General features: G+C 60.2%; 48 protein-coding genes (1 of these 48 only partly in view). 15 read left to right on the forward strand and 33 right to left on the reverse strand.

What is annotated here, in order from left to right; translation table 11 throughout:
* On the forward strand, positions 1-3,261 hold the 3' portion of the coding sequence (locus ABD903_RS12155; protein WP_345224567.1) for a DNA repair ATPase. Its footprint begins 1,770 nt before the window's first position; only the last 3,261 of its 5,031 coding nucleotides appear in the window; the start codon falls outside the window, past its left edge; its stop codon occupies positions 3,259-3,261.
* Between the two features lie 771 nt (positions 3,262-4,032).
* On the opposite strand, the gene ABD903_RS12160 is transcribed toward ABD903_RS12155, so the two are convergent.
* Positions 4,033-5,082, reverse strand: coding sequence for a CUB domain-containing protein (locus ABD903_RS12160; protein ID WP_345224569.1), 1,050 nt, complete (start codon positions 5,080-5,082; stop codon positions 4,033-4,035).
* 472 nt (positions 5,083-5,554) lie between these two features.
* On the opposite strand from ABD903_RS12160, the gene ABD903_RS12165 reads away from it, so the two are divergent.
* Positions 5,555-6,076: a ferritin gene (locus ABD903_RS12165; protein WP_345224571.1), complete on the forward strand. Its 522-nt coding sequence runs from the start codon at positions 5,555-5,557 to the stop codon at positions 6,074-6,076.
* 234 nt (positions 6,077-6,310) lie between these two features.
* Here ABD903_RS12165 and ABD903_RS12170 read toward each other — a convergent pair whose 3' ends face one another.
* The 3 genes from ABD903_RS12170 to ABD903_RS12180 all read right to left on the reverse strand — a co-directional run bounded on the left by ABD903_RS12170 (position 6,311) and on the right by ABD903_RS12180 (position 9,960).
* Positions 6,311-8,095, reverse strand: coding sequence for a DUF885 domain-containing protein (locus ABD903_RS12170; protein WP_345224572.1), 1,785 nt, complete (start codon positions 8,093-8,095; stop codon positions 6,311-6,313).
* 118 nt (positions 8,096-8,213) lie between these two features.
* Positions 8,214-8,981 (reverse strand): acetoacetyl-CoA reductase, encoded by a 768-nt coding sequence (phbB, locus tag ABD903_RS12175; protein ID WP_345224574.1) that lies wholly within the window; start codon positions 8,979-8,981, stop codon positions 8,214-8,216.
* A gap of 760 nt (positions 8,982-9,741) precedes the next feature.
* Positions 9,742-9,960, reverse strand: a complete 219-nt coding sequence (locus tag ABD903_RS12180; RefSeq protein WP_345224576.1) for a CsbD family protein — start codon at positions 9,958-9,960, stop codon at positions 9,742-9,744.
* A 193-nt stretch (positions 9,961-10,153) separates the two neighbouring features.
* Between ABD903_RS12180 and ABD903_RS12185 the strand changes: the two genes are divergently transcribed.
* Positions 10,154-11,374 (forward strand): Kelch repeat-containing protein, encoded by a 1,221-nt coding sequence (locus ABD903_RS12185; protein ID WP_345224580.1) that lies wholly within the window; start codon positions 10,154-10,156, stop codon positions 11,372-11,374.
* Between the two features lie 451 nt (positions 11,375-11,825).
* Here ABD903_RS12185 and ABD903_RS12190 read toward each other — a convergent pair whose 3' ends face one another.
* The 7 genes from ABD903_RS12190 to ABD903_RS12220 all read right to left on the reverse strand — a co-directional run bounded on the left by ABD903_RS12190 (position 11,826) and on the right by ABD903_RS12220 (position 18,078).
* Positions 11,826-13,616, reverse strand: coding sequence for a carboxypeptidase-like regulatory domain-containing protein (locus ABD903_RS12190; protein WP_345224675.1), 1,791 nt, complete (start codon positions 13,614-13,616; stop codon positions 11,826-11,828).
* A gap of 306 nt (positions 13,617-13,922) precedes the next feature.
* Positions 13,923-14,204: a hypothetical protein gene (locus ABD903_RS12195; RefSeq protein ID WP_345224582.1), complete on the reverse strand. Its 282-nt coding sequence runs from the start codon at positions 14,202-14,204 to the stop codon at positions 13,923-13,925.
* A 39-nt stretch (positions 14,205-14,243) separates the two neighbouring features.
* Positions 14,244-14,585, reverse strand: coding sequence for a hypothetical protein (locus tag ABD903_RS12200; protein WP_345224584.1), 342 nt, complete (start codon positions 14,583-14,585; stop codon positions 14,244-14,246).
* Positions 14,586-14,603: 18 nt separating this feature from the next.
* On the reverse strand, positions 14,604-14,876 hold the full coding sequence (locus ABD903_RS12205) for a hypothetical protein (RefSeq protein WP_345224586.1): 273 nt from the start codon (positions 14,874-14,876) through the stop codon (positions 14,604-14,606).
* 219 nt (positions 14,877-15,095) lie between these two features.
* Positions 15,096-16,286, reverse strand: coding sequence for a PAS domain-containing sensor histidine kinase (locus ABD903_RS12210; protein ID WP_345224588.1), 1,191 nt, complete (start codon positions 16,284-16,286; stop codon positions 15,096-15,098).
* Complete coding sequence (locus tag ABD903_RS12215) at positions 16,283-17,095, reverse strand: alpha/beta fold hydrolase (RefSeq protein WP_345224590.1); 813 nt, start codon at positions 17,093-17,095, stop codon at positions 16,283-16,285. The genes ABD903_RS12210 and ABD903_RS12215 overlap by 4 nt, the downstream gene beginning before the upstream one ends.
* A gap of 380 nt (positions 17,096-17,475) precedes the next feature.
* Positions 17,476-18,078 (reverse strand): class I SAM-dependent methyltransferase, encoded by a 603-nt coding sequence (locus tag ABD903_RS12220; RefSeq protein ID WP_345224592.1) that lies wholly within the window; start codon positions 18,076-18,078, stop codon positions 17,476-17,478.
* 191 nt (positions 18,079-18,269) lie between these two features.
* Here ABD903_RS12220 and ABD903_RS12225 point away from each other — a divergent pair, with 191 nt between their 5' ends.
* On the forward strand, positions 18,270-21,656 hold the full coding sequence (locus ABD903_RS12225) for an SNF2-related protein (protein WP_345224594.1): 3,387 nt from the start codon (positions 18,270-18,272) through the stop codon (positions 21,654-21,656).
* Between the two features lie 51 nt (positions 21,657-21,707).
* On the opposite strand, the gene ABD903_RS12230 is transcribed toward ABD903_RS12225, so the two are convergent.
* The 6 genes from ABD903_RS12230 to uvrA all read right to left on the reverse strand — a co-directional run bounded on the left by ABD903_RS12230 (position 21,708) and on the right by uvrA (position 30,080).
* Positions 21,708-22,277, reverse strand: a complete 570-nt coding sequence (locus ABD903_RS12230; RefSeq protein ID WP_345224596.1) for a cupin domain-containing protein — start codon at positions 22,275-22,277, stop codon at positions 21,708-21,710.
* A gap of 105 nt (positions 22,278-22,382) precedes the next feature.
* On the reverse strand, positions 22,383-23,210 hold the full coding sequence (locus ABD903_RS12235; protein WP_345224598.1) for a helix-turn-helix domain-containing protein: 828 nt from the start codon (positions 23,208-23,210) through the stop codon (positions 22,383-22,385).
* A gap of 156 nt (positions 23,211-23,366) precedes the next feature.
* On the reverse strand, positions 23,367-23,753 hold the full coding sequence (locus tag ABD903_RS12240; RefSeq protein ID WP_345224600.1) for a DUF3037 domain-containing protein: 387 nt from the start codon (positions 23,751-23,753) through the stop codon (positions 23,367-23,369).
* The gene (locus tag ABD903_RS12245; RefSeq protein WP_345224601.1) at positions 23,731-24,522 is read right to left on the reverse strand and encodes a HipA family kinase; all 792 of its coding nucleotides are present in this window, start codon (positions 24,520-24,522) and stop codon (positions 23,731-23,733) included. Before ABD903_RS12245 ends, ABD903_RS12240 begins: the two co-directional genes overlap by 23 nt.
* A gap of 342 nt (positions 24,523-24,864) precedes the next feature.
* A complete protein-coding gene (locus ABD903_RS12250) occupies positions 24,865-27,435 on the reverse strand; it encodes an alpha-amylase family glycosyl hydrolase (RefSeq protein ID WP_345224603.1) in 2,571 nt (856 codons plus the stop codon).
* Between the two features lie 95 nt (positions 27,436-27,530).
* On the reverse strand, positions 27,531-30,080 hold the full coding sequence (gene uvrA, locus ABD903_RS12255; RefSeq protein ID WP_345224605.1) for an excinuclease ABC subunit UvrA: 2,550 nt from the start codon (positions 30,078-30,080) through the stop codon (positions 27,531-27,533).
* Positions 30,081-30,445: 365 nt separating this feature from the next.
* Between uvrA and ABD903_RS12260 the strand changes: the two genes are divergently transcribed.
* Positions 30,446-31,678, forward strand: a complete 1,233-nt coding sequence (locus ABD903_RS12260) for a multidrug effflux MFS transporter (protein ID WP_345224607.1) — start codon at positions 30,446-30,448, stop codon at positions 31,676-31,678.
* 18 nt (positions 31,679-31,696) lie between these two features.
* Here the strand turns inward: ABD903_RS12260 and msrB are convergent, their stop codons facing one another.
* A complete protein-coding gene (msrB, locus tag ABD903_RS12265) occupies positions 31,697-32,152 on the reverse strand; it encodes a peptide-methionine (R)-S-oxide reductase MsrB (RefSeq protein WP_345224608.1) in 456 nt (151 codons plus the stop codon).
* Between the two features lie 46 nt (positions 32,153-32,198).
* Entirely contained in the window at positions 32,199-33,563 is a 1,365-nt protein-coding gene (locus ABD903_RS12270; protein ID WP_345224610.1) for a protein kinase, read from the reverse strand.
* Between the two features lie 288 nt (positions 33,564-33,851).
* Between ABD903_RS12270 and ABD903_RS12275 the strand changes: the two genes are divergently transcribed.
* Positions 33,852-36,014 carry a M3 family metallopeptidase gene (locus ABD903_RS12275; RefSeq protein WP_345224612.1) on the forward strand — a complete coding sequence of 721 codons (2,163 nt, stop codon included), beginning with the start codon at positions 33,852-33,854 and terminating at the stop codon, positions 36,012-36,014.
* 268 nt (positions 36,015-36,282) lie between these two features.
* On the opposite strand, the gene ABD903_RS12280 is transcribed toward ABD903_RS12275, so the two are convergent.
* Positions 36,283-37,884, reverse strand: a complete 1,602-nt coding sequence (locus ABD903_RS12280; RefSeq protein ID WP_345224614.1) for a protein adenylyltransferase SelO — start codon at positions 37,882-37,884, stop codon at positions 36,283-36,285.
* Between the two features lie 121 nt (positions 37,885-38,005).
* A complete protein-coding gene (locus ABD903_RS12285; RefSeq protein WP_345224615.1) occupies positions 38,006-38,824 on the reverse strand; it encodes a GNAT family N-acetyltransferase in 819 nt (272 codons plus the stop codon).
* A 219-nt stretch (positions 38,825-39,043) separates the two neighbouring features.
* Between ABD903_RS12285 and ABD903_RS12290 the strand changes: the two genes are divergently transcribed.
* From ABD903_RS12290 to ABD903_RS12300, 3 genes are all read left to right on the forward strand, one after another.
* Positions 39,044-40,210, forward strand: a complete 1,167-nt coding sequence (locus ABD903_RS12290) for an esterase-like activity of phytase family protein (protein ID WP_345224618.1) — start codon at positions 39,044-39,046, stop codon at positions 40,208-40,210.
* A 268-nt stretch (positions 40,211-40,478) separates the two neighbouring features.
* On the forward strand, positions 40,479-41,327 hold the full coding sequence (locus ABD903_RS12295; protein ID WP_345224620.1) for a hypothetical protein: 849 nt from the start codon (positions 40,479-40,481) through the stop codon (positions 41,325-41,327).
* 236 nt (positions 41,328-41,563) lie between these two features.
* Complete coding sequence (locus ABD903_RS12300) at positions 41,564-42,406, forward strand: universal stress protein (RefSeq protein WP_345224621.1); 843 nt, start codon at positions 41,564-41,566, stop codon at positions 42,404-42,406.
* 84 nt (positions 42,407-42,490) lie between these two features.
* Here the strand turns inward: ABD903_RS12300 and ABD903_RS12305 are convergent, their stop codons facing one another.
* Both ABD903_RS12305 and ABD903_RS12310 read right to left on the reverse strand, forming a co-directional pair.
* Positions 42,491-42,859, reverse strand: coding sequence for a cupin domain-containing protein (locus ABD903_RS12305; RefSeq protein WP_345224623.1), 369 nt, complete (start codon positions 42,857-42,859; stop codon positions 42,491-42,493).
* Between the two features lie 94 nt (positions 42,860-42,953).
* Positions 42,954-43,475, reverse strand: coding sequence for a COG3415 family protein (locus ABD903_RS12310; protein WP_345224625.1), 522 nt, complete (start codon positions 43,473-43,475; stop codon positions 42,954-42,956).
* Between the two features lie 401 nt (positions 43,476-43,876).
* Here ABD903_RS12310 and ABD903_RS12315 point away from each other — a divergent pair, with 401 nt between their 5' ends.
* The 3 genes from ABD903_RS12315 to ABD903_RS12325 all read left to right on the forward strand — a co-directional run bounded on the left by ABD903_RS12315 (position 43,877) and on the right by ABD903_RS12325 (position 47,449).
* The gene (locus ABD903_RS12315) at positions 43,877-44,917 is read left to right on the forward strand and encodes a LacI family DNA-binding transcriptional regulator (RefSeq protein ID WP_345224626.1); all 1,041 of its coding nucleotides are present in this window, start codon (positions 43,877-43,879) and stop codon (positions 44,915-44,917) included.
* A 26-nt stretch (positions 44,918-44,943) separates the two neighbouring features.
* On the forward strand, positions 44,944-46,266 hold the full coding sequence (locus tag ABD903_RS12320) for a flavin monoamine oxidase family protein (RefSeq protein WP_425555472.1): 1,323 nt from the start codon (positions 44,944-44,946) through the stop codon (positions 46,264-46,266).
* 142 nt (positions 46,267-46,408) lie between these two features.
* Positions 46,409-47,449, forward strand: a complete 1,041-nt coding sequence (locus ABD903_RS12325; RefSeq protein ID WP_345224628.1) for a zinc dependent phospholipase C family protein — start codon at positions 46,409-46,411, stop codon at positions 47,447-47,449.
* Positions 47,450-47,548: 99 nt separating this feature from the next.
* Here ABD903_RS12325 and ABD903_RS12330 read toward each other — a convergent pair whose 3' ends face one another.
* The 3 genes from ABD903_RS12330 to asnA form a co-directional block, all read right to left on the reverse strand.
* Positions 47,549-47,749, reverse strand: a complete 201-nt coding sequence (locus ABD903_RS12330; RefSeq protein ID WP_345224629.1) for a helix-turn-helix transcriptional regulator — start codon at positions 47,747-47,749, stop codon at positions 47,549-47,551.
* Positions 47,739-48,215 carry a hypothetical protein gene (locus ABD903_RS12335; protein WP_345224631.1) on the reverse strand — a complete coding sequence of 159 codons (477 nt, stop codon included), beginning with the start codon at positions 48,213-48,215 and terminating at the stop codon, positions 47,739-47,741. The genes ABD903_RS12330 and ABD903_RS12335 overlap by 11 nt, the downstream gene beginning before the upstream one ends.
* A 179-nt stretch (positions 48,216-48,394) precedes the next feature.
* A complete protein-coding gene (gene asnA, locus ABD903_RS12340) occupies positions 48,395-49,420 on the reverse strand; it encodes an aspartate--ammonia ligase (protein ID WP_345224633.1) in 1,026 nt (341 codons plus the stop codon).
* 85 nt (positions 49,421-49,505) lie between these two features.
* Between asnA and ABD903_RS12345 the strand changes: the two genes are divergently transcribed.
* Positions 49,506-49,835 (forward strand): hypothetical protein, encoded by a 330-nt coding sequence (locus tag ABD903_RS12345; RefSeq protein WP_345224635.1) that lies wholly within the window; start codon positions 49,506-49,508, stop codon positions 49,833-49,835.
* Here ABD903_RS12345 and ABD903_RS12350 read toward each other — a convergent pair.
* Positions 49,828-50,613, reverse strand: coding sequence for a PD-(D/E)XK nuclease-like domain-containing protein (locus ABD903_RS12350; RefSeq protein WP_345224636.1), 786 nt, complete (start codon positions 50,611-50,613; stop codon positions 49,828-49,830). The genes ABD903_RS12345 and ABD903_RS12350 overlap by 8 nt on opposite strands.
* 141 nt (positions 50,614-50,754) lie before the next feature.
* Between ABD903_RS12350 and ABD903_RS12355 the strand changes: the two genes are divergently transcribed.
* Positions 50,755-51,303: a hypothetical protein gene (locus ABD903_RS12355; RefSeq protein ID WP_345224638.1), complete on the forward strand. Its 549-nt coding sequence runs from the start codon at positions 50,755-50,757 to the stop codon at positions 51,301-51,303.
* 537 nt (positions 51,304-51,840) lie between these two features.
* A complete protein-coding gene (thiL, locus tag ABD903_RS12360; RefSeq protein ID WP_345224639.1) occupies positions 51,841-52,878 on the forward strand; it encodes a thiamine-phosphate kinase in 1,038 nt (345 codons plus the stop codon).
* A 75-nt stretch (positions 52,879-52,953) separates the two neighbouring features.
* Here the strand turns inward: thiL and ABD903_RS12365 are convergent, their stop codons facing one another.
* The 6 genes from ABD903_RS12365 to rlmD all read right to left on the reverse strand — a co-directional run bounded on the left by ABD903_RS12365 (position 52,954) and on the right by rlmD (position 57,298).
* Positions 52,954-53,916, reverse strand: a complete 963-nt coding sequence (locus ABD903_RS12365; protein WP_345224641.1) for a hypothetical protein — start codon at positions 53,914-53,916, stop codon at positions 52,954-52,956.
* Positions 53,917-54,050: 134 nt separating this feature from the next.
* On the reverse strand, positions 54,051-54,425 hold the full coding sequence (locus ABD903_RS12370) for a hypothetical protein (protein WP_345224643.1): 375 nt from the start codon (positions 54,423-54,425) through the stop codon (positions 54,051-54,053).
* A 15-nt stretch (positions 54,426-54,440) separates the two neighbouring features.
* A complete protein-coding gene (locus tag ABD903_RS12375; protein ID WP_345224644.1) occupies positions 54,441-54,983 on the reverse strand; it encodes a hypothetical protein in 543 nt (180 codons plus the stop codon).
* A gap of 122 nt (positions 54,984-55,105) precedes the next feature.
* Entirely contained in the window at positions 55,106-55,468 is a 363-nt protein-coding gene (locus ABD903_RS12380; protein WP_345224646.1) for a hypothetical protein, read from the reverse strand.
* 7 nt (positions 55,469-55,475) lie between these two features.
* Positions 55,476-55,865: a DMT family transporter gene (locus ABD903_RS12385; protein ID WP_345224648.1), complete on the reverse strand. Its 390-nt coding sequence runs from the start codon at positions 55,863-55,865 to the stop codon at positions 55,476-55,478.
* A gap of 20 nt (positions 55,866-55,885) precedes the next feature.
* Positions 55,886-57,298 (reverse strand): 23S rRNA (uracil(1939)-C(5))-methyltransferase RlmD, encoded by a 1,413-nt coding sequence (gene rlmD / locus ABD903_RS12390; RefSeq protein ID WP_345224677.1) that lies wholly within the window; start codon positions 57,296-57,298, stop codon positions 55,886-55,888.
* Between the last annotated feature and the right edge of the window lie 103 nt (positions 57,299-57,401).

A 57,401-nucleotide genomic window follows, 5' to 3' on the forward strand; every position in this document is an offset into this window, starting at 1 on the left:
GCGGCCCTCGGCGCGGGCATCGAGCAGCTGCCGACCGTGACCGAGGCCAACCGCCTCGAACAGGACCTCAACGCCGTGGCCGCCGAGCTGGAACTGCTCATCGAAGTGGTCGGCAACCTGCCCATCGCCGACCCGACGCAGACCACGCGCATCATCGACAATATCTCGGGCATCTACGCCGGCTTCAACCAGCTGCGCGCCGCCCTCAAGCGCCGCCGCCAGGCCCTGGCCGGCACCGAGGCCCAGGCCGAATTCGCCGCCCAGCTCAAGCTGCTCGAACAGGCCCTGGTCAACTACCTCGACCTCTCCGACACGCCCGCCAAGTGCGACGAGTACCTCTCCCGCCTCATGGTGCAGCTGGAGGAGCTGGAAGGCAAATTCCCCGAGTTCGACCAGTTCCTGAGCCAGCTCGCCACCCGCCGCGAAGAAGCTTACGAAGCCTTCGAAGCCCGCAAGCAAAGCCTGGTAGCCGCCCGCAACCAGCGCGCCGCCGCCCTGCTCTCCTCGGCGGAGCGCATGCTGAAGGCGGTGCACAACCGCGTGACCAAACTCACGTCGGTGGCCGACATCAACGGCTACTTCGCCGCCGACGTGATGGTGGAGAAAGTGCGCCGCACCGTCGACGAGCTGCTGGCCCTGGGCGACGCCGTGAAGGCCGACGACCTCCAGTCGCGCCTGAAAACCGTGCGCGAAGACGCCGTGCGCCAGCTCAAGGACCGCGCCGACCTCTTCGTGGACGGCGGCCAGGGCGTGCGTTTCGGCCCGCACACGTTCACCGTGAACACCCAGCCCCTGGAGCTGACCCTGGTGCTGCGCGAAGGTCAGCTGCACTACCACCTCACCGGCACTAATTTCTACCGCGCCGTGGATAGCGACGCCGTGCAGCAGGCCCGCCCGGTGTGGGAGCAAACCCTGCCCTCGGAAAACCACGACGTGTACCGCGCCGAGTACCTGGCCTACCAGTTGCTCAGCGCCGCCCAACACCCCCAGCCCGCCGCCGAAGGCGCCCCCGCCACCCTCGCCGTAGCCGAGCTCGAACGCCTCAGCCCCGCCGAGCTGCTCCACTACGTGCAGCAGCACATGGCCCCGCGCTACGCCGAGGGCTACCTCAAAGGCGTGCACGACCACGACGCCGCCCAAATCCTGGCCGCCCTGGTGCGCCTCACCCGCACCGCCGGCCTGCTGCGCTACCCCGCCGAAACCCGCAGCGCCGCCAGCCTCTACTGGCACCGATTTGCCCCGGCGGACCAAAAAGCCCACTGGCAACACCAGATCCAAGGCCTGGCCCTGCTCCTGCAAGTCTTTCCCGACGCCCAGGAAACCGGCAAGCTCGCCGCCGAGCTACAAACGGCTATTGACGCTTTCGCGGCTGAAACTGGCTTGTTCACACCGGAAGACATAGCCGAGTCGGGTGAATACCTGCTGCATGAATTAATTGAGCAAGCATCGCACGAACACCAACACCCAAAAACCACCAACCACAAACCAGCCTTCACCATTTCCGCCGAAGCCGCCGAGCTCTACGAAGCCTTCCTGAAGCACCTGAAGGAACGCCGCGCCACGGAAGCGTTCGAGGCTTCGGTGAAGCACCTTGAGCAGCAGCCCGCCGCGCAGTTTCGGCTGGTGCGGCAGTGGCTGACAGCCTTCACCGTGCACCCCACCCCCGTCCCCTCCCCCGTAGGGAGGGGTGCCGAGGTAAACAACGGCTCCCTAAAAAACAAAAATGAAATAAAGAACAACCCGCCAGAACGCACCCCTCCCTACGGGGGAGGGGCCGGGGGTGGGGTCCCAGAGGCCGCCACCCTGCTCCTCACCCGCACCTACGCCCCTGAGAAAGTCATCCGCACCCCAATAACCGAGCTACTAAAAGACCTCCGCGGCACCCACGCCCGCATCGCCGACGACCACAGCTACGCCCTAAACTTTCCCGCCTTCCGCCGCCGCCTGCACCACTACGCCCAGCACACGCTGCTGCAGTTCGAGAAGTTCGCCGAGCTGAAAAAGCAGCTCCTGCAAGAAGCCGCCGACGACATGCGCCTGGCCGACTTCCGCCCCCGCGTGCTCAGCTCCTTCGTGCGCAACCAGCTCATCGACAAAGTCTACCTCCCCCTCATCGGCGCCAACCTGGCCAAGCAGATCGGCACGGCCGGCGAGGGCAAGCGCACCGACCTCATGGGCCTGCTGCTGCTCATCTCCCCGCCCGGCTACGGCAAAACCACCCTGCTGGAGTACGTGGCCAACCGCCTCGGCCTCATCTTCATAAAAATCAACGGCCCGGCCATCGGCCACGCCGTGACCAGCGTGGACCCGGGGCAGGCACCGAATGCCGGGGCGCGGCAGGAGCTGGAGAAGCTGAACTTGGCCTTCGAGATGGGCGACAACGTGATGATTTACGTCGACGACATCCAGCACTGCCACCCGGAGTTTCTGCAGAAGTTTATCTCGCTCTGCGACGCCCAGCGCAAGATCGAGGGTGTATACCAGGGCCGCGCCCGCACCTACGACTTCCGCGGCCGCAAGGTGTGCGTGGTGATGGCCGGCAACCCCTACACCGAAACGGGCGACGTGTTCAAGCTGCCCGACATGCTCGCCAACCGCGCCGACATCTACAACCTCGGCGACGTGCTAACAGCAGGCTCCGAAGACGCCTTCCGCCTCTCCTACCTCGAAAACGCCCTCACCAGCAACGCCGCCCTGGCCCGCCTGGCCGGGCAGGCCCCGCAGGATTTGCCGGTTCTCATTCGCCTCGCCGAAACCGGCCAGGCCGAGGGCCTCTCCTTCGAAGGCAACCACGCCCCCGAGGAGCTCAACGAGTACGTGGCCCTGCTCCAGAAGCTGCTGCGCCTGCGCGACGTGGTGGCCCGCGTCAACGCCGCCTACATCGCCTCCGCCGCCCAGGCCGACGCCTACCGCACCGAGCCGCCCTTCAAGCTCCAGGGCTCCTACCGCAACATGAACAAGCTGGCCGAAAAAGTGCGCCCGGTGATGAACGAGCAGGAAATCGAGCAGCTGCTGGCCGCCCACTACGAAAGCGAAGCCCAAACCCTGACCAGCGCCACCGAAGCCAACCTGCTCAAGCTCCGCGAGCTGCTCGGCTGGCTCACCCCTGAGCAAGCCCAGCGCTGGCAGCAAATCCGCCAGACCTACCAGGACAACCTGCGCAACTCCCAAGCCGGCCAGGTGCTCCAGGTGCTCACGAAGCTGGAAGCTATTGCGGGAGGGTTGAGTGGGATTCGGGAAGCTTTAAAACCTGGAGCCTAACTGGTCATCATGGATTCTGGACCACCGTTTCTTCTTTTTATCTGCGTAGGCATCTTGATAGCGGTGCTGGCGGCGTACAATTGGCGCTACAACACAAGAATCAAAAAGGAAAGAATCCGCGTCCAGGGTGAAATTGTAGAGCTAGAAATGGCTCTTAAGTTGGCCTACTGCTATCCTATAGTTCGGTTTCAAACCCGCAAGGGCCAAATGCTCACACTTACCTACTCGGAACGAGTCCACAGGTTGGCTGTCGAGAAAGGCCAAAAGGTCGAGATTAGCTATTTGGCAGATGCCCCTGAACAGTTTATGATCATTTCTGAATCAATCTTTTTCATAACATCCCCTACCCCCTCCCGCCCTTACAGGTTTGCCAAAGGCCAGGAGCCCCGCCGTATTCAGCGTAACAAATCCTAAAATACTCCTCAACTGGCGCGAGCTTGTAGCTTGTGACCAGCAATAATGGGAGGCTGCGCCTCCCAGAACCAGAACGACTCCCTACATTCATGAACAAACGGTCGGTACCGGCTTGCCGCTGGCCCCCCATCTGGCGCGAGCTGGCAGCTCGTGACCAGCCATGGCGGTAGGCGGTGCCTTCCTTCGTTTGAACGGCCCACGCTACCGGAACTTACCCAAGCGTCGCGGCTCCCGTTTCCATCCGGCCCATGCCGCTTGCTGCGCGGGGCTGCTTTTCAATAGAATTCCTGGTTGTAGCCGTGTTTCCCGGAAAAGCCCAGCCGCAGCTTCTGGCAATTAGTGCCTCCTGCCCAGGCCCTAGTTCACCCGAATCCAGCGCAGCCGGAAAGTGGAGGCGCTGTTGCGGGCATTGCGCACGTAGAAGCGGATGTTGTAGTTGTTGAGGTGCTCGTAGCTGTAGGAGATGTACTCGCCGCCGCCGCCGCCGGTCTGGTCTACCACAATCATCAGCGTGGGCTGGTAGCCCAGTCTATGTTGCCAGTCGAAGGAGCCGGTGGCGCCGGCGGGGATGTTCAGCAGGTCCGAGTTGTGGGTGTCCTGGCGCACCGAGCCGTTGACGTGCAGACGGGTCTGGGGCGCGTCGGTGCCAATGCCCACGTTGCCGTTGTTGTCGATGCGCAGGCCTTCGTTGCCGCCGTCGTTGCTGAGCCAGCTGCCGTTGAGGCGCAGGTTTCGGGTGGCGGTGTGGTTGCCCAGGTTGTCGCTGGGCAGCGTTACCGAGCCGCCGCCGGTCAGGCTCAGGGTGGTGCCCGCCAGGCTGAGCTGCTGGGTGAGGGCGGAAGTGGTTTGCAGGGTGCCGTCGGGGAAGCGCACGCCGCCCTGGCTGCTGTAGATGGTGCCCGCCACCTGCAGTTTTTCCAGGGGCTGAGCGGTGCCTATGCCCACGTTGCCTACGTAGGCGCTGGGCGGCACGGGCACGCAACTGAGCGTGGCCGCGAAGCCCGCGCGCTCGGCGCTGGCGTCGCTGGTAAAGCGCAGTGTTAGGGCGCCGAGCACGTTGGTGGCCGTGTAAGTTTGGCCGAGACCCGCCCCGCCGGTGAGCCGGGCCAGTAGCGGGGTGCTGGAGTCGGTGCCGTCGTAGATTTCGAGGAAGTCGTAATTCTCTTCCGTCTGAAACAGGGTAAAGCTCAGGCTGACGCGGCTGGTCGCGTCCGGGGGGCGCAGCGTGAGCGTGCTGATCTGGTTGGGGGCGTAGCCGTTGTTCGGGCCGCCGTGGTCGTACACGGTGCCGGCGCACCCGGTGTTGGTGCCGCTGCCGGTGCCAACCGGCATCAGGATGTTTTGGGCCCGGAGCGCGGCGGGCTGGCCCAGCAGGAACAGCCATAGCAGGAGATACAAGTTTCTCATAGCTTGGAGGTAAAAATTTAGTCGGCCAAAAATAAGACCTCTCGTTAAAAACGCCGCCGTGGCCGCTTCTATTGATCTGCATCCCGGTATGTGAGGCCCACGCCGGGCGGACAATGGGCCCGCCCGGGCGTTCGGCGGGTCGCGCACCGAAAACCACTGCGCGGGGCAGCGGCCGGGCGCGGGGCTTCTTTGTGACCCAATCATGAAGACGGGGAACCGCGACGTTCTTGTGTACTGCGTTAGAACCGAGTGATAAACCAAGCGGGAGCCCTGCCCGGCGGCTACGGCCTGTACTTCCCCAACGGTGCTGCATGAGGCTCCACGCCGTGGCTACTGGCGGCAGATCGTACGTGCGCAAAAGCGGCACCTTGACAAGTGCGGCAACCGCTGCCGTATTTCAATGCGGGGCAAACGTGTAATTTCGCAGCCTGCCACGTACTCATTTGAATCAATAAAACGCCCCGTACCGCCCATGCTGACCCAAGCCATCCAACACGCCCTCAACAAGCAAATTGCCATGGAAGCCAGCTCCTCCCAAGCCTACCTGGCCATGGCCTCCTGGGCGGAAGTGCAGCCGGGTCTCGACGGCGTGACCAACTTCTTCTACCAGCAGAGCGACGAAGAGCGCGTGCACATGCTCAAGCTCATTCGCTACGTGAACGAGCGCGGCGGCTTTGCCCTGGTGCCGGCCCTGCCGCAGCCCGTGGTTACGTTTCAGTCGCTTAAGCGCGTGTTCGAAGACTTCCTCAAGCACGAGATGGGCGTTTCGGAAAGCATCAACGAGCTGGTGGGCCTTACCCTGCAGGAGCGCGATTTTGCCACCCACAACTTCCTGCAGTGGTACGTCTCGGAGCAGCTGGAGGAAGAGGCCCTGGCCCGTATGCTCAACGACAAACTCGAACTCGTGGGCGACGACAAAGGCGGTATCTACCTCTTCGACAAAGACATCATGCTGTTCCGCAGCCAGTCGGCCCCCGGCTCGAAAAACGCCTAGCACTTGCCCCACTACGCGCCGTCTTCTTATCGGTCCCGCTCGGCTCCCTGGTTTCGGTAGTCACAGCCGCTACCCCACTTCGAAAAAAACGCCCCGCAACGAAAGCTGCGGGGCGTTTTTTATTGCTTAAGAGCCTGTCTGGATTTCATGAAAATCTTCTTTAGAACGTCATGCTGACCTTTAAAATCCTGAACACGCTTTAAACACACCGCGCCTGGTGGCTTAATCAGTTTGTTACTTCTGTCGGGCGGCCCAGGTGTCCATTGTTTTCTCGGCTATGGCCAGCGGCATGGCGGCGTTGGCCAGCAGCTCGTCGTGGAAGGCGCTGAGCTTGAACTTTGGGCCGAGCTGCTTTTGGTACTTGTTGCGCATGCCCAGGATATGCATTTGGCCGATTTTGTAGGAAAGCGCCTGCCCCGGCAAGGCCATGTACCGCTCGATTTCGGCGGTGGCGGCCTGCTCGTCGATGGAGCGGTTTTCGCGCATGTACTGAATGGCCTGCTCGCGCGTCATGCCCTTGTGGTGCATACCCACATCTACCACTAGCCGGATGGCGCGGTGCATTTCGGTGTTCAGGGCACCCATGCGCTGGTAGGGGTCGGTGTACACGCCCAGCTCCTTGCCCAGGCTTTCCACGTACAGGGCCCACCCTTCGCTAAAGGCGCTGTAGCCGTTGAAGCGGCGGAACTTGGGCAGGGCCGAGTTTTCCTGCTGCAAGGAAATCTGGTAGTGGTGGCCGGGAATGGCTTCGTGCAGGAACAGCGCGTCCATGCCGCGGGTCACGTTGTACTTGGTGGCATCCACGATGGGCACGTAGAAGATGCCGGGACGGGAGCCGTCGGGCAGGCCGCGCACGTACTGCGCCGCCGACGTAGCCGCGCGGAAGGCCTCGGTCTGGCGCACCTCAAAGTTGGTTTTGGGTACGCGGCCAAACATCTTCTTCAGGTTCGGGTCGATTTTAGCCTGGATGCCGCGGTACACACTGAGCACCTCCTCCGGGGTTTTGAAGGGCATGAACCTGGGGTCGGTGTTCAGGTAGGTGAAGAAGGCCTGCAGGTCTCCCTTGAAGCCCACTTCGGTTTTGATTTTCTCCATCTCGCCCCGAATGCGCTTCACCTCGTCGAGGCCGGTCTGGTAAACCTGGTCGGGGGTGCGGTCGGTGGTGGTCCAGAACTTCACGGCGTAGCGGTACATATCTGCGCCGCCGGGCACGGCCGATAGGCCGGTGGTGGTACGCGCTTTGGGCAGGTACTCGTTTTTGAGGAAGTCGTGCAGCTTTTGGTAGGTAGGCACCACTTGCTGACTGATGGCTTGCTGATAGGCCGCAGTGAGGCGCTGCTGATCAGCTGCCGAAACCGCAGCCGGGAATTTGGTTACGGGCCCGTAAAAGATGCTCTTGCTGGCATCGGGCGTTACCAGGGCCTGCAGCTGGGGCAGCATTTTCTCCACCAGCGGGCGGGGCAGCACCACGCCGGCGCGCATGCCGCGGCGCATGTTGCTGATGGCCGAATCGGCCCACACGGGGTAGGCGCGCACCCGCCCCAGCCAGTTGTCGTAGTCCTGGGCGGTTTTGAAGGGCTGGTTACCCGTACCAGCGCCCAGCTGCGCCAGCGCAATGGGCAGGCCGTTGAACTGATTGAAGGGCATCATCCAGTTCGGCTGCTTCAGCACCTCGAGGCGCTGTCGCATTTCGTAGCGGAAAATATCGTAGCTCACCTGGTCGTTAGCGGAGAGCTTGGCGCGGTCGAACTTCTGCAGCGCGTCGAGGTACTGCTGAAAGAACTTGCGCCGTTCTTCGCGGTAGGCCTGGGTGTTGTCGTTGGGCAGCTGGTCGTTGTAGCGGTTGTCGCCCTGCCCGGTAGCTTCAAGCGGATGCAGCTTGGCCCGCTCGTCCCAATACTTCTCGAACATGGCGGCCAGCTGGGGCGAATCGGCAGCGGTGGGCGCGGCGCGGTGGCTCATTAAAGGGCCGGCCAGCAATGTCCCAACCAGGGCAGCGGAGAGCAGGAAATGTTTCACGGTTACGGGAAAGGGTTCAGGGTAAATGTAACAAAGCCCGCTGGCAAGCAAAAGCGCCCCGCGGCAGGACCCGCGGGGCGCTTTTGCTTGCCAAGTCGTGCCTGGTAGTGGCTCGGCATCACGACATGTGCTGCCCGCCGTTAATGGCCAGATTTGACCCCGTGATAAACCCGCTTTGGTCGGAAATCAGGTACGCCACCGCATCGGCAATTTCGGCCGGGCCGCCCAGGCGCCCCACCGGAATCTGAGCAATGATTTTCTCCCGAATGTTCTCGGGCACAGCCATGACCATTTCCGTTTCGATGTAGCCCGGCGAAATGGTGTTAACCGTTACGCCGTACCGGGCCACCTCCAGCGCCAGCGACTTGGTGAAGCCGTGCATGCCGGCCTTGGCCGTGGAGTAGTTCGTTTGCCCGTACTGGCCCTTCTGCGCGTTAATCGACGAGATATTGATGATGCGCCCGAAGCGTCGTTCCACCATGCCCTGAATCACGTGCCGCGTGCAGTTGAACACGCTGTTCAAGTTCGTATTGAGCACCTCGTCCCAGTCGGCCTTGCTCATCTTCACAAACGACGTGTCGCGGGTGATGCCGGCGTTGTTGATCAGCACCTCAATCGGCCCGATGGTGCGCTCCACTTCCTGCACCATTCGCCCCACCGAGTCGAAGTCGCCTACATCGCCTTTGGCCAGCTCAATGTGCAGGCCGGTTTTGTCCAGCTCGGCCTGCAGCTGCGCGGCCTTTTCTTCGTTTCGAAAGTTGCCCACCACGCGGTAACCGGCCTCGCTCAGCTTGCGGCACAAAGCCGTGCCAATGCCGCCGGTGCTGCCAGTAATCAATACAACGCGCTTGTTTTCGGGGGTAGGGTTATCGGAGTTCGTGCTCATGGTTCGATGTTGTTTTCAGGTAGGAGTGGTAGCGCCGATGGCATACGTCAGCCTGGATTTGGGCCACCGCGCCGTCGGCACTTCAACCCCAAAAGAACGAAGCCCGGCGCAATTACCAGCACCTGCCCAAAACCAAACGGCTACACTCTCCATTATGCCAACCCAATGGCGAAGCGGATGAATAGGAACCAGATGCTGATTCCCTCCACAACTGACGACCGAACGTGGGAGCGTGCAGGCGCCAAGTATAGCTGTGAACCAACGTTGGCTGACTTCTCGGTAAACGCTACTCTGGCCCGTTGTGCCAGGCGCAGTTGATGCATGCTACCAGGCGACATTTTTCCTCGCGCCACCCCGCGCACACGAACAGCGGCCACCCAACCTGCCGCCGCTCCAAGCCACCCTTCGGCAAGCCAGCCCCGCACAAAGCAAAACGCTCCTTCGGCCGTTTGCCGAAGGAGCGTTTTAAGGGGAGCCGACCGCCACGCATGGTACCACACCTGAGACCATACGAGTTGCCGCATAATGGCGGCCGGCTACAGACTCTTTAACGCCGGGCTTGCTCCTAAAGTGGCGCCATAACTACGGCTTTTCAGCTGCGTTTTACCCCCTTTTTGCTCTGCGGCTTTTCTCCAATATCACCCAACTAGTCGCGGCCGCCGCGAGAAGTACGGTACCCCTTTTGTCGCGCCCATAAACATCCGGCCCCGCCCTTTCCAATGGAAAGAGCGGGGCCGGTATCGGTAGCACGTAAGCGGTACTAGAAGTTGCGGTTAAACCAGGCTTTCAGGTCGTCCATCGACTCGCCGGTTTTCTGCTGCAGCCGGCCAAACCACTCGTCCTGCTTGCCCTCCTGGTAGTCCAGGTCATCGTCGGTGAGGTGGCCCCACTGCTGCTTGGCTTTGCCTTTGACTTCGTTCCAGCCGCCGCGGGCACGCAGCTCGGTGCGGTCGTTCAGGTTATTGTTATTCAGGTCCATGGTCGTGGGAAAAAGGTGAGAGTATAGTTGAGTGAACGGCATACTGCCCCCCAAGGTTGAGCCACCCGGCCCGCCCTTGATTCACCGCCTGAGCATGCGCTATTTTTACGTTTGCCGGCCGCTGACCCTGTGCCCAAATGCATCCGCATGCAGCTGCCCGACCGCGCGCCCAAACACCTCCCTTCCCCACTGCATGAAGAACTCATACCTGCCCCTGCTCCTCGTCTTGTTAGGAGCCTCGCCCCTTGCCCGTGCCCAATCCCCGCTCGCCTTCACGCCCATGCCTGCCGTACCCGATGGCGGCCGCTACGGCATGGGCTACTGCCAAGACCCTAACGCCCTGTACATGATTGGCGGCGGCAGCACGGTTGCCCCCTACACTTCTGAGGTCTACCGCTTCGACTTAGCCACCGGCAGCTGGGGCAGCGGCCCGTTAAGCACCGGCCAGGTAACGCCGCACCGCTTCGGCACGGCTGTTATTATACCTCCGTACACCAGCAACAACCTTATTTACGTGCTGAACGCGGCTACCAACGCCGGCCCGCTGGCTACGCTGCCGGTTCTGCAGACTTCGAACGGACAGGCCTCTACCGCCCTTGCCAATGCCACGCCCTCTTCCACCGCCGCCCTGGCCGTGTGGAACGGCTTGCTGTATGCCTACGGTGGGCAGCTGGCCAACGGTACCTACACGAACCAGCTTCGCTCCTACAACCCCGCAACCAACGTCTGGACTACCCTGGCCCCCATGCCCGAGGCCAAAAACACCTTTGGCGCCGCCGTAAACGGCAAGCTTTACGCCATTGGGGGCTACAATGGCGTGGTAAACTCCGACAAGGTGCACGTTTATGACATTGCCACCAACCAGTGGCAGCTCCAGGCCACCTTGCCCACAACTCTTTCCAACCAAGCCGTGGCCGTGCAGGGCGAGTGGATCTGGCTCGTCGGCGACTTCAACAACCTTAACTACCTAGCCGCCTACAACACCCGCACCGCTCAGTTGCGCACCTTCACCTCAAACATTCCCGGCCGCCGCAACGCTGCCGCTGCCATTCACAACAACCAGCTCTACGTGTGGGGCGGTAACACTGCCTCCGCCGGCAGCGCCACCCTTTCCGATATGTGGCGTGCAAACGTGAGCAACGTGTTGGCTACCTCCTCTGCCCGCGCCTCGGCACCGCTGCTCTCGGCCCATCCTAACCCCAGCACCACCGGTGACTTCACATTGGTTTTGCCCGCTAACAGCCGCACACTCGAAGTTCACGACGCTATGGGCCGGCAGGTACACACTTCCTTCCTAGCTGCAACGGCCAAAGAGTACCAGCTTCGTCTTAGTCATTTACCTGCCGGTGTGTATTCTGTTCGAGTGCGTACCAGCCAAGGCCTGAGCGCACCCTGCCAGCTGTTGCGTCGCTAGCCTAATTTCGATACCTACGGCGGTACTCAGGTCGGTGTACGGAACGCATTGTCGTTCGACCCCACCCCCGGCCCCTCCCCCGTAGGGAGGGGTGCGTTCTGGCGGAATCGTTGCTGATGGCTGGCACCCCTCCCTACGGGGAGGGGCCGGGGGTGGGGTCCACACGTACACCAACCGGAGAACTGCTCTAGTTCCAACTCTATACCGCCGTGCCCCATGAAGCTTGCCAGAACAATGCAGAGACGCATAACTGCGTCTCGTAGTTGAACAGCAAGTGGCGCGAACGACCAAACGCCAATACGCGGCTCTGCCCGCTAAATCCACCGTATCTACCATCGCAGCCACCACCATATTATCAGAAACGACAAGGCCCCGAACCCATGGTTCGGGGCCTTGTCGTTTGCGTGTACTGGCGCCGGCTGAGCGCCAGGAAGCAGCAGTGCCCGGTCGCCTATTGGTCGGCTACGCGGGGAAAATCGAAGGTACCGTTGCGCACGGTTACGGTAGTGGCAGTGAGGGGCCCCGAGCCCACACGCTTGCGCAGCGTGCCCGAGAACGTGCCTTTGATGCGCCCGCCTACGGCATCGTACTGGGTGATGACGAAGTCCAGCGTGGCGCCGGTATTGGTTTCGTAGTAAATGGCTGAGGTAGGACCGTTTATACCCATACCCAGGCTACTCGTCAGTCCGCCCGGACCCGATTGGAAAGTACCCACGCCGGTACCCGGAATTTGCAGCGCGGCGGTGTTGTAGAACGTCTGCGTGGAGCGGCCCATAACCACCGCGGTGCTGCCGCTGCTGCGGTAGGCTTTAGGACGGTCGTAGTAATGCGGGGCGTCTCGCAACTCAATCAGTTCGTTGGTGCGGCCGTCGCCGTCGAGGGTGAAACTCATCAGCAGGGTTCCACCGGCATTGCCGCTGCACACGCGCATGTCACCTAAATCGGAGGTGGTAGCACTGGTGGGGAGCTGCGCTGCTTGGCGAGTAGTGCCACCGTTGGTCAGGAAAGCTTCTACCTGGGTAGCCACCCCGGCAGGCCCGATCAAGGAGAAGCGCCCATCGCTGCCCACTATGGCTACCGAAAGCATTGCGCCCGCACCGTTTACCAGGCGCACCACGCCTGTTACGGGCTGGGCGTTGCAATCTACCAGGCGGCCTTTTACTGCGGGCAGGCAAGCGGTGATTTGGCCCAGCTCGTGCACGGTACCACGGGTTAGGGCGGGCGCAGCGGCTATCTGCTGGCCGGCGCCGGCATTGGGCGGCCACGAAGTAGATACCGTTGTAGCACTGCCCGAGGGGACAGCCGTGCCAAAATAGCCCTGGTCATCGGTTAGCGCCTCGGTTTGGCCCACGCGCAGGGTAAGACCGACTTGTGGCGTGCCGGCGCAGTCAACGAGGCGGCCGCGGATGAAGGCTTGGTCGGCCGACATGTCGAGGTTCCAGGCCGAAAAGTGGCTTACGTTGCCCACGTATTCGGTGCCGGTGCGGGTGGCACTGCCTTCTTCTTTCCAAAGGCCCGCGCTGGTATCAAAATGCCACAGCGGAATGCGGGCTTCGGTGGCTCCGGCGGCCGGGAAACGTAGTTCGGCAGTGTTGCCAGGGGCAATTTGCAGCGGCTCTCCGTGGGCTTCCAGCTCCACGCGCACGGCACCGTAGGTTATCAGCGTTTGGGGGTTATTGGTGGCATTTAAGGCGGCTAGGTCGCCGCCGGGCATCAGGCGCGGCAGCTGCGGATCGGTGGGACTGATGTAACGCACGTAGGCCTGAGCGGAGCCGGTGTAGCGAATGCCGTTTAGCACGAGGCCGTTGGCCGGGAGCGTAATGCGTACGCCGCCGGGCACGTTCAGCGTGGCCCCCGCGCCCGCTACAAACGTCAAGGGGGTGCCTAATGCCGCGAGCGTTACCTGCATCCGTGGGGCGCCCTGCTGCGGCCGCAACCCCACTACCGAATCAAAGAACCCGGTTTTGGTTACGCGTACCACGCAGCGGCCTTCGGTTATGGGGGCGTCAGAAAAACTGAACGTACCGGTAGCCGAGCTGGTCGTCGTTTGGGTGCCGGCCTGCACCTGAGCACCGGCTACGGGCCGTTGGTTTTCGTCCAGCACCACACCACTTAAAGCGGTGGAGGTGGGAAATTCAGGCTTGGGTTGTACGCTGGGCTTGTCGCCACAGGCAGTCAGTGCCATTAAGGAGCTCAGCAACACAATCAGCAGGTAGTACCTGCGCAGCACGGCAGTAATCATCACGTCAACCAAAAAATAGGATGTGCGCCTTTGCGCCAGGCTGCTTACTACAGACCTCCCAAAGACGCAGCAAAACTATTTCAGGGCCCAGCGGCCTTCAATAGCACAATCATGTGAAGGCACCTGCCGGAACCCCTTGGCAAGCTCACAAGCCTAGCCCATTTGGGTGAGTAGCCGCCGTTCTAGTACGGCACCTCCTGCTTTTGACAGGGTCATAAGCCTGAAAACGACGCGAGATGAATGCAACAAAAAAGGGCACCCCAACGGGTGCCCTTTTGCTGGGTGGCTTTGCAATGAATGGCTGCTTTAGCCCTCCAAAACCGTAGCGGCGTAGTGGTCGTCAATGGCGCGGTCCATAGCTTGCTGAAAAGCCGCGAGCAGCTTGCTGCGCTCGGTGTCGGGCATGTTCTGCAGCACCTTCTCGATGGTTACGCGGTACACGTGCGACATGAAGTCGGCGCCGTAGGTGGACAGGAAGCCGTCGTGAATTTTATCGAACGAGAGTTTCTCGGCAGAGGAAATGGAAAGCGAAAGGGCCAGCCACGCTTTGGCGTTGTTGGCCAGGCTGAGCTGGAGGTCTTGATCCATGAGAGTAGAACGCCGAAAGGCGGGAAATAACAGTGGCGCTTACTGAATTCGGCGGTACGGGCGAAACACAAAAGGCACGAAAGGCGGCACCGATTTACCAATGCCGCCGTGCGCAGTATAGAAGGCCGCAATGGCAGCTTCCAGGCCCGTACGGTCGGTTAGGGGCAGGGCCGCAAACACGTCCTGTTGGTTAAGCGGGGCTTCGGTGGAGCTCAGGCGGCAGACGTCGATGCCCAGCGGGTGTTCGATGAACAGCAGGCTGCCGTCGTTGGCCATGTGGTCGTGCTGGTAGCACCAGGCCTCGCTAAAAGCGGGGCGGCTGCCAATACGCTCCGATTGTGTGGGGGCGAAGCCAAGGCTGCGCAGGTAAGAATCCGTCATGCGAATAGGGAAAAAAGATCAGGAAGAAACAATGACTTCGGCGGGCCAGCTGACTTGCCGCAGCAGCACCCGGAACTCGGCTTCGGAGGCCACGTGGCCCTGGAAGCGGTACAGAATCTGGCCGTCTACGGCTTCGAGCAGGGCCAGCTCGGCATCGTGGTAAACCACGAGGGTTTCCTGCCCACATTCGCTGGGCCGGCTGTAGCGCGTTTGCTTGGGAGGAGCACTGTACTTAACGAAACCAAACGCCTGCAAAAGCTCGGCGGTGGGCTGATAATTAGGCAACGACATGAACGTGGCGCGGGAATGGGGCGCCAAGCCAAGGCACCATGTGTGGTAAGCTCCTATTCGCAGCAAGCTTGCGCTGCAACAGTCACCAGTGTCGCTACCACTACTGCCGGTATGTACTGAAGGGGTACCGGGGCCGTTAAGTTCAATTGCTGCCGGGTAGGTAGGGCTCCGTTCGGGCAGGGTTGTTCACAAGGTACGCAAAGCAGAGCCGAGACGCCGTTAGGACGGAAAATATATCCGAAACGTGGTGCCCTCGCCCACCACGCTATCGACCTCCAAATACCCGCCGGCCTGGTTCACCAAGCGGTTCACCAGGTACAAACCCATGCCCGAGCCCACCACCTCGGGGTGAAACCGCCGAAACAGCTGGAACAACTCCTGACCGTGGCGCTGCAGGTCAATGCCGCGGCCGTTGTCGCGCACGCTGAGCACGGGCGTGCCCTCCACCAAGGTCGTGCGTACCTCCACGCGCGGCCGGCGGCTGGGGTGCGCGTACTTCACCGCATTCGAGAGCAAGTTGTAGAGCACACTGTGCAGGCCCGGGCGGGAAAGCCGCAGGGTGGGCACTGCCGCGAAATCCAGGATAAAATCGGCAGAAGGTTCGTAGAGCGGCTGCTCCAGGCCCCGGATAATTTCCTCGGTAAACGGGAGAAGCTCAATGGCTTCTACGGGCACCTGCTCCAGTTGCCGCTGCAATTGCACCACTTCCGTCAGCTCCTCAATCGTGCTCAACATTTGCCGCAGGGAATTGTCGAACATGTTCACCATGCCGGCGGCTTCGGGGTCGTTAAAGGTAGCCGTGCGTTTCAGCTCTTCAAACAAGCCCAGCATGTTGCTGGCAGGCTGTTTGAGGTCGTGCGAGGCGGTGTACACGAAATTATCGAGCTCGGCATTGATGCGGATCAGCTGCTCGTTCTTGCTGGTGAGCTGCTCGTTGGCGCGGCCCAGTTGCTCGCGCTGGTCTTCGGCTTCGGCCTTGGCGCGCAGCAGCTCCTGCTCGTAAAGGCGCCGCTCGGTTATGTCAAACAAAGTAATGCGCACCACCAGCGGCTGGGCGTGCGCATCGTACAGCATGGTAGCATTCATTAGTACGGGCAGCGTGCCGCCGCTTTGGAGGCGCAGCTGGTAGCTAAGCTCGCGCACTTGGCCCTGCAGCATCAGCAGCGGCACGCAGTGAATTTCGTAATGCAGGCGCCCGCCAATGGTAAGCAAATCCTGAAAGCAGCGGCGCGCCACCAACTCTTCGCGGGCGTAGCCCAGCCAGCCGAGCAGAGTTTGGTTAATTTTAACCAGGGTACCGTCGGGCAGGCAGGAGCAATAGCCGCAGGGTGCGTACTCGTAGAGGTCCTCCGGATTTTCTTCGGTCAGGCGCAGGTCCAGAGGCGGAAACTGCTCCTCGGCGGTGCTCATACGGGGGCGTGGGCCCCGAGCCCGATAAATTCGTCAATAGCCGCAATGGTGGCCTGCGGAGCACTTAGGTGCGGACAATGGCCTGAGGTTTCAATGACCACCAACTCGCTGTTGGGCAGGTGCTGGTGCAAGTACTTTCCCACGGCCATCGGGGCCAGCATATCCTGCGCGCATTGCAAGATAAGCGCCGGGGTATGCAGCCGGGGCAAATCGGCGCGATTATCCGAGAGAAAAGTGACGCGGGCGAAGTGCCGGGCAATGGCGGGGTTGGTGCGGCAAAAGCTGGTATTGAGTTCGGCCGCCAGTTCGGGGCGGTCGGGGTGGCCCATAATAACGGGGGTGATGGCGCCGGCCCAGCCCAGGTAGTTGCTGTCCATGGCCTGCAGCAGCTCGTCAATGTCGGCCCGTTCGAAACCACCGGTGTAGCCCACGTCGTTCAGGTAGCGCGGCGAGGGAGCCACCAGCACCAGTTTCGCAATGCGCTTCGGATCCTGAATGGCGGCCAGCAACCCAATCATGGAGCTTACGGAGTGGCCCACCAGGATGGCATTGTGCAGATCGAGGGCCCGCATTACGGCCAGCACATCGTGGGCATGGGCCGTTAGGGAGTTGTATTGCGTGGGGTCGTAGGCGCGGTGGTCCGACTGCCCGGCGCCTACCAAATCCAGCAGCACCACCCGGTAGTTGGCCTCGAAAGCCGGTGCTACCAGCCGCCACATGTGCTGGTCGCAGCCGAAACCGTGCACGAACACGATGGCCTGATTGCCCACTCCGGTAACGGTAACGTTATTGCGCTTAAGTACATCCATAACGCTTAATCGGCTCCGAACCAGCGAGCCAACAACGAACTTCGTTTAGTGAAACTCCCCAGGTGTGTTTAAGTATACTCCGCACCCGCTGGCGTGGTTGCTGCGGGCATGCCACAAACGGCAGCGTGGAGCAAAATTGCAATGATTTGTTGCCTTATGCCATGCCCATTGAACGAGTTAAACAGGCTATTTAAACCGACTGGCAGAACGCGTATTAGTCCAAGCTCCGCCATAAGCACATAACCCGGCGTGTAGAGCTACGCACGATAAAATCAGGATTTGCTCCTGGTACTTGACTGGTTCTGCAGGTGGAATCAAAGAGCTTCCCTTCCTGCCTGACCTTGTCCAAGCCCGTGGGGCAGTACACTGCGGCCGCTCACTCAAACCGCTTGCTCGGCTACGGGTTGCGTTTTTTTTGCCGCCGACTTTTCATCGGACGCATATACCAGTACGTGGGCCGGCGGCAGGTTCAGCAGCACGTACTGGTGGTTTTGCTGGCGGAAAAACCGCTCAAATAGCCGCTCGTTGCGCAACGAATACTGGAACAGAATCAGCCGACCGGCGGCGCCCAGCAGCTCCCGGGTATGTTCCAGAATGCGCCAGCCCAAGCGCCGCGGCAACGATGAAAACGGTAGCCCACACACCACATAATCGACCGGCCCTAAGCCCAACTTCCGCAGGTAATCAGCGGTTTTATCGGCCGAACCGTGGATGACGTGCACGTTTGGGTGGTTGGCGTAGCGGGCCTTCAGGAGATTAGCAAAGCGGCGGTTTACCTCCACGAGCACCAACTCGGTTTCGGGGCGGCGGCGCTGCATAAGCACATCGGTGAAAACGCCGGTGCCGGGGCCGTACTCCACAATGCACTGGGCCGTGGCAAAATCAATGGGGGCCATTACGGCGTCGGTTAGCTCGCGGGAGCTGGGCACCAGGGAGCCAACGGTGGCCGGATTTCGGAGGAACTCTTCGAGAAAGGATGACATACAGAAACAGCACTTTGCGGAATAGTGGGGTTGGGCATCAAACCACCAGTTGGCCCCTTGTACGGCCAGTTGGCAAGCAGGATGGCGCATTCTTACTTTTCCGCACCTAGCAGTTGCAGCAAGTTGTTACGGCATTCCGCTGGCTCTTACAGCACGATTGAGGCTACCTTTCGGCGTTGCAAACCTTGTGCATGCCGAACCACCCGGACTCCCCGCCTCTTTCTAAAAATCCGCTTCCGCCGCATCGGTACGCGCTGGCCGGGGCGAACGTAATGACGCTTAGCAGCGCCGAGGTAAGCAAGCACGCGCCCACGCTATTCCATGCCGCCGCCCGCGCCCTGGCCGCCATTCATCCCGAAACCCTCACGCTGAATTTCGGCACGTTTACCAGCGTGGAGGCAGCCGAGGGGCAGGCCACTTTCCCAGCGGTAGTGCTGGATCAACATGCCAACGGTCTTTACCTAAGCTGTAGCTGCGCTGCCGAGCTATCTACGCTTTGCGAGCATCAGGCCCAGGTACTGCTGGCCGTGCTGCAACGCGCCGAGCTACGCCTTTTTTTCGATGCCAAGCAACGGCACGCATTGCTGCTGCGTACCGCCCGCGACTACGGCCTGGAACACGCCCCCAACCTCGACGAGCATTTTCAGCTGACCTTCGCCCGCCCCACGGTACTCGTTACGCCCCGGCAGACGGGGCTGTACCCGGTTACGGCCGCCGCAAAGCAGGAACTGGTGGGCCAACTGCTGGCTCCGCGCACCGGCCCGCCCGCGGAGAACGGCAAACGCTTCGTGGTTTTCAGCCGGCACAAATACTACGGTCACCTCACGCTGCAATTGGCCGAAGCCGAGTTTACCGCCGCTGGCAAGGTCAAGAACCCGGTGACGGTGCTCAACCCGCTCGACGCCCTCGGGAGGACCGACGACCCAGCTCTTCTGCGGTTTTACTCGGGCCTGGCGCGTTTTCAGCACAACTACGACGACACCCGCTCGGAGGCCGCCATTGCGGCGCTGCGGGCGGTGCTGCGCAACCCCGCCGGCCTGCCCGTTTTCGCCCACGACCCGGCCGTGTCCGATAAGCTCACCGCCCCGGCTCTGCGGCCGCTGCAGCTGCGCACCTCCCCCACCGATTTGCGGCTGCAGGTTCACCACAAGGGCGAGTTTTACGAAGTAGCCGGCCACTTGCTACTGCACGATCAGCCCGTGGATTTGCGCACCCTGGCCATTCAGTTCGAGTATTTCGTGGCGGTAAACCAGGCGTTGTACTTGGTGGAGGACCTGCACGTGTGGCGCGTTATTGAGTTCTTCAGGAAGCGGAACAACACCTTGCTGATTCACGAGAGCAAGTTCGCCGAGTTCCAGCGCGACGTACTGGCCAACCTCGAAGACCGCCTGCACATCAGCTACTCCTACGCCCGGCCCGCTTCGCCCGAACAGCGCGCCGCCAGCGGCTTCGACCAGGAACCCGAGTTGCTGCTTTACCTCACCGATGCCGGCCGGCACGTGGAGCTGCTGCCCGTGATGCGCTACGGCACGCGGGAGGTATCGGTATTGTCGCGGCGGCAGCTGTTTGGGCTTGATGAGCTGGGCCGACCCTTTGTGCTGGAACGCGACTCGGTGGACGAAATGCGGTTTATCACGGCCCTGCTGCGGCAGTACCCGGAGTTTCAGGAGCAGTTGCATCTGGAGGCGTTATACGTCCCCAAAACATTGTTTCTGAACGAAGAATGGTTTCTGCATGCCTTTGCGGAGTGGCAACAGCAGGGCATCGTCATTCTCGGCTTCAACCAGCTTAAACACAACACCCTGAACCCAAACCGGGCCCGCATTACCGTGCGGGTAACCGGCGAAAACAACTGGTTCGACACTCAAGTTGGCGTGCGGTTTGGTCAGCAGCACGCCACGTTGCGGCAGCTGCAACAAGCTATTCGCAACAAGAGCCATTACGTGCGCCTCGACGACGGCACCCGCGGCATTTTGCCGAAGGCTTGGGTGGAGAAGTTCGTCAGCTGCTTTGCGGCCGGCGACGTGGTAGACGACGTTATCCGCACGGCCGGCGTCAACTTCTCGGCCGTGCTGGAGCTTTACGACGCCGAAGCGCTGGATGCCCGGGCGCAGGCCCAGCTGGCTACCTACCAGGCCGCCGTGGCCAACTTTGCCGGCATCGAGCCGGTAGCGGTGCCCCCGGGCCTGAAAGCAGAGTTGCGCGACTACCAGCGGCAGGGCTTGAACTGGCTGAACTTCCTCGACACCTTCAATTTTGGCGGTTGCCTGGCCGATGACATGGGCCTGGGCAAAACGGTACAGGTACTGGCCTTTATGCTGCTGCAGCGCCAAAAGGGCTACCTCGATGCCAACCTAGTGGTGGTGCCCACGTCGTTGGTATTCAACTGGCAGGCCGAGGTGCAGAGGTTTGCGCCCTCGTTTCGGGTGCTGGTGCTGCACGGCACCGCCCGCCGCCCCGGCGCCCGTGCCTTCGACGAGGCCGACGTGGTGCTGACCACCTACAACACCGTGGTGGCCGACATTCGCTGGCTCAAGGAATACCGCTTCAACTACGTGTTCCTCGACGAAAGCCAGGCCATAAAAAACCCCGACTCGCAGCGCTACAAAGCCGTTCGATTGCTGCAGGCGCGCAACCGCGTGGTACTCACCGGCACGCCCCTGGAGAACAACACCTTCGATTTGTACGGGCAGCTCTCTTTTGCCTGCCCCGGTTTGCTGGGCAGCCGCCAGCATTTTCTGGAGCAGTTTGCCGGCCCCATCGACAAGTTTCAGGACGCCCGCAAGGCCCGGGCGCTGCAGCAGAAAATCAGTCCGTTTGTGCTGCGCCGCACCAAAAGCCAGGTGGCCCGGGAGTTGCCCGTGAAAATCGAGATGGTGCTGTACTGCGAAATGGGCCTCGAGCAGCGTCGCGTGTACGAGGCCTGCAAGCAGGAATACAGGGCCTTGATTTTGGGCCAGCACGAGGAAAACCGCCTGAAAAGAAGTGCCCATGCGCTGCAGGGCCTCACCAGGCTGCGGCAAATTTGCAACTCCCCAGCCCTGCTGCCCGACGAGGAATATTACGGTCCGCCTTCAGCTAAAATCGAGGCTTTGGTGGAGGAAATCCGCAGCAAGGCGCCGCAGCACAAAATCCTCATCTTCTCGCAGTTCGTGGGCATGCTCAACCTGATTCGGCAGGAGCTGCAGACGCAGGCCATTCCCTTCGAGTATCTCACGGGCCAAACGCGCAACCGCGAAGCTGCCGTTACCGCGTTCCAGCAGCGTCCCGACGTACGCGTGTTTCTCATCAGCTTGAAAGCAGGCGGCACCGGCCTCAATCTCACGGAAGCCGACTACGTGTACCTCGTAGACCCGTGGTGGAACCCGGCCGTGGAAAACCAAGCCATTGACCGCGCCCACCGCATTGGGCAAGATAAAAAAGTGGTAGCCGTGCGCCTCATTTGCCCCGACACCGTGGAGGAGAAAATCATGAAGCTGCAGGCGCACAAACGCGAGCTGGCGCAGGAGCTCATTAAAACCGATATCGGCCTGGTGAAGTCCCTCACGCAGCAGGAGCTACTGGACTTGTTCAGTTAGTAGACCCTGATAAAGCGAACGGACAAGCCACAAGTGCCACCCGGACTTCTGCTACGATTTTACGGGCAAGGGTGGCCCCAGCCATTTCATGCCGTGGGCCAGGTAAAACTGCTCTTTTTCCTGCGGCGTGGGCGCGGTTTGGCCGGTGGGCCGGGCCCGGAAGAACTCCTCCATTTTACCCGACGGGTTCATGAAGTACAGCAGCTTGCCGGTGGTGGTAAGCTGCGTCCAGGTGTGGGGAATTTGGCGGGGCAGGAAAATGGTGTCGCCGGGTTTTAGCTTGCGCTGCTCCTCGCCCACCACAAACAAATACTCACCGGCCAGCACGTAAAACGTTTCGTCCTGGTACAGGTGCATGTGCAGCGAAGGGCCGCCTTTGGCCAGCCCGGTGTACTCAAACACGGTTAGCTCGCCGCCGGTGTCCTTGCTGGAAATCTTGATGTCGTTGGGGTTATTGCCCACCAGGGTTTTCTCCTGAAACCGGCTTTGCCCGGCCGCAACCGAAAAACTGCGGGCGGTTCGCTCGTCGGCACTACCGGCCAAGAAGCGGGGAACGGAGTTGGCCAGCGCGGCTGCAGGCGCGGCGGCCAGGGTGGCGAGAAGGAAGTTTCGGCGTTTCATAAGCATGGCGTTTGGGTTGAGCAAACGTCGGGGCTTACGAGTAGGAGTTAGTGGTAAAAAATGGACTTTTTACGGTTAGAGGTTAGCCGTTGATTCTTCATCGGCTTACTGTTCCAGCAGCCCAAATGTTCGCTCGGGGGCTTGGGTATCCTGCAGGTAAAAGCCGTTGGGAGTTTGGCCGGTAAAAGCCAGGTAGTCTTTGGCTAAGTGCTGGTAGTCGTAGTAGCCGCAGGCCAGGGCAATGCTCAGCCAGTCCAGCTCGGGTTGGCTGTTTTTCAGCCGAAAGGCTTTGTCGAAGCGTACCACGCGGGCAAACAGCTTAGGGCCGATACCCATGCGTTCCGTGAATTTACGGTCGAGCTGCCGTGGGCTCAGGCATGCCTGGTCGGCCAGCCAGTTTAGGCTCGCCTGGGGTGGCGGATGCAGCAGCAACTGCCCCACGGCATCGGTTGGGTGCGCAGCCTGCGCTTGTTGTATTCGGCCCAACAAAAACGCCTCGATTATGGCCAGCATTTCGGGGTAAGCGGCGGTGCTGTTCAGCCGCTCGTTCACGCGGCGCAATTCGGCGGACCACACGCCCTCGGCATCCACAAAGGTGTTGGTAAGCTCGTGCTGCGGAATACCTGTTAGCCGGTACAGCGCGCCGGGTTGCAGCACCACTTGCAAGGCCAGAAATTCGCGGCCCACATACCGGTTGCTCACCACGGCATGCTGCCCAATAAGCACCGAACGCGGCCTTTTTTGCTTGGCATTTCCACCAGGGTACGCTACCGATTCAGCGTCGCGGGGATAAAACGCCAGGCAGTGCTCGGGGCGCGGTGGGTAGGCTTTGAAGGGCAGCGGCTGCCCGTTGGCAAACACAAAGTGAATGACCTGAATAACGCGAACGTACTCCCGCAGCGGCGGGCTCGGCTGAAAGTCCTGGAGCAACATAAGCGTAAGCTGGCCAGCTCAACTAGGGCGTTAAACGGTGCGTACTTCCGCAGCACAGATGCCGCAAAAGCGAAGCCGTTGGCCCTTACCAAAATACGTCATTGGCTTACGCGGTGCAAGCTCCACAAATGCCCAGCCATTTGGTAGCCGGGCGGTTCAGGCAACCAGCTCCGCGTGCAGGCGCTCCAGCAAGGCGGTGGCGTTGTCGCACATGCCGGGGTGCACGGCCGAGGTTTGCACGATGGTACTGCGGGTGGCCGTGAGCCAGCGGAACCGTTCGGCTATGCCCAGCTGACCGATGGGGCCGCCCTCTTTACGGCCGGCGCAAATTCGCTCGAAGGATTTCAGGCGTTGCGCAAGGTCGTCCAGGTCTAGCTCGGGGCCGGCGAAGGCGCGCAGGCGGGCTTCGTTCAGGGTAAAGCGGCACTGCAGAAAGCCTTGGTCGCGGCAGTACACGATTACGCCCACGTTGCAGAATTCCTCGCGCTCTACCTTAGGTACCACGCGCAGTACGGCGTACTCAAATAGTTCCTTGGCGGGCATCGTTGGCTTCCTGAACAAAGGTTTCTGATGCGGCAAGGCGGTCTTCGAGGAACTGCACGTAGGCGGCGCGCTGGGCGTCGGCGGGCACGTCGGGCTCGGTGAGCCACGCGTCGGGCACCAAGGCCACGATGTTGCGCAGCAGTTCCGGCGTAATCAGGGTGCGGCTTTCGGCATCTACCACCGTCAGCTCGGTGGCGCGCGGCAGCAGCACGTGGTCCTTAATTTGGGGGAACGGCCGCCGCTTGGGGGCCGACCAGCCGGGGCCGGCGTGGTGGGCGTATAGGGCCGCGCCGTGGTCAATGAGCCACAGCTCCTTGTGCCACATGAGCATGTTGGTGTTGCGGGCGGTGCGGTCCACGTTCAACGTAAGTGCATCAAGCCACACCACTTGCGAGGCCAGACGCGGCTCCACGGTGTTTACCAGCGCGTCGTAGGTACTGGCGCCGGAGAGGTAGTGCAGGGCTAAGTTCAGGCCGGTGCTGGCGCGCAGCAGGTCCTGGATTTCCTCGTCGGGCTCGGTGCGGCCGAAAGCTTCGTCGAGCTGCACGAACACCAGCTCGGGTACGCGCAAACCCAGCGCCCGGGCCAGCTCGCCCACAATCAGCTCGGCAATGAGGGCTTTGGGGCCTTGGCCGGCGCCGCGGAATTTGAGCACGTACAGAAAGTCGTCGTTGGCTTCTACCAGGGCCGGCAACGAACCGCCTTCGCGCAGCGGCGTTACGTAGCGCGTTACGTCGACGGTTCTCAGGGCAAGGTTGCTGGCCGGCATAGGCACACGGAACGGTTTAGGAATGAACGCTGCAAAGGACGCGCAAAAGCGGCACATCGCACCCGTACAGCCACACTTCGGTCTTTAAGCTCTCGGCTACCTCGCGTGTAATCAACCGTAATGGCTTCCTGAGCAGCTGGCTTTTGAGCTGACTTTCAAGCCTCAACCTGAAACCGAAAATGCCTGAAACGTATTATGCAGAAAACCCAAAATCAGGTTTATGCACCGCCCCCAACGTCCGCCTCGCCTGTTGCCGCCCACCAATACCAAGTACGTCGTCATTGCCGTGGTAGTGGCCTTGGCCCTGATGCTACTCGGCGAATGGTTCCTCTGACAACGCCCTTACTGCGCTACCACGAGGCGCTGCACGGTTACCGCCGTGCCCGATTGCACACGCACGAAGTAGGTACCGTTGGCCCATTTACTGGTATCGAGCGTGTGGCGACGACCGGTAACGGGAGCGGTGTGCAGCAAGCGCCCCTGAATGTCATACACCCGCAATTGGCTGGTGAGTGCCGCGGCCGGGCCCAACTCTAACTGCACCCGGTTAGCGGCCGGGTTCGGGTAGAGCTGCAGCGCCATCGACTGAGCAGCGGCTGGCGTTACGGCCGTTACCAGCGACTCCAACCGGAGCATCCAGGTTTCATTAGCCGCCAGCGCGGGCAGCGTGGCCGCGAAGTTGCTGAAGCCACCCTGCGCATCGAGCGTTACGGTACCGGCGGCCTGCCCGGAGTACAAATCTGTAACCCGGTAGCTGCCGGCCGGCAACGAAGACACGGCCAGCGAAACCGCCGGCGCAGTCACGGCGCTGCTGCCAAAGTTCGACACCATCACCACCGCTTCCGAACCGAATACCCGCGCGTAGCTCAGCACCGCGGCGTTCGAGGACGTGGCGGGCAGGAAGTAGCCTTTGCGCAGCACCTCGTGCGTGGTACGCAGCCGAATCAGCTGCTTGTAGTGGTTGAGCAACGAAGCCGGATCGGCCTGCATGGTGGCCACGTTGAACTGCGGGTAATTGCTGTTCACGGCGCGCCACGGCGTGGCGGTGGTAAAACCGGCCTGGCTGCCAGCCGTCCACTGCATGGGCTTGCGCTTGTCTTCATCCACGCCTGCGCCCAGCATGCCCACTTCTTCGCCGTAATACAGGAACGGCACGCCGGGCATGGTGAGGTACAGGGCAGCAGCTTGCTTCATGCGGGCCATGTTACCGCTGAATTCTCCCATCACGCGGTTTTGGTCGTGGTTGGTGAGGAAGGTGGCGTATTGCAGCTTTGGGTAGCTCTGCTCTACTAGGTTTAGCTGGTTGCGCAGGCCCGCGGGGTTACCCAACCTCAAGGCGTTGATGATGGACGTGGCCAGGTCAAACTCAAAGCACACGTCGAGGCGGTTGTTAAGTACGTAAGGCACCACCGAGGCGGTGTTCGACCACGCTTCGCCCACGGTGAAGGCGTTGGGGTTAACACTTTTCACCGTATCGTGAAACTCCTCCAGGAGGCGGAACGTCTCGGGCGTGTTTTCCAGAACACGGCCGTCTTCGTCGAGAAACTTCACGGCATCGAGTCGGTAACCATCCACGCCCTTGTCGAGCCAGAAGCGGGTGGCGTCCCACATGGCAGCTTTCAGGCCGGGGTTGCTCCAGTTCAGGTCGGGCATGCCGCTCCAGAAAATACCGTAGTAGAAGCTCCCGTTGCGCGGATGCCACACCTGCTGCCCCAATGGTCCGAGGAAGCCGGGGTTGGTAGCCGACCACACAAACCAGTCGCGGTACGGGCTGGTAACGCTGCTGGCCGATTGGGTAAACCACGGGTGTTGACTTGATGAGTGGTTCAGCACCAGGTCCACAATCACCTTAATTCCCCGCGAGTGGGCCGCGGCCAGGAACGCCTCGAACTCGGCCATGGTGCCGTAATCGGGCTCGGTGGCTTTGTAGTTGGTTACGTCGTAGCCGTGGTAGCTCGGCGACTCCATCATGGGCATCAGCCAGAGGGCCGTAACGCCCAAATCGGTGCTGGTGCTGGGGTTGCCGTCGTTCAGGTAATCGAGCTTCTGGGTGAGGCCGGCAAAGTCGCCGCGGCCGTCGCCGTTGCTGTCGTAAAAGCTGCGAACGAACACCTCGTAAAACACCGCGTCGTTCCACCAATGCGTGGTGTAATTGGTGGGCGATGCGCCGCAAGGCGTGCAGGTGCCAAAGCATACGGCAGGCGGCGCATTCACGGCCGTCGTAGCGTCGAGCACGCGGTTGAGCACCCCGTTAGCATCGGCGGTACCACAAGCGGTAGGCACAGTTTCCGCGGCCGGCAGGGCGTTGCCGTTCACAAACTTGTACTGAAAACGCCCAAAAGCCGGCAGCGACACTTGCACCTCGTAAATGCCGTCGCCGTTGGCATCGGCCATTGGAATGGCGGTTGGGTTCCAGTTAGCATTGTAGCCGGCCAGGGTCTGGAAGTTACCCATCACATTTACGCCGGCACGCGGTATAGTTTGGCCGCGCATGTTCACCGCAAAGCGCACTTGCGTATTGCAACCGCCAAAGGCCACCACGGGCAGGCTCAGAGCCGAGCCGCCCAGCACAAGCTGCCGATTCACATTCCCGCCGCCATCGTCAAACCCGCAATCGGTGGAAACTATCTCGGCACCGGCCCAGCTGTTGCCGTTCACGAACTTGTAGAGGTAAGTGCCAGCAGGCACGTTTAACGTCAGCTCGTACACGCCGTCATTGTCAATGTCGGTGAGGGCGGTGGTGGCCGGGTTCCAATCGGCCGGATATCCCGCTTCGTTTTGGAATGTGCCCGCCACGTGCACCCCGCTGGGCGACACCGTTTGCTGGCGCATATCTACCCGAAACCTGAGCGGCAAGGCCTGAGCCTGCCAGCCGCTAAGCACGGCCAACAAAAAGAGTACGAGGTGCTTCAAAGAAGTAGGCGTTAAATTATTTACGCAACATTCAAAGGTAGCTCCCCGACCGGCAATTTCTCTAGCTCGTGTATGCTCGTCATCAATAGGGCCTTCTATTTGGCTTGCCGAAACCTCGCCAGGTACGGTGCCGTGCGGCTCTGCTTGTGCTTCGCTACCACAGCCGGTGGCCCTTGCGCCACCACGTGGCCGCCTTCGTCGCCGGCACCGGGACCCATGTCCAGCACCCAGTCGGAGCCGGCTACCACGCGCATATCGTGTTCCACTACGATGACGGTGTTGCCAGCCTCCACCAGGCCCTGCAGCTGGGTCATGAGCTTTTCCACGTCGGCGGGGTGCAGACCGGTGGTGGGCTCATCGAGCACATAAAGGGAGTTGCCACGGCTCATGCGCTGCAGCTCGGTGGCCAGCTTGATGCGCTGCGCTTCCCCGCCCGACAACTCGGTGGCGGGCTGCCCGAGGCGCAGGTAACCTAAGCCGACTTCGCGCAGCACCGTGAGGGCGCGGTGCACGGCGGGCTCTTCGTCGAAGAACTCCCAGGCGGCGTCCACCGTCAGGCCCAATACTTCGGCTATGTTTTTGTCGCGGTAGGTTATTTCCAGGGTTTTGGCGTTGTAGCGGGCGCCGTGGCACACGGGGCAGGGCGCATACACGCTGGGCAGAAACAGCAGCTCCACCATCACGAACCCTTCGCCCTGGCAGTTTTCGCAGCGGCCCTTGGCAACGTTGAAGGAGAAACGACCGGCATCGTAGCGGCGCTTGCGGGCATCGGGTGTGGCGGCGAACAGCTTGCGCACGTGGTCGAACAGACCGGTGTAGGTGGCCATGTTCGAGCGCGGCGTGCGCCCGATGGGCTTCTGGTCGACGCGCACCAGCCGTTTGATGTGTTCCAGGCCACTCACGATTCGTCCCCCGGTTTCGGCGGGTGCGGCGCGCTCCAGTGGGTCGGCTTCGGTTTCTTCCTCGGCCTCCACTTCCTGCCCCAAGTGCTCGGCTACCAACTCTACCAGCACCTGACTGACCAAGCTGGATTTGCCCGAGCCCGATACGCCCGTTACGGTGGTGAGCACGCCCAACGGAAACTCCACATCGAGCCCGTTGAGATTGTTGCGCGTGATGCCGGCCAGCTTCAGCCAACCCGTGGGCGTACGCGACTCCCGTGGGCTGTTTTCGGTGGTATCAGCGGCAAATAAAAAGCGTCGCGTTTGCGAATCGGTTACACTGGCCAGGCCGGCTGGGGCTCCACTGTAAAGTACCTCCCCGCCCCTTTCGCCGGCGGCAGGGCCTACGTCCACCAGCCAATCAGCCTGTCGCACTACATCTAAGTTGTGCTCCACCACGAACAACGAATTTCCGGCGCCTTTCAGGCTGTGCAGAGCCTTGAGCAGCGCTTCGGTGTCGGATGGGTGTAAGCCGGCGGACGGCTCATCGAGCACGTACACCACACCGAACAAATTAGAATACAGCTGGGTGGCCAGTCGCAACCGCTGCAGCTCACCTGGCGAAAGCGTGGGCGTGCTGCGTTCGAGCGACAAATAGCCGAGGCCCAAATCGAGCAGCACGGCGAGGCGCGCCACCAGATCTTGCGCGATGCGCTGGGCCACAATAGCTTGTTCGGGATGCTCCACATCGTGCGCCTGCCGCTTGGCGGTACCTTCGGCGAAGGGGCGCAGCAGCGCGGCCACGCGCTTGAGGGGCAGGCCCGATAGGTCGGCTATATCGAGGCCGGCGAAGGTGACTGACAGAGACTCGGGCCGCAGGCGCTTGCCGTGGCACAGCGGGCAGGCGGTGCTGAGCATGTACTGCAGGGCCCGCTTTTTCATGAGCGGACTTTGGGTGTTGGCAAACGTGTGCAGCACGTGGCGGCGGGCGCTGCTGAAGGTGCCCATGTAGTTGGGCGGCTCGCGGCGTTTGAGGGCGCGTTGCGTTTCCTGGGGCGAGTAGCCGGGGTACACGGGCACCACGGGCTGCTCGTCGGTGAATAGAATCCAGTCGCGGTCTTTCTGCGGTAGGTCCTGCCAGGGCCGGTCTACATCGAAGCCCATGGTTACGAGAATGTCGCGCTGGTTTTGGCCACCCCAGGCTTGTGGCCAAGCGGCAATGGCCCGCTCCCGAATGGTGAGAGTAGGGTCGGGCACCATGCTTTGCTCGGTCACCTCGTAAATGCGTCCCAGGCCGTGGCAGGTGGGGCAGGCTCCTTCGGGCGTGTTCGGCGAAAAGGCTTCGGCGTAAATAATGCCCTGGCCCGCGGGGTAGTCGCCGGCGCGGGAATAAAGCATGCGCACCAAGTTCGATAGCGTGGTGACCGAGCCTACTGAGGAGCGCGTGGTGGGTGTACCGCGCTGCTGCTGTAAGGCCACGGCCGGCGGCAGACCGTCGATGGAATCTACTTCGGGCACGGCCATTTGGTGGAACAGCCGCCGCGCATACGGCGACACTGACTCCAGGTAGCGCCGCTGCGCCTCGGCGTAAAGCGTGCCGAACGCCAGCGAGGATTTGCCCGAGCCCGACACGCCGGTAAACACCACCAGGGCGTCGCGCGGAATGTCGAGGTCGACGTTCTTGAGGTTGTGCTCCCGGGCGCCGCGCACGCGCACAAAGCCGGTAAACGCCGAAGAAGCTGGTTGTTGATCTGGTGTTGCCATGGGTTGTTCAGGAGACCAAAAGCATTTCACGGCCGGCCCGATGCCCTCATACGCAAGCCGGGCGGCCGCATCTAACCTTAGCTGGCAGATGCCTGTTAGGCAGCACGGTACAGCTACTGACCTGCGTTTATACACTGGGTTCACGCAGCCCTGCCCGTCAATGCCGTTACTTTGCACCGGCGGCAAACAAACTGGACCAGAACCTTACAGGTCACGTTGCTGGTTTGCTATGATCCGAAGCTGTTGATTGGCGTATAAGCTGGTTTTGTTTGGCCGCGCCCGTGTCGTGCCCCTTGTTCTTATTACCCTAGCGGCTTACTTCTGACAGCCGCCGCTCCCTGCCCGGCCGGGTTTTTACTTTCGTCATGTCGAAAAAGCAGTATTTCTTTCTCATCCTGATTCTGGGCAGCCTTACCGCCCTGGGTCCGTTTTCCATTGATATGTACCTGCCGGGCTTTCCGGCCATTGCAAAGGACCTGAACACCACGGCGGCCCGGGTGGCGCTTTCCCTGTCGAGCTTCTTTGTGGGCATATCGGCAGGCCAACTGCTTTACGGGCCGCTGCTCGACCGTTTTGGCCGGAAGAAACCGCTATACATAGGTTTGGCCGTTTACATTGCTACGTCCATCGGATGTGCCGCCATTCATACCATCGACGGCTTAATTGCCTTGCGCTTTTTGCAGGCCGTGGGCAGCTGTGCGGCCGGCGTGGCCTCTATGGCCATGGTGCGCGACCTGTTCCCGGTGAAAGACAGCGCCAAGGTGTATGCGCTGCTGCTGTTGGTGGTGGGCCTTTCGCCCATGGTAGCGCCCACCATGGGCGGCTACGTAACCGAGGCCTTCGGCTGGCAGTCTGTTTTCGTTACGCTTGCCGTAATGGGCGCAGCACTGTTGCTGGCCTGCGTACTCTGGCTGCCCGATACTTACGTTCCCGATACTACCCTGTCGCTGAAGCCGCGGCCCATTCTCACCAACTTCTGGCAGGTGCTGCGCGAGCCGCAATTCTACACCTACACCCTCACGGGCGCCATGTCGTTCTGCGGGCTGTTCGCGTACGTAGCCGATTCGCCGCTGGTGTTCATGGACATCTTCCGCGTCGATGCCAAAGTCTACGGTTGGATTTTCGCCGGGCTGTCGGTCGGGCTTATCGGAGCCAGCCAGGTAAACAGCGTGCTGCTGCGCCGATTTCAGAGCGAGGAATTGGTAATGGGGGCCCTGGTTTGCCAGGTAGCCACGAGCGTGGTGTTTCTGTTCCTGACGTATTTCGGCTGGATTGGGCTATATGGCACCGTTGCGCTGCTGTTTCTATTCTTGTGCTGCCTGGGTTTCAGCAGCCCGAACACGGCGGCCTTGTCGTTAGCCCCGTTCGCCAAAAAAGCCGGTAGCGCATCTTCGCTGATGGGTGCCATTCGCATGGGCATGGGCGCCGTAGCATCGGCGGCGGTAAGTGTGTTTAACAACCACACCGCCGTGCCCATGGTGGCGGTTATGACGGTTACCTCGGTACTGGCCCTGCTGATTTTGCTGGTAGGCCGCAAGAACGTTCAGGCTCAACCAGCGGAGTTGGAAGCCATGCAGCTGGCCGAGCCGGTCCATTAACGGGCGCCTCACGAGCAGTCATTGCTGCTCCGCTTCCACCCTGTTCAGGCTTTCTGAGTTGATGCAGTAGCGCAAGCCGCTGAGTTCGGGGCCATCGGGAAACACGTGGCCGAGGTGCGCGTCGCACACGTTGCAGCGCGCCTCTACACGTTGCATGTGGTGGGCTTCGTCGAAGCTGTACCGGATGCCGTTTTTTGCGTGCGGCTGACTGAAACTAGGCCAACCTGATATGGCGTGGTACTTACTGGCTGAATCGAAAAGCAGGCTGCTGCAACCCACGCAAACGTACCGCCCCGGCTCATACGAACGGCAGTAGGCATTGCGGTACGGTGGCTCAGTTTCCTGCTGACGCATGACGCGAAACTGCGCGGGCGTAAGCAACGCCTGCCACTCCGCCTCGGTTTTATTCACCCGCCGCGGCGGTTCCGGGTTCCCGTACTTGGCGTATTTGAGGACGTCGGACCAGCGTAGCATGCGGCGTTTACGGCAAGTCAGGGGTTATACTTTCGGCAAGCTGGCGTTAACCGACATTGTGGCCTTCAGTATGCACTTCATTGCCAATGTTCTGCAACGCAGCCAGTTGTTGCTCGATTTCAGGAAACGACGGCCGTGCCTTCAAATTGGGATGCACGCACCGACGCTGCAGTTTCTGCATCTGCGTCAAGACTTCATCGGACTCTCCCGAAGACCCACAGCGTTCAAGCAACTCTTCCAGCAAGCACCCAAACGCCCGAACTTCCAGCCGCTGCAAGCCTGGGGCTACTTCCGTATCGTTGGTATTGAAAAAGCAGGCGGCGCCGAAGTCACCGAGCAAAGATTCGCCGGTCTCGGTTACGAGGATATTGTGGGCGTACAGGTCGCCGTGCAGAATACCTTGGCGGTGCAAATGAGCCGCCGCCGTCGCAATGCCATGCGCAATGCGCAGCGCAGTAAATGGGTTGAACGTGGTGCCGGGTGCGTACACGTCGCGGGTGCAGGTATCGAAGCTGGGTGGTCCGGCAAGGTTGCGAAACGCGGGGTCTATCAGTTCCAGCATGAGGCCTTCGGCTTGCGTTGGGTGGCCGCTGATTTTGCCCTCAACGGCAATCAGGTTCGGGTGCTGTCCGGCGCTGATGCAGGCCGCCATTTCGCTGTGCGGCAGTCCGTCGCTGGTTACGGCACCCTTAAAGAGCTTCACCGCCACTTCTTGCATTTCTGTTTTACGCTGCCAGCGAGCTTGGTAAATTACGCCGGAAGCGCCTTCGCCTAACTGTTGCTGCAGCGTTAGTTGGTCCCATGAAATGCTACCAATGGGATGCTGAGCCACCACTGCGGCTTCCTGCGCATCGGCGAACGGTTTACCGGCGTAGGCCAGCCACGACAGGCGCGGCAACTGCAGCAACCACGCGGGCAAGGCGGTAAAATGGTTAGCGGCGATGCGCAGCAGCTCCAGGCTCGTGCAAGCTGCCATGGTTTCGGGCAATTGAGTGAGGCGGTTGCCGGCCAGCATCAGCTTTTGCAGATGCGTGCAATTACCGATTTCAGCGGGCAGGGCTTCCAATTCGTTATCGGTCAGAATAAGCCAGCGCAACTTGGCTGGCAGGGCCGCCGCGGGCAGCGTACGGATGCGGTTGGCCTTGAAACCCACCATGCTGAGCTCAGTGCATTGGCCCAGTGCCTCGGGTACGCTGGTGAATTGGTTATCGGAACAGAACAGGATGCGCAGCTGGTGCAGACGGCCCAGGTCATCGGGCAGACTGGAAAGGGAGTTGCCGGATAGATTGAGAATTTCCAGCGAATCGGCTAGGTCGAATATTTCGCGTGGGAATTCGGTTAAGCCACAGGATAAATCGAGGCGCTTTGAACCGAGTAATTCACCAGCCCGCAGCTGTTCAAGGGTATGCATGGGGCAAAGGTCGGTATTGCAAGGCCAAGCCCAAATGAGAAGGCACTGCTGACTCCCCTCTTTAGCCGCAGAGGGAACTAACCCTAGCATCTTAGCTGCTTACCAAGCAACTCACTTGGCGCACCTGAACCGGTGCTTTGCTCTTTTCCCAAAATGGCAAAGTCTGGTGCTATCTTCAAGCCTGCTTACGTTTAAACGCTCAGCCCTCTGCGCATGTCCCAAACTCCTTTTTCCCCTGGCAAGCTTTTGCTGGCCAACGCATTTCTTACCTGTAGCCTGGCTGCTTTTATGAGCTCAACGCCCAGCCTCGCCCAAACGGCCCCGGCTGGTGCCGTGGCGGCCAACAGTTCTACTGGCAATCCGCTATTGGCCGCTTGGGCCGGGCCCTACGGTGGCGTGCCGGCTTTCGACAAAGTAAAAGTCGAGCACTTTAAGCCGGCGCTGGAAGCAGCTATGGCCGAAAACCTGCGCGAAATCGAAGCCATTGCCAACAACAAGCAAGCGGCTACGTTCGACAACACCATTGGCGCTTTGGAGCGCGCCGGGCAGCGACTCGAAGAAGTGCAGACGGTGTATGGCATTTGGTCGGGCACGCTGAGCACGCCCGAGGTGCAGGGCATCGAACGTGAGATGTCGCCCCGCATGGCGGCTTTTCGCGACAAAATCAACCAGAACGCGGCGCTGTTCAAGCGCGTGGAGGCGGTGTACAACTCGCCCGAGAAAAAGAAGCTCACGCCCGAGCAACAGCGCCTTTCCTGGCTGTACTACAACAACCTGGTGCGCGCTGGGGCCAAGCTCGATGCCAAAGCCAAGACGCGTCTTTCGGAAATCAACCAGCAGTTGGCCGGGCTGTTTACCAAGTTCAGCCAGAACGTGCTGGCCGACGAAACCGACTCGGTGCTGGTGCTGAAAACGCCCGCTGAGCTGGCCGGCCTGCCCACTTCCCTGCAAGCCGATGCGGCCGCTGCCGCCACTAACCGCAAGCTGCAGGCTGCTGGAGTAATTACCAACACCCGCTCCAGCATCGAGCCGTTCCTGACGTACTCCGACCAGCGCAAACTGCGCGAGAAGGCGTGGCGCATGTTCTACAACCGCGGCGACAACGGCGGCGCGCACGACAACAACGCCATCATCAGCGACATTCTGCAGCTGCGCGCCGAACGCGCCAAGCTGCTCGGATACGCCACCCACGCCCACTGGCGCCTGGATAATACCATGGCCAAAACGCCCGAAGCAGCCATGGCCCTGATGGAGCAGGTGTGGACGCCCGCCGTGGCCCGCGCCAAGGAGGAAGTGGCCGATATGCAGGCCCTGGCCAAGAAAGAAGGCGCCACCTTCAAGATTGAGCCCTGGGACTACCGCTACTACGCCGAGAAAGTGCGCAAAGCCCGCTACGACCTCGACCAAAACGAGGTGAAGCAATACCTGCAGCTCGACAAGATGCGCGACGGCATGTTTTGGGTGGCCGGCGAGCTGTTCAACTTCACCTTCAGCCCCATTACCAACGTGCCCGTGTACCACCCCGACGTGAAAGTGTGGGAGGTGAAGGACAAGACCTCCGGCAAGCACGTGGGCCTGTGGTATTTCGACCCGTACGCCCGCCCCGGCAAACGCTCGGGCGCCTGGATGAACGCCTACCGCCGACAGGAGCGCATGGATGGCAAGCCCGTAACCACCATAGTGTCGAACAACTCGAACTTCGTGAAGGGCAAAGACGGCGAACCTACGCTGATTTCCTGGACCGATGCCACCACGCTCTTCCACGAGTTTGGCCACGCCCTGCATGGCTTGTCGTCGAACGTAACGTACCCGTCGCTTTCGGGAACGAGCGTGGTGCGCGACTACGTGGAATTCCCCTCGCAGGTGCTGGAAAACTGGCTGCCCACGCCGCAGGTGCTGCAAAAGTTTGCCGTGCATTACCAAACCGACAAACCCATTCCGCAGGCTTTGGTCGACCGCATCGAGAAGGCCTCCACGTTTAACCAAGGCTTCGAAACCACCGAGTTTCTGGGCAGCGCCCTCATCGACATGAAGCTGCACCTGGCCGGCTCGCAGAAGATTGACGCCGATAAGTTTGAGCGCGAAACCCTGGCTCAGCTGGGCATGCCTTCGGAAATTGTGATGCGTCACCGCACTCCGCAGTTCTCGCACGTCTTCTCTTCCGATGGTTACTCGGCGGGCTACTACAGCTACCTGTGGTCGGTGGTGCTGGCGGCCGATGCCTACAGCGCCTTTACCGAAGCCGGCGGTGCCTACGACAAAGCCATGGGCCAGCGCCTGACCAAGAACATCTTTTCCGTCGGCAACACCGTGGACCCGGCCGAAGCCTACCGTAAATTTCGTGGCCGCGACCCAAAAATTGATGCGCTGATGAAGGAACGCGGCTTCCCGATGGCAGCTAAAAAAGCCAGCGCAGCGCCGGTTAAAAAAGCACCGGCCAAGAAGAGCTAGGTTGCTGCATTAATTCCATGCAAGCAAAAACGCCCCGGCAAATGCCGGGGCGTTTTTTATTGGATCCATCGCGCATTTAGGCTTTGCTTCCAATGCTGCACGTTGATCATCATAGTTCTGAAATGCTCAGCTTAGCGCGAATGAGACACGCTACTGCGCGCACCTTCTCCCCTCCATTCAATGCCACTTCGACACTTGTAGCAGACATTCACCATTAACAAATTATATATTTGAATTTCAATTACATAATTCGATCCTTGCTAAACCTCTAGGAGCTGCAAGACAACGTAGCGCAGCCTGGTTTTTCACGGGCCCAGTCGGGGCGTTTCGCAGCAAGCTCGTCGTGCTCCGGTTGCTCGGCGTACGGTGTTTTCAGTACTTCCATCAAGCGGTTCAACACCGACAAGTCCCCCGCTTCGGCGGCCTCGATGGCTTGCGCCGCGAGGTAGTTGCGCAACACGTATTTCGGATTAGCCGCAAGCATGGTTTCGTGAACTGCCGCGGGAGCAGCCGGCTCTTGGCGCAGCCGCAGGGCGTAGCGCTGCAGCCAATCGAGCAACGACGATTCTTCGGCGGGCGCCATGGAATACGCGGCGTCGGTGAGCAGCGTGCGGAAGGTTTCGTCGGCAGTTGCGGGCGATGTAAGAACCACGGGCGCGGCGTGCGAGAGGCCCCGGAAAAACCGCGTCATGTCCACTTCCGATTCGGCCAGCACCTCTAACAGTTCTTCGAGCAAAGCGCGGTCGGTGGGCTCTTGCTGATCGGTTAACCCAAGCTTACGCAGCAGCATGGCATGGCGCGTTTGCTCCAGCGTAGCCGAGTACTCATCGAGGCCTTTGCGCAACGATTCGGGGTCGGCCACCAGCGGCACGAGGGCGCGGGCCAGCTGCCAGAGGTTCCAAAGCCCTACCTGCGGCTGTTGCCCGTACGCGTAGCGTCGGCTGCCGAAGTCGGTGGTGTTGGGCGTCCAGTCGGGGTCGTAGGGCTCCAGCCAGCCGTAAGGGCCGTAGTCGATGGTGAGGCCCAGAATGGACATGTTATCGGTGTTCATCACGCCGTGCACGAAGCCCACCGACATCCAGTGCGCAATCATAACGGCGGTGCGGCGACACACTTCCTCAAACCACCGCAGGTACACGTCAGACGACGGTTCGCCCAGCTCGGGGTAATAGCGCCGAATCACGTAGTCGGTCAGGCTGCGCAGGTTGTCGATTTCGCCCATCACGGCCAGCAGCTGGAAGTTGCCGAAGCGCACGAACGTGGGCGCCACGCGTGCCACAATGGCGCCGGGCTCAGCCTGCGGATTGCCGTTGTAAAACATGTCACGCACGACGGTGTCGCCGGTGGCTACCAGGCTAAGGGCGCGGGTGGTAGGCACGCCCAGGTAGTGCATGGCTTCCGAGCACAGGAATTCGCGCAAGGAGGAACGCAGCACGGCCCGGCCGTCGGCGCGGCGCGAATAGGGCGTCGGGCCAGCCCCTTTCAGCTGAATTTCCCAGGGCGAACCATCGGTAGCGCTAATCTCACCCAACGAAATGGCGCGACCGTCGCCGAGCTGCCCGGCCCAGTTGCCAAACTGGTGGCCACCGTACCGAGCCGCGAAAGGCTTCATGGTATCCACCACACGGTTGCCGGCCAGCACGTCTACGGCGGGGCCGCGCTCGGCCGGACGCTCCAGGCCGAGGTGCCGAGCCAGGTCATCAGACCAAGCCAACAAGCGCGGATCGGCTACGGGGGTGGGTTCTACGCGAGAGTAGTGGTAGCCCGGCACTTGGCGCGGGCGTTTGTCAAAGGAATTTTCGCCGCGCAAATCCTCCACAAAGGAGTTCTGAAACGGCGCCTGATCTATGGAAAACGCGAAATGCGACATACAACAATGTTGGTGAAGGTGGGGCGGTTACACGGCCCCTATCGTGCATTAACGCGCAAAGACAGCACATGATTCGGCCGAGCTTGCTAAACACGGGAGTATGAGTATTTGCAATACTCCGTTACCCACCTGCCAAAGCCCACTTAATGCGCGTGTACGCAATGCGGAAGCCTTGCTTCTCGGCGTTGCGCTGCGACTGGCTACCGGGCAGCGCGCCCATCATGGCCAGGGTACAGCCTTGTTCGAAGGCGTAGCGCAGGCGAGCTTCCAGCAGCGCCAGCTGTGCACCTTGACGGCGGCCCGCCGGAACCGTGCTGGCACCAGCCAGCAGCGCCACGTCTTTGTTAATAAACAAGCCACCGGTGCCTATGGCCTCGCCGTTGAGCTCTGCCAGGAAGGGCACGGCACCGTTGCTGCTGGCACTAATCCGACCAAACTCCAGCATGAACTCGCCCAGGGACGGGTGCTCGGTGTGCCAGCCGGCAGCTGAAGTTTCAGCCCACAGCGGCACTTCGTCCGCAGCAATGCGGCGCGTATGCAGCTGCGGGTTTGGAGATGCGCTCAGGACCAGGTTAGGGTCAAGCCGGCGGTACAATACGTTGGTGTATTCCACGGGTCGGTAGCCGCGCGCGGGCAATAGGGCCAGCAGTTCGGTATCGGCCAGCGGACTTACTTCGTGCTGTACCGAGGCGCCGCGCGTGGTAAAGAACTGCTCGATTTGCGTGAGCTCCGCCTCGCTTACGGGACCGAATATGCCCAATCCGAAGCTCTGGGTTAACTCCGAGGCCGGGCCGTCGAACAGGGCGTAGGCACCGGCTATTTCGGTCCAGGTAGCGCCGCTGCCGGAGTACAGCCGGGCGCGGGCTTCCACGAAACTGGCGTTGCTGCGGGCTTCCGTACGCTCCAGCCGTTGGGCTAGCTTGAGGTCAGAAAATATCATGCGGTTGATTACGTTAGCGCTGGTGCTGCTGCCACGCGAAGCTACACGCTTGCGTGGTGGCAAATAAAGTAACGTTGTCCCAATTACCTTACCGCTGATTTACAGACACTAGCGTCTGGTCTATTGACTGTTTTTATACGTCACAACAAGCGTAATATCCCCGTAACCCCTACCGGCGCCTCTTTTCCGTTCTTTACTCCTCCCCTTATCCTCCTACTCATGTACAAATTCACTGTGCCGGCAGCTGCACTGCTGACGTGCGTGGCCTTGGTTGCGGCCTGCGACGACAAAGACCCCGTAACTCCCGAAACCGGTCCGCCCACCAAGGTATCGTCGCTGCGGTTTATTGGGCAGCAAACCATCCCCTTCTCGCAAGGCTACGGCAACACCACGCTGGGGGGCTTTTCGGGCATCGACTACCGCGCCGATAACAACACCTATTACCTGATGAGCGACGACCCGGCCAACCTGCAGCCGGTGCGGTATTACACGGCCACCATGGCCTTCGACCAATCCAACTTTACGGGCGTCACCATCACCGGCGTAACTACCCTGAAGCGCCCCGACGGCACGAACTTTCCCAATGCTGCCGCCGACCGCTACAACGTAATCGACCCCGAAGGCATCCGCTACGACCCGGCCACGTCGCGCCTTATTTGGTCGAGTGAAGGCGCCCGTAACGTGGCAGTTACCCCTAACGTGCTCATAAACCCCTTTCTGCGCGAGGCCAACCTCGACGGCACGCACGTGAACGAATACCTGCTGCCGCCGCTGTTCCGGGTGCAGGCGACCGATAACGGCACGCGGTCGAACGGCTCTTTCGAAGGCTTGTCCATCACTCCTAACGGCCGCTTCTTGTTTACGGCCCAGGAAGAGCCGATTTACGAAGACGGCCCGCGTGCCGACGTAGGCGTGGCTAACTCGCCCATTCGCCTTGTGAAGTACGACAAAGCCACCCGCCAGCCGGTGGCCCAGTACGCGTACAAGCTCGATGCCGTGCACTTGGCGCCCAACCCCAGCAATCAGTTTCGCCTGAACGGCGTGGTAGAAGTGCTGGCTTTGTCTGACACCAAGCTGCTGGCCATGGAGCGGTCTTTCGCCGTGGGCGCCACGCCCGACTACGCCGTGAAGATCTACGAAATCGACCTAGCCGGCGCTACCGACGTAGCTAACCTGAACGCGCTGCAGGGCGCTACCTATACCGCGGTTACCAAGCGCCTCGTGCTCGACGTGGCCACCACCGGTGTACCGCGCATCGACAATCTTGAGGGCATGACCTTCGGGCCGAAACTAGCCAATGGCCGCTACTCCCTGGTGCTGGTTTCCGACGACAATTTCAGCAACGCCCAAACCACCCAGTTCCTGGTGTTCGAGGTAATTCCCTAGCGTTTTCTACTGTCTGAATTCGTGCAAACAACGCGGCCCCGGCAACTGCCGGGGCCGCGTTGTTTGCAGCCCCGTTAAGCGTAGCTCGGCTCCCTTTGTGCTACCTCAATTGGCGCTGGTAACGGCTTGGCCCACTGGTTAAAAATCAATTGAAGTTACCACTCGTTTTTTGCCCCATTCGAGCTTATTTCTCAACAAGCTCGACAATAACATTTCCGCCGAAAGCGGGGTAAAACTTGGCCTACATCAACCAAAACCATTTCCCGCCATGGCCAATTACGATCAGCACCGCGACGACGACCGCGACTACCGCGGCCGCAACCAGTACTCCAACTCCCAGGACCGCGACCGTAACCGCGACAACGACGACTACCGCCGCCGCCCGAACCAGTACGGCAGCAACCCCTACAACCAGCACGACGACAGCACCCGCGGCGTGAGCGGTAACGACGGCTACAGCCGTTCGTCTTCTTCCGACTCCGACCGCAGCAGCTACGGCATGGGACAGTCGGGCATGGGCGGTGGCTACGGCATGGGCCGCAGCTACGGCTCCGACGAAAACCGCTACGGCAGCCAGGGCAGCAGCATGAGCCGCGGCAGCTACGAAGGCTCACGCGGTGGCTACGACCAGGACCGCAACCGCTCCGGCCAGTACGGCAACGACCGGTCGCGTTCGGGCTCGTCGTACGGCAGTTCTTCCTACGGTAGCTCGGGCTACGGTTCGGGCAACGAAAGTTCGGGTTACGGCTCCCGTAACCAAGGCTACGGCTCGGGCAATTACGGCTCGTCCTCATCGAACTACTCCGACCAGCGCGGCGGCTACGGCAGCCAAAGCAACTACGGCTCGCAGCAGGGCATGAACCGTGGCAGCCGCTACGAAACGAACGACGACAACATGCGCAGCAGCTGGGGTTCTAACAGCGGCTCGGGCAATTACGGCGGCCGCTCCAGCTACGGCAGCCCCGATTACGACGAGAACAGCCGCTACCGCTCCAGCCGCAGCCACGACGACCAGGACGATGACCGCCACCGGGAAAACCGCGGTTTTATTGACCGCGTGACCGACCGCATTTCCGACTGGTTCGATAGCGACGACGACCACAACCGGCGCCGCTAGTCAAGTGCAAGCTGGCTCCCTGTGGGCCGTGGCTTAATCTTGACACTACAAGTACCGCGAAACGGCGCGGCTCTGGGCTGCCATTTACCGGCACCCAGAGCCGCGCTTTTTCAATGCCAGACGAATGCCGCCGCCTAAAAATCACTATTCATTGTTATATAAAATATAAATATTATTTATAAATTACTGTAGCCGCTGCTTGTGCCAACTCACTTCACCTAACAGCGTCCGCAGCCATGCAAAACATCCTCGTTCCTACCGATTTCTCCGCCCAGGCCCACAATGCTTTTGAAGTAGCGTTGCAGCTCGCGCAGCGCACCGGCGGCCATATTACTCTGCTTCACGTGGTGGACCTGCCCGGGGGCGCGGGCGTTTCGTCGAGCGGCGGGCCAGTGGGCGGCAGCGGCATGAACGACGTGTTTGTGCTGAAGCTGCTGCAAGTGACCAAGCACCACATGCACGAGCTCAAAGCCGAAGCCCACCGCCTGGCCCCCGAGGTGCCCGTGCACGACGAGATTCGCACCGAAGACCTTGATACGGCCATTTTGGCGGAAATCAAAGAGAAAGGCATCGACCTTGTGGTAATGGGCGCGCACGTACATACCACCGACCACTTTTTCAGCGACTCTCACACCGAGCGCGTGGTGCGGCTGTCGCCTTGCCCGGTGCTTACCGTGAAGCACGCCGCGCCGCACTTCGATGTGCAGCACTTGGTTTTTGCCTCCGATTTTTCGCCCGAAGCCGACACCGCCGTGCCGGGGCTGCGCCAGATTCAGGCGGCATTCCCTAACGCTACCTTACACCTTCTCGACGTGGTACCGAACGCCGCCGGGGACTCAGAAGCCCTGCAACGCATCCAGAACTTTGCCAGCCGCCACCAGCTGGCGCACTACCAGCCCGATGTGTACCACGCCCCAAAAGTCAGCACCGCCATTCCGCGCTTTGCTGACCAAACCCACGCCGACCTGGTTGTCATGCTCACGCACGGCCGCACCGGCCTTAGCCATTACCTGCAAGGCAGCATTGCCGAAAGCGTAGCCGTGCACGCCAACTCGCCGGTACTTACGCTCCACACGTAGCAGGTTGTGGAAACCTGAACGCAGAACCGCCCGCCCCTGCTTGGCAGCAAGGAGCGGGCGGTTTCTTTATGGGATGTACATTCTTTACTCCGCGCTGCGGGGCGAGTGAAGTTCGGGCAGCCGAAGGCGCTGCACAGTTTCAGCCTCGAAGTCGAATTCGATTAGCACCGCGGGCTCGGCGCCCACTACCCAACCGTCGTGGCCGGGTTCAATGGCTACGGCCTGCGGCGCCCGAAACTCTTCCACGTCGCCGTTGGCGTAGCGAATGTGGAATTCTCCGTGGGCCAGAAAACCTACGTGCGCGTGAGTGCACAGCTCGGTTCCCACCACAGGCTTCATGTGCACCGACCACCGAAAGCCCACCGGATACACCACACGCTTTACGCGAGCTTCGCCGGTACGCACCACGTCCACGTGCACGCCGCCCACCTCGCGGTGTTCGGCGCCTTTCATTGGTGCAAGTAATGCCCCGTTGTATTCCATAATGCGCTGCTAATAGGAGTAAACAAACTGCTTTAATGCACTGGGACGCTTACCCCCGGCAGGCTTAGGCGGCCTGCTCGTCGGCTACGGGCAGAGCCTGCAGCAGCGAACCACACGGCGCACCTGTGCTGTGGGCCAGCCGCGAGGCTACCGTGGAGGCTTTAATTTGCTTGAGGGCTTTATGCACGGTGAGGGTGCAAATGCGGTCGGCGTAGCCCAGCTCCACAATGCGCTCGGCCAGGCGCGGCAAGGTCCAGCGTTTGCCTTTGGTGGCCTGGTCCTGCGTGAGTTTGCGCAGCAGGGTTTCCAGCTTGGGCGTGAGCTTGGTGGGGGCACCACAGCGCGGTACCGCGTGCAGGTAGTCGCGGAACCCCTGCTGCGAGTACGAGCGGCGCATGCTGTACACCCGGTCGATGCTCAGCTCCAAGGCTTTGCCCGACTCTTCGGCCGACCAATCGGCCAGCCAGTGCTGCAGCACCTGCGCGCGGTTGCGCTGCTGCCGCGAAATCGTGTCGGAGTTGATGAAATCGGTAAGGTATACCTGTTGCTTCCGGGACAGGCGCAAGGAGTGACGTTGACGACCCATTGAGATGGAGTGGACTAAATACGCGAATTGGGGGATTCGCGGAGGCCGGCTGGAGGCCAAACCCCGCTGGTGAAAACGCGTGCGGCGTGCTTTTGCTGCGAAGCTCAAGTTCCGAACAACATTTTACGCGTCGAATGTAAGAAGCCTTTCGGGTTTGTGCAAACGTTTGCACAAACCCACTCAAATTCTCACATTTGTCCGCTTCGCGGTTTTGGCGTTTTCTGCGCTACCCGGGATGAATTAGCCGGCTCGTTGTTTTACCTCAGGACCTTTTTCTTCCTTTCCCTGGGTTAAGCAGTAACAGACGAGCTTCACAGCCGCTAATTGGCTTTTTGCCGCCTACCTTCCGTCAATTCGAATTGTCCGAACTTGCGTCTGCATTGTTCATTTGATTTCCTCCTGTGCCCAATCACCGCGCCTCAATTTCCGACCTAGCAAAACAGTTGAACCTATCTGTTTCAACCATTTCGCGGGTCATGAGCAACCACCCCGGCATCAGCGACGCCACCAAGCAACGGGTGTGGGAACTGGCCAAGCAGTTGAACTACCAGCCCAACCACTTGGCGGCGGCCTTGCGCAAGGGCCGCAGCAACACGCTGGGGGTGGTGGTGCCGCACATCGATGGCCACTTCTTTGCCTTGGTGGTGAAAGGCATCGAGACCATTGCCAACCGGGCGGGCTTTAACGTGATGATCTGCCAGTCGAACGAAGACGCGGCACAGGAAAAAAAGAACATCGAAACCTTGCTCAACGCGCAGGTCGATGGCATTCTGGTGTCGGTGTCGCTTTACACGCAGGATTTTCAGCACATCGAGGAAGTGCGCCGGCGGGGTATTCCGTTGGTCTTTTTCGACCGCATTATGGAAAGTGCCGACGTCAGCGCCGTGGTGCTCGACGATTACCAGGGCGGCTATAGCGCCGTGCAGCACCTCATTGAACAAGGCTGCCGCCGTATTGCGCACCTGGGCGGCCCGCAACACCTGAACATTTGCAAAAACCGCTTTCAAGGATACGCCGCCGCCTTGCGCGAGCATGACTTGCCGGTGGAAATGTGCCGCGTGCACTTCAGCGACTTATCGATATTAGACGGCAGCCGCGGCATGGAGCAACTGCTACTCCAGGACCCTTCGCTCGACGCCGTTTTCTCCTGTAACGACCTCGCATCGGTGGGCGCCATGCAGGTGCTCAAGCGCCAGGGCCGGCGCGTGCCCCACGACGTAGCCTTAGTAGGCTTCAGCAACGAGCTGTTTGCGTCCCTCACCGAGCCCATGCTGAGCTCGGTAGACCAGCGAGGCGAGGAAATGGGCCGCACCGCCGTGCATTTGCTGCTGGAAATGGTAGCCCAAGGACCCGACAACGTAGCGCCGCGCCAGGTACTGCTGCAACCCGAGTTGCTGGTTCGCGAGTCTTCGCAGCTCATTCCATCGGAGCAAACGCTCTAGCGCCTTCCTTGCCTCCTTCTACTCTTATGGCTGACCCCGACGTCCTCGTTATTGGGGCCGGCGCCGCGGGCCTTATGGCTGCCCGGCAGTTGGCCCGTGCCGGCCGCCGGGTTCTTATTTTAGAAGCCCGGCCGCGCATTGGCGGCCGCATTCACACGTTTACTCCCGAAGGCTTTTCGCGGCCCGTGGAAGCCGGCGCCGAGTTCCTGCACGGCGACGCCCCACTCAGCAAGGTCTTATTACAGGAAGCCGGCCTGGCCTGGCACGATACCGCCGGCCGTACCTACGAAGCCTACGCGGGCCAAGTGAAAGAGGCCGCGGAGTTTTTGGCCGACATGCCCCTGCTGCTGGAGCGCCTGAACGCCCTGCCCCACGATGTTCCGCTGGCCGAATTTTTAGAGGAGTACTTTCCCGGAACGGCGTACCAGCAGCTCCGCGAGCGGGTCAGGCAGTTTGCGGAAGGTTACGACGCGGCCGACGCCCACCGCGCCAGTGCCTTTGCCCTGCGCGATGAGTGGGCGGGCGGTGGAGCCGAAGACTCGCCGCGTCCGGCTGGCGGTTACGGCCGGGTAATGGAACTGCTTGCCCAGCAAGCCCAGGCCTCGGGAGCTATTTTGCAGGTGGCCACCGTGGTGCGAGAAATTTACTGGCGCCAAGGGCACGTAGAAGTTACTTGCCACCAGGAGCGGCGGTACCGGGCTTCTCAGATCCTGCTTACGGTGCCGCTGGGGGTTTGGCAAGCCGCCCCAGGCAGCACCGGGGCGGTGGTTTTTGTACCAGAGCTGCCCACCCAGCGTGCGGCTGCGGCGGCCATGGGGTTCGGGCCCGTGATTAAGTTTTTGCTGGAATTCCACGAGCCGTTCTGGCTGCACTCTTCGCCAGAGGTAGCGCACCCGCTTCCTGAGTTAGGTTTCCTGTTTTCCGATGCCCCGGTACCCACGTGGTGGAGCCAGGCGCCCGATGATTATCCGCTGCTTACAGGCTGGTTAGCCGGACCTGCCGCCACTGACCGCCACAACGCTTCGAACGAAGAATTACTTGCCCACGCGCTAGCGTCGCTGGCTACTTTATGCGGTTGCACCGTTGCGTTTCTGCATCGGCAGCTACGGGCGCACCACGTGGCAAACTGGCAAACCGATCCGTTTGCGGGTGGCGCCTACGCTTACGCCACGGTGGAAACGGCCGCCGCCCGGCAGGCTTTCGCGCAGCCCGTGGCGGGCACCCTGTACTTTGCCGGTGAAGCATTCTACGACGGCCCGAACATGGGCACCGTGGAGGCGGCGCTGGCAGCCGGCCTGCAAGCAGCCGAGCAGTTGCTTGCAGATTGCCCCACCGTGCCGCATGACTAATTCGCTAGCGAGCAGGTGACGCCTGTTGGCTACAGCAAAAGCCAGAAGCGCCGAAAATTTGACCAGGAAGGCTTAGGTGTTTTGTTAGCACGGGCAAAGGCCTGACCTTTGCCGTCTTGTTTCCTCTTCATTTCCACCCTTCATGCTGAATTTTAGCCGCCGCGCCCGTCGTGGGTTGTTGGCTACCGTGCTGCTGCTTGCGGCACCATCGTTGTTGTTTGCCTGGGGCAACTGGGGCCATCCGCGCATTAACCGCGCGGCCGTGCTGGCCTTGCCAGCTTCCCTGCGCACGTTCTTCTATAACCACGTCGACTTTATGGTGACGGAGTCGGTTATTCCCGATTCGCGCAAGTACGTCATCAACGACAAGGCCGAATTCCCGCGCCACTTCATCGATCTGGAACATTTCGGCACCGGCGCCATCAGCGAAATGGCCCAAAAACCGGCCGACGCTTACGCCAAGTACGATGCCGCACTGCTCGACAAGAGCGGGCGCCTGCCGTGGTACATTCAGGAAATGCTGGCCAAGCTAACCACGTCCATGAAAAACCAGCGCAAGGACGAAATCCTGTTCCTCGCCGCCGACCTTGGCCACTACCTCGGCGACGCGCACCAGCCCCTGCATACGTCCTCGAACCACGACGGTCAGCTCACCGGCCAGAAGGGCGTGCACGCGTTCTACGAGTCGCAGCTGCCCGAGCTGTTCGGCAGCAGCTACAACTTCAAGCTCTCCGAGCCGCGCCTAATTGAAGACCCGGCCGCCGAAACCTGGGCTATTATTGCCCGCAGCCACGCCGCCGCCGATACGCTGCTCGCCATTGAGAAAAAGCTCGCTACTGAAACCGGCGCCGACAAGCTCTACGAAATGACGGCCGAAGGCAAGCCGCGTAAAAACGTGTTTAACAGTTCGTACCACACGCAAGCGTACTCCTCGGCTTACCATACAGCTCTAAACCGCATGATTGAGCGGCAGATGCGCGGCGCAGCACAGGCCACGGCCAACTTCTGGTACACCGCCTGGGTAAACGCCGGCAAGCCCGATTTGAGCAAGCTCGACTCGGAATACACCACCAAGAGCAACGCCAAGAACCTGAAGAACGAGTTGAAGCTTATTCAGAAGGGCAAGCTGGTGGACTTCGCCACGTTCACGGAGTTTCCAGCCGTTACCGCTGCTGCGAAGTAAGACACTGGGCAGCCTTGACACGGACCGCCTACCCGCTGCCGCTTATTAGGCGCTGCGGGTAGGCGGTTTTTCTGTGCATACATATAACGTGCACTAGCTTCAATCGTCGGCTTCCAGCAGGAATATTTCTTCGACTTGCTTTCCGAACACACGCGCAATTTTCAGCGCCAAGACCGTGGAAGGCACGTACTTATTGGCTTCCATGGCATTAATAGTTTGTCGGCTTACGCCGATGAGCTGCGCTAAATCCTGTTGGGTAAAATTGCGGATGGCCCGCTCTACTTTTAAGTTATTCCGCATGAGTGCTGGCTTGGCCGGACAAGTAAAGCACCATGTTGAAGCGCACTAGGAAAAGGAGCAACGTGGTGAACATGCCGTAAATCATCACATTTAAAAACGGCATATCATACACAAACAGAATAGCCAGCGCCAACAAAACATAATGTGTGTATGTGGCCCAGAGCAGCGACTCCAGCCGGAGCTTGGCAATGAACTCGTCCTCATGTTTTTCCTTGGAACAAGCTGCCAGCAAGGCTCCCACTATCATCAGTGCCCCAAAAATCGAGGGTAGGAAAGCATTCGTTTTGGTTGTAGCATCGAAGTCAGAAGAGCTGTTTTCCATTCCCAACAAGGCAATGAAGCTCAGTTTCTGGTCTCGTAGCTCCAGTACCTGATGGTAGGTTAGTAGCCCCATCACCACCGAAACAACAAACAGAACCCACCCTACTTTCTTAAAGCGGTGCGGAAACAGGTATCGAGTTTTCATGTAGGATCATGCAATTAAAGCACACTCAAATGTAAAACAAACTTTACTTATTAGACAAGTACACATGTCTTTATGTAAAGGTTGTTTTACAAAAGTCATTCTTCTCTGCCTCAAAAGCGTAAACAATAGAACGCGGACACACCTTGGTGTATGCCCACGTTCTGCTACTATAATGTTGCTTACAGCAGCCCCACTCCTGCTTCGCTTAACTCCTGCCGCACTGCATCGGGCCAGATGCTCACCTGCACTTCCCCGATGTGCGCTTTGCGCAGCATAAACATGCACACCCTGGACTGACCAATACCGCCGCCAATGCTTTGGGTAAGGTGGCCATCGAGCAGCAGTTTGTGGAAAGGCAGCGCCGCACGCTCGGGGCAACCGCATACGGCCAGCTGGTTCACTAGCGCCTCCCGGTCCACCCGAATGCCCATGGATGACACTTCGAAAGCCGATTGCAGCACCGGGTTCCAAAGCACGATGTCGCCGTTCAGGCCGAAGGAACCGGCTTCGTTTGGGGTGCTCCAGTCGTCGTAGTCGGGGGCGCGGCCGTCGTGGATTTCACCGTGGCTCAGCTTGCCGCCGATGCCGATGATGAATACGGCACCGTACTCGCGGGCAGCTTCTGTTTCGCGCTCCTTCACCGTGAGCTTGGGGTAGCGCAGCAACAGCTCCTCGGCGTACAAGAAGGTAATATGCTCGGGCAGCACCGGCTCAATTTCGGGGTACTCTTCGGCCACGCGCAGCTCGGTGGTGCGCAGCGCGTCGTATATTTTTTCTACCGTGTCTTTCAGGAACGGAATGGTGCGCTGCTGGGGCGTGATGTGCTTTTCCCAGTCCCACTGGTCCACATAAATGGAATGAATGGGCGAGTAATCTTCATCGGGACGCAGGGCGCGCATGTCGGTAAGAATGCCGCGGCCGGCCGGTACGCCAAGCTCCATCAGGCGCAGGCGCTTCCACTTGGCCAGTGAATGCACCACCACGGCTTTGCGCTCGGCCAAAGCTTTTATGGCGAAGGTTACGGGCCGCTCGATGCCGTTCAGGTCGTCGTTGATGCCAGTGCCGTCGAGCACGGCAATGGGCGACGATACCTTGGTGAGGTGCAGCTGACGCAGCAGTTCGCGGGTGAAGGTGTCCTTTACAAAGCCAATGGCTTCTTCGGTTTGCAGCAAATTAACTGCGGGCGAGGCGAAGTGTGTTTTCATGGTTAAAGGGTGATTTAATGGTGAAATGAATGTTGTCAGCAATTTGAATTACCACCGAAAAGACAAGGATTTTCCAGGCTGCTAAATGCGCGTGCATTTCCAGCTTTATGAATTTCAGTACGGCCGGCAGCGGGCAAAAAAAAAGCCTTCCGAAATACGAAAGGCTTTCAAATCAATGAATGATTTTGATTCAGTCTATCAGACCAATAGCCTTCCACCGCCGGAACATATTATTGTTCCGGTTCTGGTTATTAAGGCTGTTGGCGAAGAGGTTCATGGCTGCGCTATTATGCGTTTGCGTTGCAACATAACAAGGAATTATAAAAAGCCAAATCAATTGCCCTTAATTATTTTGAATAAGCCATCCTCAACGCTGTTGGGCTACATTTTAGCAGCGCGCAATTTGTTTAGCTAGTGGCTTCGGCATCGGTATCGTCTTCCACTTCGGGCGGGGTGTGCCCCAGTTCCAGCACAGCTTCGCGCAGTAAGGGGCTCATGTAGTCGGGTATTTTGCTGGGGTCGAGCAAGCGGAGCAGCCGCATGTACTTGGCGCGGCCTTCTTCCAGCATGTGCTGGGGTACTTCAAACTTGAACACGTGGAACGGCTCCACCTTCTGCACGCCTACCAGCAGGAACCGTTCGGCGCGCAGGGCATCGGTGTAAAAGGCGGCCTGCCGGTCGTAGTCGTACACCGAGCACTGGGTTACAAAGTGGTGGTAGTCGCGGGCTACGGTGGTTTTAAAGTCAATGATGGTGTACGGTTCGCCGGGCACGTCCACCACCAAGTCGGCGCGCAGCTTGCACATGGTGCCGGTGGTGGGCTCGGTAAACACGCAGCTGGGCTCGGCTACTCCCTGCTCAATCATGGCGCGCAAATCGTCGCGAATGCGCACACCTTCCACCAGCCACCACACCAGCGTATCGTTTACGGCCGGGTAGCTGGGCACGTACTGCTCGGGCTCGAGCAAAGCGGTGTGAAACGCGGTGCCGAAGCTAAGGGCCGACGAGCCGCCGGTTTCCCGCCGGGGCCGGCCGTTTAACGCGTCGCGCAGCTTGGAAAGGTCGGAGTTGGCAATAGCGGGCAGGGCGCGGTAGTCGTCGTAGGACAGGCGCAGCAGGTCGGGGCGGCGGAACGAATCGGAGGGCATAGGCAACTGCAATGTACTCTGGCTTTGGGCAGCGGGTTGTGCCATCGGAACCCGATTTTGGCCCCCGGCAGCAACTCTACCAGTACAAAGCAGCAACTTTGCCGCTTGTTTACGAAAACCTCGCCCGGTAACCGTCGTTTTTCACTGGTTTCCGCTCACCGGTTTTCGGCTTCTTTTCTTCCGCACATGATTCACCTGATTGGGCTGGCCGGCAAGCGCGGCAGCGGCAAAAACACCGTAGCCGAGTTAATTCAGCAGCTACAGCCCGCACGTCACTGGCAAGTACGCGCCTACGGCGACGCCATTAAGGCCGTGGCGGCGGCGCTGGCCGCCGAACCCACCGTGCCCTATTATTCGCAAACCGGCAAAACGGAGCTGCTGCCGGTGTTCGGTCTCACGCGCGGTGAAATGCTGCAGCAAGTGGGCGGAGCCCTGCGCGCCTGGAAACCCGAAATCTGGATTCAGGCCCTGCTGGCCAGCTTGCCCACCGACGCACCCGTGGTGGTGGCCGACCTGCGCTTCCCCGATGAAGCCGAGGCGCTGCTGGCCCGCGGCGGCGTGATTTGGCGCGTGGAAGGCGACCCGCTGCAACAGCGCGGCGACGGCACCCGCGACGATAACCACCCCAGCGAGACGTCGATGGACGATTACGCCAACTACGCAGCCGTGCTGCGCAACACCGGCCCACTGGCCGATTTACGGGCGCAGGTGCAGCAGTTACTGGCGGCGGGCTGAGTAGGCCCGGATTAATGGTGCTGTGGTACTAACCTGGGGTTAACGCTACGGGTACGGCAGAAACGATGGTTTTACAGCCCCGTTGGTTGTACACGCTAAAGAGCAGTATAGCCTGCATAGACCTTGCCCGCTACTGCGCAAAGTCGAACCGAAGGTTCGCTTAACCAGGGTTTCTACTGCTTCGTCAAACCCATCCACTCAACTAAATGCATTTGAGAGCATTTGGTAGAAACACCTGGCTTTCGCTTTCCTTTCGGTTCGACTAAGTCAGTATGCTGGTCTTTCTACGGAGAATTGGGGGTGTTGTTATTTCCCGCATAGCCGCAGGTTGTAGTTGAAGCTCAGCAAGAAGCACTGCGTAAGCACCCGGCTGCGCACGTCTTTCAGGTAGGTACCGGTCACGTTGCGCACCTTGCTGCGGCATGAACGGCAGCACAGTACTGGGTAAAGCCTGACTGGTTGCTGAAGCCAACGCAGTAGCGCTTTGAGTTGGGCAACCCGCTACCTTTGCGGCCCGCTCACCGTAGTGCTATTGCCATGTCAGAACAAGTCACCCCGCTCAATCAAGTCGGCGAAATCGGCCTGATTCGCCTGATTCAAGAGAACATTACCCTGCACCAGCCCAGCTCGGTGCTCGGCATCGGCGACGACGCCGCCATCCTGGCTCCGCCCGCCGAACACGAAGTCGTTGTCAGCACCGATTTGCTGGTGGAAGGCGTGCATTTCGACCTCTCTTTCTGCCCGCTCAAGCACCTTGGCTACAAAGCCGTGGCCGTGAACGTATCCGACATTGCGGCCATGAACGCCCTGCCCACGCAAATCACCGTGAGCCTGGCCCTGCCCGGCCGCTTTTCGGTGGAAGCCGTGCAAGAGTTTTACGAAGGCGTACGCCTGGCCTGCGAAGCCTACCGCGTAGACGTGGTGGGCGGCGACACCACCAACTCGCGCGGAGGGCTGGTTATTTCGGTTACGGCCATGGGCACCGTGGCCCGCGGCAAAGCCGTGCGGCGCTCCGGCGCCAATGTAAACGACCTGATTTGCGTGACCGGCGACTTAGGCGCGGCTTACCTCGGCCTGCAAATTCTGGAGCGCGAAAAGCAGGCTTTCCTCGCCGACCCGGAAACCCAGCCCAAGCTCGACGCCTACGACTACGTGGTGCAACGCCAGCTGCGCCCCGAGGCCCGCATGGACGTGGTGCACATGCTGCGCGACCTTGGCGTGACGCCCACCAGCATGATTGACATTTCCGACGGGCTGGCTTCCGAAATCATGCACATCTGCGCAGCGTCGGGCGTGGGTGCTACCATTTTCTCCGACCGCCTGCCCGCCGACCAGCAGGTTTTCACCGTGGCCGACGAGTTTCGCCTCGACCCGGTGATGTGCATCCTGAACGGCGGCGAAGACTACGAGCTGCTGTTCACCGTGCCGCTCACCGACTTCGACAAGCTCAAGAACCACCCCGACGTGACCATCATCGGTAAAATAACCGAGGCTTCGGAAGGCGCTATTCTGGCCGCAAAAGGCGGCAACGCCGTGCCGCTGAAAGCACAAGGCTGGTCGCACTTCGGTAGATAAGCTTCTTCGGCAGTAACAGCAGAAAGCCCGCGGCAATAAGTTGCCGCGGGCTTTTTGCTGTTTGGTACGCTCGGTTTATTTCAGGCCCAGGGAGTCGCGCAGAGCCGCGTGCTCGTTGTTGTGCGTGCGCCAGTAATCGAGCATCATGGTCTTTTTGCGGGTAGCGCGGGTGGTTAGCATCTGGGGCTTGGCACTGCCGGCCTGGTCGGGGTAGGTTTCTTCCCAGCCCACGATTCCGTGCGGAAACGCCTTTTCGAAATAGATAACGAGGCGGCGCGACGAGGGCGTGCTGTAAGCTACTGTGTACGCCAGCACACCGGCTTGCCCCGCTTTACCGGCCGGTGCATCGGCCAGGCTGAGCGTGGCTTGCTCCGGCTGCAGCGGGTGGTGCCGCAACCGCGCCGATACCGTACCCGGCACCACTTTCACCGAACCCGTGGGCAACGTAGCCGGATTCAGCCGGATGCGGGTCCACAGCTCGTCTTCCAGCAGGGCCGGCTCCAGGTTGCTTTCCACGTCGCCTTCCGATTCGAAGTACGATTTCTGCGACACCGCATAACCACCTTTCGGACGCAGGTTCAGCTGCGTGAAGGCATTGCCGCACCACTCCTGCACCGAGGTAGTCACCTTCAGGGTATGCGGAAAGCGGCCCTGGTCAGTTGGCGTGAACGTGGACGTCATGATGGAGTAGTCGTACACGCCGGTGGCAAACTTCTTCACCAGGTTCAGCTTGAGCACCGGCACGGCGTCGTCGGGCGTGGCGCTGGGGTTGTCCAGCTTCACCTGTTTCTTCCGCGACAGGTCTTCGGTTACGTATACCAGCACGGCCTCGCCGCGGTGCAGCTCGCCGTAGCGGGCCTGGTCCAGGGTGTAGCTGGTTACCTCGGCTTTGCCTTGGTGCCAGTAAGCCGAAAAGCCGGGCGGCAGCGGAGTTGAAGTCGCTTGGGCTTGTTCCGGCACTGGTGCCGACGAGCAATTGGCGCCCCCCATCAGCCCTAAAGCAGCCAGCCAGGTAAGGCAGCGGTGGGCGTTAATCATGGCAGCGCGTTTGGCGGTGGGTGTTCATTGCTGAATTTAGGTAAGAGGAAAGGACCCCGTCAACACCCCCCAAGTCGCGGCTACGACGCTGGATGCTGCTAGAGTCCTTTGTGAAAGGCTTACGAAAGCGGCGGTTAGTCTTCGGGGTAAGGCACGAACACGAACTTCGTGAATTCGCCGTCGGCAACGAACAGGCAGCAGAACTCGTCGGCGTCTTTGTAAGCGGCCTGAAAGTCTGCAATGCGCTCGGGCGCGATGCCGCCTTGCTGCACGAAAATATCGAGGTACGAGGCCAGCACGTACCACTCGGTGTCCATTTCATCGGGCGAAATGAGCAAGGAGCCGAAGGGCACGGGCATGCGGGCAAAAACGAAAATGGGGTACTTCGAAATGTCGCGCTTGCGGATTTGGTAAGAAGCTTCCTTAAGCGTATCCGAGACGATGGCGAAGTCCTTGGTGATGGTGCCGAGGTATTTGCCGCTCAGCTCGGGGTCGTTGGCGTAGTCCATGTTAGAGAAGAAGTGTTAGGCCTTGGCCAGATGCTGGTTGATGCGGGCAATTAGCCGTTTTAACATTCGTTCGTTCTGGCCGAAAGAGAAAGGTAGCCTGCCACGGCGGTGACCAATGTGCAAGACATTCAGCAGAATCCGATTGGGTTGAATAAAGGCAATGCCTACCTGGCTGATGTAGCCGTCGGTAAAGGCTCTGACCACCCGGGGGTTGTTTTGCTGAATGTTCCAGTTTAATTCTGTGAAAACCGCCTGAATTAGCTGCCAGTTAGCCTCGGCGCTCAAGCCGGTTTCCAGAGTTGTCAACCGGTTTTCCCGCAGTTGGCAATACACGGCATAGAAAAACAGCCAGCCCAAAAACGGGAATAGCAGAACAGCAATTGCCCGGTAAAAAGCCGTGGTGCCGTTAACTATAAAATACCCGCAAAAGCCCCAATACACCAGAAAAAGCGACGAGGAAAACACCTTGTTGGACCAGTTTGGGGGAATGGCAAGCCGGTTTTCGCGAATCGAGGCATCTATCTGCTCTTCGCTCAGGTTGGGGTACCAGAAGCTCATATCTGCCGGAAGTCAGGAGTGGTTTTAGGGCTTAGCACCGGAGTAGCAGCAGTAGCTTGTTTTTACCAAGCAATGGTGGTTGTCACCGACTCAAGGTCGTTTGCGAAGCACATACAGGTCAATCAAGAGGACACAAATTCGTCGTCAACTTCAAGGCGTTTCATGGTGCTTTGAATCTCGTCAATCAAGCGTATTCTATCAGCCATCGAATCGTCAGCCTCCACGGTCACCTGAACAATATCCTTATCGGCAGCATCGTAGGCTAGCGTTATGCTAAGAGTACCCTTGCGGCTCATATCATATGAAAACCACACGCCTTGCTCATCATCGGAACCGCGCAAGCCTTCGAGAACGAGCAATTCATCGTCGCCGGAATAGCTGAAGCCACTGAGTAACGAAAGCATTTTCAGCACCCCATTCAGCTTGAGTTTCCAGCACCAAAAACGGTAACTGAAATGCGGTACGATTTTATTGCTGAAACCCATAGCGGTATTAGTAGTGTGTTTTACGGTGCGCGGTGTAAAAATCCAGTCCTGCTATACCCCCTATAATGACAGAAAAAGCAATCAGCGTTAAGTAAGTATAAGGTTGGTCAAAGAACGCCCAGCCTATCATTACTGTAAATGCGCAAACGGCGTAAGCGGCAGAGACAACAGCAAACTTTATCCGGCTATTGCGAGTGCAAATGCTCAGTACAGTTGCTTTGGGCCCTTGAACAAACAATACGTTTGCCACCATAACAAAGCCCAACGCTATCAGCCAAGGTAAAACACCGCCACGCCTATCGCCACCTGAAAAATAGAAGTAAAGCAAAAAGGCTGGTAGCGAAGCCAGCCAGCCTTTTAGTAAACTCTTGGTAACCGTTACGCGGAAACCTTCCATTACAGCACCACTTTTAAAAGCTACTTCAGCTCCAGCAGCACCACATTCTCTACGTGGTGGGTGTGCGGGAACATGTCCACGGGCTGCACGCGGGTAACGCGGTAGGTATCGGCCAGCAGCTCCAGGTCGCGGGCCTGGGTGGCGGGGTTGCAGCTCACGTACACCACGCGCGGGGCGCGCAGTTCCACGAGGCGCTGCACCACGTCGGGGTGCATGCCGGCGCGGGGCGGGTCGGTGATGATGACGTCGGGGCGGCCGTGCTGGTCGGTGAAGTCGGAGGTCAGCACGTCCTTCATGTCGCCGGCGTAGAATTTGGTGTTCGGCACGCCGTTGATTTCCGAGTTCAGTTTGGCGTCTTCAATGGCCTGCTCCACGTACTCGATGCCGATGACCTGGCGGGCCTGCCTGGCCACGAAGTTGGCAATGGTGCCGGCGCCGGTGTAGAGGTCGTACACCAGCTCCTGACCGGTGAGGCCGGCAAAGTCGCGGGCAATCTTGTAGAGTTCGTAGGCCTGCTCGGAGTTGGTTTGGTAGAACGATTTCGGCCCCACGCGGAAGCGCAATCCTTCCATTTCCTCGTGGATGTACGGCAGGCCTTTGTAGCACACCACTTCCAGGCCTTCCAGCGAGTCGTTGCCCTTGTCGTTGAGCACGTAGTTCATCGACGTGACTTCGGGGAACAGCTCCAGCAGGTGGTCCAGAATCACGGGAATCATGTGGTGCTGGCGGTAGAACATGGCCACCACCATCAGCTCGCCGGTGCTCTTGGCGGTGCGAATGGTAAGCGTGCGCAGCAGGCCGGTATGCTTGTGCAGGTTACCGAAGCGCAGGTTGTGCTGGCGGGCGTAGTCGCGGAAGGCCAGGCGAATCTGGTTGCTGGGGTCGGGCTGCAGCCAGCAGTGCTGAATGTCGATGATTTTGTCGAATCGGCTGGGCAGGTGGTAGCCCAGCACGCGGCGGTCGTACTGCTGCTCGGTGTCCTGCACCTGCTCGGTGGTGAGCCAGCCGTTGTAGCTGAAGGTGTACTCCAGCTTGTTGCGGTAGTAGGTGGTTTCCTTCGAGCCGAGGATGGGCATGATTTCGGGCAGCTCCACCTTGCCAATGCGTTGCAGGGTGTCGCTCACCTGCTGCTGCTTGTACAGGAGCTGGGTTTCGTAGCCCAGGTGCTGCCACTTGCAGCCGCCGCAGGTACCAAAGTGCATGCAAAAGGGCTGCACGCGCAGCTCGGAGTACTGGTGGAAGTGCGTGGGCACGGCTTCCAGAAAGCTCTTTTTGCTCTTGGTAATGCGCAGGTCCACCACGTCGCCGGGCGCTACGCCCGAGACGAAGATGACGAGGTTGTTGTGGCGCACCAGGCACTTGCCTTCGGCTACCATGTCTTGAATGACCACTTCGCGGAGGTCCTCCGCGGGGATTTTCTTCGGGTTGGGCATGACGGGATTCACACCGCAAAGATAGACCACGGACGTAGACGGATTTTGCGGATCAAACGGATTTCGGGGACGATTTGGGGGCCTGCGCCTGCAGCGCGGCGTT

The sequence above is a fragment of the Hymenobacter koreensis genome, from assembly GCF_039541855.1.
Lineage (GTDB): Bacteria > Bacteroidota > Bacteroidia > Cytophagales > Hymenobacteraceae > Solirubrum > Solirubrum koreensis.

Excerpts from the sequence above, each read along its gene's own strand:
- ABD903_RS12215 (WP_345224590.1), bottom strand. The coding sequence starts at position 17,095 with ATGGATGTACTTAAGCGCAATAACGTTACCGTTACCGGAGTGGGCAAT.
- ABD903_RS12290 (WP_345224618.1), top strand. The coding sequence starts at position 39,044 with ATGTACAAATTCACTGTGCCGGCAGCTGCACTGCTGACGTGCGTGGCC.
- thiL (WP_345224639.1), top strand. The coding sequence starts at position 51,841 with ATGTCAGAACAAGTCACCCCGCTCAATCAAGTCGGCGAAATCGGCCTG.
- ABD903_RS12195 (WP_345224582.1), bottom strand. The coding sequence starts at position 14,204 with ATGGATCAAGACCTCCAGCTCAGCCTGGCCAACAACGCCAAAGCGTGG.
- ABD903_RS12295 (WP_345224620.1), top strand. The coding sequence starts at position 40,479 with ATGGCCAATTACGATCAGCACCGCGACGACGACCGCGACTACCGCGGC.
- ABD903_RS12285 (WP_345224615.1), bottom strand. The coding sequence starts at position 38,824 with ATGATATTTTCTGACCTCAAGCTAGCCCAACGGCTGGAGCGTACGGAA.
- asnA (WP_345224633.1), bottom strand. The coding sequence starts at position 49,420 with ATGAAAACACACTTCGCCTCGCCCGCAGTTAATTTGCTGCAAACCGAA.
- ABD903_RS12270 (WP_345224610.1), bottom strand. The coding sequence starts at position 33,563 with ATGCATACCCTTGAACAGCTGCGGGCTGGTGAATTACTCGGTTCAAAG.
- ABD903_RS12235 (WP_345224598.1), bottom strand. The coding sequence starts at position 23,210 with ATGTTGCTCCAGGACTTTCAGCCGAGCCCGCCGCTGCGGGAGTACGTT.
- ABD903_RS12185 (WP_345224580.1), top strand. The coding sequence starts at position 10,154 with ATGAAGAACTCATACCTGCCCCTGCTCCTCGTCTTGTTAGGAGCCTCG.
- ABD903_RS12370 (WP_345224643.1), bottom strand. The coding sequence starts at position 54,425 with ATGGACTACGCCAACGACCCCGAGCTGAGCGGCAAATACCTCGGCACC.
- ABD903_RS12280 (WP_345224614.1), bottom strand. The coding sequence starts at position 37,884 with ATGTCGCATTTCGCGTTTTCCATAGATCAGGCGCCGTTTCAGAACTCC.
- ABD903_RS12350 (WP_345224636.1), bottom strand. The coding sequence starts at position 50,613 with ATGGCACAACCCGCTGCCCAAAGCCAGAGTACATTGCAGTTGCCTATG.
- ABD903_RS12205 (WP_345224586.1), bottom strand. The coding sequence starts at position 14,876 with ATGTCGTTGCCTAATTATCAGCCCACCGCCGAGCTTTTGCAGGCGTTT.
- ABD903_RS12305 (WP_345224623.1), bottom strand. The coding sequence starts at position 42,859 with ATGAAAGGCGCCGAACACCGCGAGGTGGGCGGCGTGCACGTGGACGTG.
- ABD903_RS12320 (WP_425555472.1), top strand. The coding sequence starts at position 44,944 with ATGGCTGACCCCGACGTCCTCGTTATTGGGGCCGGCGCCGCGGGCCTT.
- uvrA (WP_345224605.1), bottom strand. The coding sequence starts at position 30,080 with ATGGCAACACCAGATCAACAACCAGCTTCTTCGGCGTTTACCGGCTTT.
- ABD903_RS12355 (WP_345224638.1), top strand. The coding sequence starts at position 50,755 with ATGATTCACCTGATTGGGCTGGCCGGCAAGCGCGGCAGCGGCAAAAAC.
- phbB (WP_345224574.1), bottom strand. The coding sequence starts at position 8,981 with ATGAGCACGAACTCCGATAACCCTACCCCCGAAAACAAGCGCGTTGTA.
- ABD903_RS12275 (WP_345224612.1), top strand. The coding sequence starts at position 33,852 with ATGAGCTCAACGCCCAGCCTCGCCCAAACGGCCCCGGCTGGTGCCGTG.
- ABD903_RS12160 (WP_345224569.1), bottom strand. The coding sequence starts at position 5,082 with ATGAGAAACTTGTATCTCCTGCTATGGCTGTTCCTGCTGGGCCAGCCC.
- ABD903_RS12385 (WP_345224648.1), bottom strand. The coding sequence starts at position 55,865 with ATGGAAGGTTTCCGCGTAACGGTTACCAAGAGTTTACTAAAAGGCTGG.
- ABD903_RS12210 (WP_345224588.1), bottom strand. The coding sequence starts at position 16,286 with ATGAGCACCGCCGAGGAGCAGTTTCCGCCTCTGGACCTGCGCCTGACC.
- ABD903_RS12345 (WP_345224635.1), top strand. The coding sequence starts at position 49,506 with ATGCGCGTGCATTTCCAGCTTTATGAATTTCAGTACGGCCGGCAGCGG.
- ABD903_RS12245 (WP_345224601.1), bottom strand. The coding sequence starts at position 24,522 with ATGCCGGCCAGCAACCTTGCCCTGAGAACCGTCGACGTAACGCGCTAC.
- ABD903_RS12220 (WP_345224592.1), bottom strand. The coding sequence starts at position 18,078 with ATGTCATCCTTTCTCGAAGAGTTCCTCCGAAATCCGGCCACCGTTGGC.
- ABD903_RS12180 (WP_345224576.1), bottom strand. The coding sequence starts at position 9,960 with ATGGACCTGAATAACAATAACCTGAACGACCGCACCGAGCTGCGTGCC.
- ABD903_RS12310 (WP_345224625.1), bottom strand. The coding sequence starts at position 43,475 with ATGGGTCGTCAACGTCACTCCTTGCGCCTGTCCCGGAAGCAACAGGTA.
- rlmD (WP_345224677.1), bottom strand. The coding sequence starts at position 57,298 with ATGCCCAACCCGAAGAAAATCCCCGCGGAGGACCTCCGCGAAGTGGTC.
- ABD903_RS12200 (WP_345224584.1), bottom strand. The coding sequence starts at position 14,585 with ATGACGGATTCTTACCTGCGCAGCCTTGGCTTCGCCCCCACACAATCG.
- ABD903_RS12260 (WP_345224607.1), top strand. The coding sequence starts at position 30,446 with ATGTCGAAAAAGCAGTATTTCTTTCTCATCCTGATTCTGGGCAGCCTT.
- ABD903_RS12365 (WP_345224641.1), bottom strand. The coding sequence starts at position 53,916 with ATGATTAACGCCCACCGCTGCCTTACCTGGCTGGCTGCTTTAGGGCTG.
- msrB (WP_345224608.1), bottom strand. The coding sequence starts at position 32,152 with ATGCTACGCTGGTCCGACGTCCTCAAATACGCCAAGTACGGGAACCCG.
- ABD903_RS12240 (WP_345224600.1), bottom strand. The coding sequence starts at position 23,753 with ATGCCCGCCAAGGAACTATTTGAGTACGCCGTACTGCGCGTGGTACCT.
- ABD903_RS12190 (WP_345224675.1), bottom strand. The coding sequence starts at position 13,616 with ATGATTACTGCCGTGCTGCGCAGGTACTACCTGCTGATTGTGTTGCTG.
- ABD903_RS12165 (WP_345224571.1), top strand. The coding sequence starts at position 5,555 with ATGCTGACCCAAGCCATCCAACACGCCCTCAACAAGCAAATTGCCATG.
- ABD903_RS12335 (WP_345224631.1), bottom strand. The coding sequence starts at position 48,215 with ATGAAAACTCGATACCTGTTTCCGCACCGCTTTAAGAAAGTAGGGTGG.
- ABD903_RS12300 (WP_345224621.1), top strand. The coding sequence starts at position 41,564 with ATGCAAAACATCCTCGTTCCTACCGATTTCTCCGCCCAGGCCCACAAT.
- ABD903_RS12225 (WP_345224594.1), top strand. The coding sequence starts at position 18,270 with ATGCCGAACCACCCGGACTCCCCGCCTCTTTCTAAAAATCCGCTTCCG.
- ABD903_RS12230 (WP_345224596.1), bottom strand. The coding sequence starts at position 22,277 with ATGAAACGCCGAAACTTCCTTCTCGCCACCCTGGCCGCCGCGCCTGCA.
- ABD903_RS12380 (WP_345224646.1), bottom strand. The coding sequence starts at position 55,468 with ATGGGTTTCAGCAATAAAATCGTACCGCATTTCAGTTACCGTTTTTGG.
- ABD903_RS12325 (WP_345224628.1), top strand. The coding sequence starts at position 46,409 with ATGCTGAATTTTAGCCGCCGCGCCCGTCGTGGGTTGTTGGCTACCGTG.
- ABD903_RS12330 (WP_345224629.1), bottom strand. The coding sequence starts at position 47,749 with ATGCGGAATAACTTAAAAGTAGAGCGGGCCATCCGCAATTTTACCCAA.
- ABD903_RS12375 (WP_345224644.1), bottom strand. The coding sequence starts at position 54,983 with ATGAGCTTCTGGTACCCCAACCTGAGCGAAGAGCAGATAGATGCCTCG.